Origin of the sequence: Streptomyces sp. NPDC015032, assembly GCF_043080425.1 — a bacterium.
GTDB lineage: Bacteria > Actinomycetota > Actinomycetes > Streptomycetales > Streptomycetaceae > Streptomyces.
In genome coordinates, this window is record NZ_JBIBVN010000018.1 from 1 (window position 1) to 55829 (window position 55829).

At 71.1% G+C, this 55829-nt stretch carries 52 protein-coding genes (1 of these 52 running past the window's edge); 21 read left to right on the top strand and 31 right to left on the bottom strand.

All coding sequences use genetic code 11. The features are described 5' to 3' along the window. Positions 1–805 precede the first annotated feature (805 nt). Positions 806–1234 carry a TIGR03668 family PPOX class F420-dependent oxidoreductase gene (locus tag ACF08M_RS23790; RefSeq protein WP_392187281.1) on the top strand — a complete coding sequence of 143 codons (429 nt, stop codon included), beginning with the start codon at positions 806–808 and terminating at the stop codon, positions 1232–1234. 178 nt (positions 1235–1412) lie between these two features. Here ACF08M_RS23790 and ACF08M_RS23795 read toward each other — a convergent pair whose 3' ends face one another. The 4 genes from ACF08M_RS23795 to ACF08M_RS23810 form a co-directional block, all read right to left on the bottom strand. Then, complete coding sequence (locus ACF08M_RS23795) at positions 1413–2048, bottom strand: SGNH/GDSL hydrolase family protein (RefSeq protein WP_392187282.1); 636 nt, start codon at positions 2046–2048, stop codon at positions 1413–1415. A gap of 535 nt (positions 2049–2583) precedes the next feature. After that, entirely contained in the window at positions 2584–3081 is a 498-nt protein-coding gene (locus ACF08M_RS23800; RefSeq protein WP_392187283.1) for a hypothetical protein, read from the bottom strand. 194 nt (positions 3082–3275) lie between these two features. After that, on the bottom strand, positions 3276–3968 hold the full coding sequence (locus tag ACF08M_RS23805; RefSeq protein ID WP_392187284.1) for an anti-sigma factor family protein: 693 nt from the start codon (positions 3966–3968) through the stop codon (positions 3276–3278). After that, entirely contained in the window at positions 3965–4474 is a 510-nt protein-coding gene (locus tag ACF08M_RS23810; RefSeq protein ID WP_392187285.1) for a sigma-70 family RNA polymerase sigma factor, read from the bottom strand. Before ACF08M_RS23810 ends, ACF08M_RS23805 begins: the two co-directional genes overlap by 4 nt. Before the next feature lie 527 nt (positions 4475–5001). Between ACF08M_RS23810 and ACF08M_RS23815 the strand changes: the two genes are divergently transcribed. The 5 genes from ACF08M_RS23815 (at position 5002) to ACF08M_RS23835 (ending at position 10906) form a co-directional block, all read left to right on the top strand. Beyond that, on the top strand, positions 5002–5697 hold the full coding sequence (locus ACF08M_RS23815) for a hypothetical protein (protein ID WP_392187286.1): 696 nt from the start codon (positions 5002–5004) through the stop codon (positions 5695–5697). A 247-nt stretch (positions 5698–5944) separates the two neighbouring features. Beyond that, the gene (locus ACF08M_RS23820) at positions 5945–7207 is read left to right on the top strand and encodes a vanadium-dependent haloperoxidase (RefSeq protein ID WP_392187287.1); all 1263 of its coding nucleotides are present in this window, start codon (positions 5945–5947) and stop codon (positions 7205–7207) included. Positions 7208–7616: 409 nt separating this feature from the next. Further along, the gene (gene tdh, locus ACF08M_RS23825; RefSeq protein WP_392187288.1) at positions 7617–8645 is read left to right on the top strand and encodes an L-threonine 3-dehydrogenase; all 1029 of its coding nucleotides are present in this window, start codon (positions 7617–7619) and stop codon (positions 8643–8645) included. Between the two features lie 80 nt (positions 8646–8725). Next, on the top strand, positions 8726–9919 hold the full coding sequence (locus ACF08M_RS23830) for a glycine C-acetyltransferase (protein WP_392187289.1): 1194 nt from the start codon (positions 8726–8728) through the stop codon (positions 9917–9919). A gap of 54 nt (positions 9920–9973) precedes the next feature. Then, positions 9974–10906 (top strand): LysR family transcriptional regulator, encoded by a 933-nt coding sequence (locus ACF08M_RS23835; RefSeq protein ID WP_392187290.1) that lies wholly within the window; start codon positions 9974–9976, stop codon positions 10904–10906. Between the two features lie 84 nt (positions 10907–10990). Here the strand turns inward: ACF08M_RS23835 and ACF08M_RS23840 are convergent, their stop codons facing one another. Beyond that, positions 10991–13696 (bottom strand): ABC transporter permease, encoded by a 2706-nt coding sequence (locus tag ACF08M_RS23840; RefSeq protein ID WP_392187291.1) that lies wholly within the window; start codon positions 13694–13696, stop codon positions 10991–10993. Continuing rightward, on the bottom strand, positions 13693–14430 hold the full coding sequence (locus tag ACF08M_RS23845) for an ABC transporter ATP-binding protein (protein ID WP_392187292.1): 738 nt from the start codon (positions 14428–14430) through the stop codon (positions 13693–13695). The genes ACF08M_RS23840 and ACF08M_RS23845 overlap by 4 nt, the downstream gene beginning before the upstream one ends. 156 nt (positions 14431–14586) lie before the next feature. Between ACF08M_RS23845 and ACF08M_RS23850 the strand changes: the two genes are divergently transcribed. The 4 genes from ACF08M_RS23850 (at position 14587) to ACF08M_RS23865 (ending at position 18433) form a co-directional block, all read left to right on the top strand. Then, positions 14587–15816: a sensor domain-containing protein gene (locus ACF08M_RS23850; protein ID WP_392187293.1), complete on the top strand. Its 1230-nt coding sequence runs from the start codon at positions 14587–14589 to the stop codon at positions 15814–15816. Next, a complete protein-coding gene (locus tag ACF08M_RS23855; protein ID WP_392187294.1) occupies positions 15804–16463 on the top strand; it encodes a LuxR C-terminal-related transcriptional regulator in 660 nt (219 codons plus the stop codon). The genes ACF08M_RS23850 and ACF08M_RS23855 overlap by 13 nt, the downstream gene beginning before the upstream one ends. Positions 16464–16553: 90 nt before the next feature. Beyond that, positions 16554–17234: a nucleoside/nucleotide kinase family protein gene (locus ACF08M_RS23860; protein ID WP_392187295.1), complete on the top strand. Its 681-nt coding sequence runs from the start codon at positions 16554–16556 to the stop codon at positions 17232–17234. Between the two features lie 71 nt (positions 17235–17305). After that, a complete protein-coding gene (locus tag ACF08M_RS23865; protein ID WP_392187296.1) occupies positions 17306–18433 on the top strand; it encodes an aminopeptidase P family protein in 1128 nt (375 codons plus the stop codon). A 19-nt stretch (positions 18434–18452) separates the two neighbouring features. Here the strand turns inward: ACF08M_RS23865 and treZ are convergent, their stop codons facing one another. Both treZ and ACF08M_RS23875 read right to left on the bottom strand, forming a co-directional pair. Then, positions 18453–20240 carry a malto-oligosyltrehalose trehalohydrolase gene (treZ, locus tag ACF08M_RS23870; RefSeq protein WP_392187297.1) on the bottom strand — a complete coding sequence of 596 codons (1788 nt, stop codon included), beginning with the start codon at positions 20238–20240 and terminating at the stop codon, positions 18453–18455. Between the two features lie 305 nt (positions 20241–20545). Beyond that, positions 20546–21508 carry a GNAT family N-acetyltransferase gene (locus ACF08M_RS23875; protein WP_392187298.1) on the bottom strand — a complete coding sequence of 321 codons (963 nt, stop codon included), beginning with the start codon at positions 21506–21508 and terminating at the stop codon, positions 20546–20548. Positions 21509–21778: 270 nt separating this feature from the next. On the opposite strand from ACF08M_RS23875, the gene ACF08M_RS23880 reads away from it, so the two are divergent. Continuing rightward, complete coding sequence (locus tag ACF08M_RS23880) at positions 21779–22348, top strand: FHA domain-containing protein (protein WP_392187299.1); 570 nt, start codon at positions 21779–21781, stop codon at positions 22346–22348. A 352-nt stretch (positions 22349–22700) separates the two neighbouring features. On the opposite strand, the gene treY is transcribed toward ACF08M_RS23880, so the two are convergent. Both treY and glgX read right to left on the bottom strand, forming a co-directional pair. Then, on the bottom strand, positions 22701–25097 hold the full coding sequence (treY, locus tag ACF08M_RS23885) for a malto-oligosyltrehalose synthase (protein ID WP_392187300.1): 2397 nt from the start codon (positions 25095–25097) through the stop codon (positions 22701–22703). Positions 25098–25198: 101 nt separating this feature from the next. After that, complete coding sequence (gene glgX, locus ACF08M_RS23890) at positions 25199–27373, bottom strand: glycogen debranching protein GlgX (RefSeq protein ID WP_392187301.1); 2175 nt, start codon at positions 27371–27373, stop codon at positions 25199–25201. A gap of 358 nt (positions 27374–27731) precedes the next feature. Between glgX and ACF08M_RS23895 the strand changes: the two genes are divergently transcribed. After that, positions 27732–28964 (top strand): SAV2148 family HEPN domain-containing protein, encoded by a 1233-nt coding sequence (locus ACF08M_RS23895; RefSeq protein ID WP_392187302.1) that lies wholly within the window; start codon positions 27732–27734, stop codon positions 28962–28964. Positions 28965–29152: 188 nt separating this feature from the next. After that, positions 29153–29923: a 3'-5' exonuclease gene (locus ACF08M_RS23900; protein WP_392187303.1), complete on the top strand. Its 771-nt coding sequence runs from the start codon at positions 29153–29155 to the stop codon at positions 29921–29923. Here the strand turns inward: ACF08M_RS23900 and ACF08M_RS23905 are convergent. The 6 genes from ACF08M_RS23905 to ACF08M_RS23930 form a co-directional block, all read right to left on the bottom strand. After that, a complete protein-coding gene (locus ACF08M_RS23905; protein ID WP_392187304.1) occupies positions 29906–30259 on the bottom strand; it encodes a DUF4333 domain-containing protein in 354 nt (117 codons plus the stop codon). The two genes, ACF08M_RS23900 and ACF08M_RS23905, sit on opposite strands and share 18 nt — an antisense overlap. 215 nt (positions 30260–30474) lie before the next feature. Beyond that, the gene (locus ACF08M_RS23910) at positions 30475–30987 is read right to left on the bottom strand and encodes a hypothetical protein (RefSeq protein WP_392187305.1); all 513 of its coding nucleotides are present in this window, start codon (positions 30985–30987) and stop codon (positions 30475–30477) included. Between the two features lie 60 nt (positions 30988–31047). Continuing rightward, the gene (locus ACF08M_RS23915; RefSeq protein ID WP_392187306.1) at positions 31048–31545 is read right to left on the bottom strand and encodes a hypothetical protein; all 498 of its coding nucleotides are present in this window, start codon (positions 31543–31545) and stop codon (positions 31048–31050) included. A 58-nt stretch (positions 31546–31603) separates the two neighbouring features. After that, positions 31604–32914 carry a hypothetical protein gene (locus tag ACF08M_RS23920; RefSeq protein ID WP_392187307.1) on the bottom strand — a complete coding sequence of 437 codons (1311 nt, stop codon included), beginning with the start codon at positions 32912–32914 and terminating at the stop codon, positions 31604–31606. An 11-nt stretch (positions 32915–32925) separates the two neighbouring features. After that, positions 32926–33330 (bottom strand): hypothetical protein, encoded by a 405-nt coding sequence (locus tag ACF08M_RS23925; RefSeq protein WP_392187308.1) that lies wholly within the window; start codon positions 33328–33330, stop codon positions 32926–32928. A gap of 243 nt (positions 33331–33573) precedes the next feature. After that, positions 33574–34440: a phosphotransferase enzyme family protein gene (locus ACF08M_RS23930; protein WP_392187309.1), complete on the bottom strand. Its 867-nt coding sequence runs from the start codon at positions 34438–34440 to the stop codon at positions 33574–33576. A gap of 127 nt (positions 34441–34567) precedes the next feature. On the opposite strand from ACF08M_RS23930, the gene ACF08M_RS23935 reads away from it, so the two are divergent. From ACF08M_RS23935 to ACF08M_RS23965, 7 genes are all read left to right on the top strand, one after another. Further along, positions 34568–35518 (top strand): carbohydrate ABC transporter permease, encoded by a 951-nt coding sequence (locus ACF08M_RS23935; RefSeq protein ID WP_392187310.1) that lies wholly within the window; start codon positions 34568–34570, stop codon positions 35516–35518. Then, positions 35515–36354: a carbohydrate ABC transporter permease gene (locus tag ACF08M_RS23940; RefSeq protein WP_392187311.1), complete on the top strand. Its 840-nt coding sequence runs from the start codon at positions 35515–35517 to the stop codon at positions 36352–36354. The genes ACF08M_RS23935 and ACF08M_RS23940 overlap by 4 nt, the downstream gene beginning before the upstream one ends. A 17-nt stretch (positions 36355–36371) precedes the next feature. Further along, positions 36372–37670 (top strand): ABC transporter substrate-binding protein, encoded by a 1299-nt coding sequence (locus tag ACF08M_RS23945; protein ID WP_392187417.1) that lies wholly within the window; start codon positions 36372–36374, stop codon positions 37668–37670. A 53-nt stretch (positions 37671–37723) separates the two neighbouring features. Then, on the top strand, positions 37724–38920 hold the full coding sequence (mgt, locus tag ACF08M_RS23950) for a macrolide-inactivating glycosyltransferase (RefSeq protein ID WP_392187312.1): 1197 nt from the start codon (positions 37724–37726) through the stop codon (positions 38918–38920). A 431-nt stretch (positions 38921–39351) separates the two neighbouring features. Beyond that, on the top strand, positions 39352–40554 hold the full coding sequence (locus ACF08M_RS23955) for a S8 family serine peptidase (protein WP_392187313.1): 1203 nt from the start codon (positions 39352–39354) through the stop codon (positions 40552–40554). Positions 40555–40677: 123 nt separating this feature from the next. Beyond that, positions 40678–41238, top strand: a complete 561-nt coding sequence (locus ACF08M_RS23960; RefSeq protein WP_392187314.1) for a DUF1697 domain-containing protein — start codon at positions 40678–40680, stop codon at positions 41236–41238. Further along, entirely contained in the window at positions 41235–41627 is a 393-nt protein-coding gene (locus tag ACF08M_RS23965) for a DUF4440 domain-containing protein (protein ID WP_392187315.1), read from the top strand. Before ACF08M_RS23960 ends, ACF08M_RS23965 begins: the two co-directional genes overlap by 4 nt. A 6-nt stretch (positions 41628–41633) precedes the next feature. Here ACF08M_RS23965 and ACF08M_RS23970 read toward each other — a convergent pair whose 3' ends face one another. After that, positions 41634–42488, bottom strand: coding sequence for an ABC transporter ATP-binding protein (locus ACF08M_RS23970; RefSeq protein ID WP_392187316.1), 855 nt, complete (start codon positions 42486–42488; stop codon positions 41634–41636). Positions 42489–42518: 30 nt separating this feature from the next. Further along, positions 42519–43388: an aldo/keto reductase gene (locus tag ACF08M_RS23975; protein ID WP_392187317.1), complete on the bottom strand. Its 870-nt coding sequence runs from the start codon at positions 43386–43388 to the stop codon at positions 42519–42521. A gap of 274 nt (positions 43389–43662) precedes the next feature. Between ACF08M_RS23975 and ACF08M_RS23980 the strand changes: the two genes are divergently transcribed. Next, positions 43663–44244 (top strand): TIGR03086 family metal-binding protein, encoded by a 582-nt coding sequence (locus ACF08M_RS23980; protein ID WP_392187318.1) that lies wholly within the window; start codon positions 43663–43665, stop codon positions 44242–44244. 15 nt (positions 44245–44259) lie between these two features. On the opposite strand, the gene ACF08M_RS23985 is transcribed toward ACF08M_RS23980, so the two are convergent. From ACF08M_RS23985 to ACF08M_RS24045, 13 genes are all read right to left on the bottom strand, one after another. Further along, positions 44260–45012 carry a sirohydrochlorin chelatase gene (locus ACF08M_RS23985; protein WP_392187319.1) on the bottom strand — a complete coding sequence of 251 codons (753 nt, stop codon included), beginning with the start codon at positions 45010–45012 and terminating at the stop codon, positions 44260–44262. An 8-nt stretch (positions 45013–45020) separates the two neighbouring features. Further along, positions 45021–45899 carry an ABC transporter permease gene (locus ACF08M_RS23990; protein ID WP_392187320.1) on the bottom strand — a complete coding sequence of 293 codons (879 nt, stop codon included), beginning with the start codon at positions 45897–45899 and terminating at the stop codon, positions 45021–45023. Further along, the gene (locus ACF08M_RS23995) at positions 45886–46674 is read right to left on the bottom strand and encodes an ABC transporter ATP-binding protein (protein ID WP_392187321.1); all 789 of its coding nucleotides are present in this window, start codon (positions 46672–46674) and stop codon (positions 45886–45888) included. Before ACF08M_RS23995 ends, ACF08M_RS23990 begins: the two co-directional genes overlap by 14 nt. Positions 46675–46710: 36 nt before the next feature. Continuing rightward, complete coding sequence (locus tag ACF08M_RS24000; protein WP_392187322.1) at positions 46711–47826, bottom strand: aliphatic sulfonate ABC transporter substrate-binding protein; 1116 nt, start codon at positions 47824–47826, stop codon at positions 46711–46713. A gap of 234 nt (positions 47827–48060) precedes the next feature. Further along, positions 48061–49437, bottom strand: a complete 1377-nt coding sequence (locus ACF08M_RS24005; protein ID WP_392187323.1) for a sulfate adenylyltransferase subunit 1 — start codon at positions 49435–49437, stop codon at positions 48061–48063. A 1-nt stretch (position 49438) separates the two neighbouring features. Continuing rightward, the gene (gene cysD, locus ACF08M_RS24010) at positions 49439–50374 is read right to left on the bottom strand and encodes a sulfate adenylyltransferase subunit CysD (RefSeq protein ID WP_392187324.1); all 936 of its coding nucleotides are present in this window, start codon (positions 50372–50374) and stop codon (positions 49439–49441) included. Continuing rightward, positions 50371–50916 carry an adenylyl-sulfate kinase gene (gene cysC, locus ACF08M_RS24015; RefSeq protein ID WP_392187325.1) on the bottom strand — a complete coding sequence of 182 codons (546 nt, stop codon included), beginning with the start codon at positions 50914–50916 and terminating at the stop codon, positions 50371–50373. The genes cysD and cysC overlap by 4 nt, the downstream gene beginning before the upstream one ends. 23 nt (positions 50917–50939) lie before the next feature. Continuing rightward, positions 50940–51656, bottom strand: a complete 717-nt coding sequence (locus ACF08M_RS24020; RefSeq protein ID WP_392187326.1) for a phosphoadenylyl-sulfate reductase — start codon at positions 51654–51656, stop codon at positions 50940–50942. After that, positions 51653–51832: a hypothetical protein gene (locus ACF08M_RS24025; RefSeq protein ID WP_392187327.1), complete on the bottom strand. Its 180-nt coding sequence runs from the start codon at positions 51830–51832 to the stop codon at positions 51653–51655. Before ACF08M_RS24025 ends, ACF08M_RS24020 begins: the two co-directional genes overlap by 4 nt. Further along, positions 51829–53526, bottom strand: a complete 1698-nt coding sequence (locus ACF08M_RS24030; protein WP_392187328.1) for a nitrite/sulfite reductase — start codon at positions 53524–53526, stop codon at positions 51829–51831. Before ACF08M_RS24030 ends, ACF08M_RS24025 begins: the two co-directional genes overlap by 4 nt. 117 nt (positions 53527–53643) lie before the next feature. Further along, positions 53644–53727, bottom strand: coding sequence for a putative leader peptide (locus tag ACF08M_RS24035; protein ID WP_310739661.1), 84 nt, complete (start codon positions 53725–53727; stop codon positions 53644–53646). A 178-nt stretch (positions 53728–53905) separates the two neighbouring features. Continuing rightward, complete coding sequence (locus ACF08M_RS24040) at positions 53906–54499, bottom strand: GNAT family N-acetyltransferase (RefSeq protein ID WP_392187329.1); 594 nt, start codon at positions 54497–54499, stop codon at positions 53906–53908. A 131-nt stretch (positions 54500–54630) separates the two neighbouring features. Continuing rightward, a protein-coding gene (locus ACF08M_RS24045; protein WP_392187330.1) for a GAF domain-containing protein crosses the window boundary here: on the bottom strand, positions 54631–55829 show its 3' portion. Its footprint extends 94 nt past the window's final position; the window shows 1199 of its 1293 coding nt (coding positions 95–1293); its start codon lies off the right edge, out of view; it ends in the stop codon at positions 54631–54633.

Sequence of the window (55829 nt, forward strand, 5' to 3'; positions counted from 1 at the left end):
ACACGCACGGCGGGTGCGGCGGGCGGGTCGGGGAAACGGGCTGGTCGCAAGGCCAGTGCCGCGCCCCGGCCCGACCCAACCCGATCCTGCTGGCTCTACTTGGTCACGCGGTGAGGGAGAGGTCGAGGCGGGCAAGGTGGCTGGCGCGGGTACGGTCGAGCGGGTGGCCGTTCCACCAGGCATCGAGGCGGATGAGGTTGAGCGCAGCGGAACCGCCCGCGCCACCTGCGCGGTCAGCTCAGGCACCTTCGGCCACGGCCTCGGCTGCATCGACATTTCCACACCCCACCCGCGACCGGGAACGTCAAGACGGCCGCTGCTGTCCTGCCCAACGAACCGTCAAGACCTGCTGGGTACGGAATAAGCCAGCAGGATCCCCACCAGGTGCCGCACCGGAGGTGTGCGGCGCCCGGTCCGTGACCACAGTGGGCGGACTCCGGGCCGGGCTCGCGATCACGGGCCCGGAACCGCCCTCCGTGATGGTTCACCCGGGTGGTCATGGGGGCGGAATCACGCGGGGCGGGTAGGCAGAAGACCTGGGCCGGCCGCCCACCCGCCCATTCCCGTACATGCCCCTTCGAGGAGTCGCCGTGACATTCGGGGTGCCGACCGTCATCCCCGTGACATTCGGGGTCCCGACCTTCATCCCCGACCGGGGACGCCGGAGCATGTGGACCGACTGGCCGAACACGCTGTCCGGTTTCGCCGAGGTGCCGGAACTCGCCGCGCCCCGGGACCGCGAGGCCGATCCCGGACCCCGCGGCCGCCCTTGCCGCCGCGGGGGAACCTGCCGGAAGGGGGTGCGATGCCGTCTTTGACGAGTGCGGAGGCACGTGAGCGGTTCGCCGCGGCGCGCGTCGCCCGCCTCGCGACGGCCGACGGGGCGGCCCAACCGCATCTGGTGCCGGTGGTGTTCGCGCTGGACGGCGACACGGTGATGCTGGCCGTGGACCACAAGCCGAAGCGGACGACGCGGTTGAAGCGTCTGGCCAACATCGCCGCCAACCCCTCGGTCTGCCTGCTCACCGACCACTACGAGGAGGACTGGGACCGCCTGTGGTGGGCGCGGGCCGACGGCACGGCCCGCGTGCTCCCGCCGCCGGACCGGTCTCCGGAGGCGGCCCGCTGCATCGGCCTGCTCGCGGCGAAATACCGGCAGTACGCCGACCGGCCCCCCGACGGACCGGTGGTCGAGGTCTCCGTCCTGCGCTGGAGCGGCTGGCGCGCGTCGTGACAGCACGTCGCCGGAGAGTGCGAGCACACTTCGGCCCCTCAAATCCAGGAAGCGGCAGTACTCCGACGGAACGGGCGGGCATGCCCGTATCGCCTGCACCGGGCTCTGCCCGGCTGTTCGGTCACGTTCACCGTCCCGTCCGGGCCTGCCTGGGGGCGTCCTCCGCTGCCGTCGCAGGTCAGGGGCGGACGGAGTCGACCGCGGCAAGCCAGGCATCGGCGATCAGCCTGTGGCCGAGGGGACTTGGATGGACCCCGTCCGGGGCCAGCTCCGCCGCCCCCCTCTCCTCCGTGGCGCGGAGCAGGGCGAGGTCCGCACGAATCACCTGGGCTTCGTTGGCCGACGCGGCGCGAAGGACGGCGTCGATACGGGGCGACAAGTCCTCGTACCAGTCCCGCTGGCCGGAGGTGACCGGGAGCAGGAAAGGGGTGATGACGACCAGTCGTGCGGACAGTGTCCGCGCGGTGACCGCGAGGAGGCGGTCGAGGCAGGCCTCGAACTCGTTGACCGGGCTGATGAGTCCCTGGTCATAACGCCGCCAGGTGTCATTGATGCCGATCGCGACCGTGACGATGGTGGGCCGGTGGTCGATGACGTCGGTGGTCCAGCGGGATTCGAGGTCGTACACACGATTGCCGTTGAGCCCCTGGTTGATGACAGCGGGGCCGGGTCCGGCGCCGGCCCGGGCGCGCAGGGTCTGCGCGATCTCTTGGACGTATCCGCTGCCGAGCGATGCGGAACGTGTGCGGTCGCGGCCCGCGTCGGTGATGGAGTCACCGATGAACAGGAGCGTGTCCTTTTCGCTGATGCGCATGTCTACCGTTCCGGCGTCGGGGTGGTGGGATGGGAGCCGCTCGTCAGCAGGCCGCGTACATGCATGTCGTTCCGCAGCTCGGGCGACGAGCGGAGTCGAGCAGGCGCGTCTGATCGCAGAAACGTCTTCCGGGCCGCCCATGCAGGCTACAGGGCAGCTCACCACGGGATACCGGACCGCCTTCGTGCGGTCCTGTATGCCGGAGGCCCAGGTCGGGTAGTACGAGCCGTACGAGCAGCAGTTGAGCCCGTACCTGTCGGAAGCGTCACGGGCCACGCGGACCGTGCCGGGGCCCTCCGGAGGCGCATGCACGTCCGCTCCCCACTCGATCACGTTCAGTCCCGCGTCCGCGGCGCGGCGCACTCCCGTCAGCGTCGGCGCCGTCAAGACGTACAGCAACCGCAAGATCCGGGCCTGTCGCGACGTCGCGGCACCCCGCACGTGATCCCGGAGAAGATCGGGCACAAGGCCGCCCGCACGCGCCGGGGTTCACGCGGCGGACGGCCTCCTACCAGTCGCGCACCAAGGCCGACGATCAAGCCTTCGGCGTCTTGATCTCGGCTCCTTGGGGGGTGAGGGCGTACCAGACACCCTTCAGTGCCTGGCCCTTGGTGTCACCGGCTGCCTGGTCGCCTGCGAAGAGGTAGACCGGGTGATTCTTGATGGTGAGCTGCTTGGTGCCGTCCTTGCGTGTGACCGAGCCGAGCAGACTGGGGTCGATGCCCTTGGCGTTGGTGGTGGCCGGGACCGCCGGCCACTTGGCGGCACAGTCCGCGTAGCAGTTCGACGTCGCAGGATCTGTGGTGTCGTTGTCGAAGGCGTACAGGGTACGGCCCGCCTCGTTGACGATGATGGTGCCCAGCGTCGGCGACGACGACGTGCTCACCGCCCCAGCAGCGGCAGTGGCATCCGACGAAGGCGGGGCGGACGCCGTGGTGGTTGTGCTGCCGTCGTCGGAGGAGCAGGCGGTTGCCAGGGCAGCGACGGCGAGCATGGTGGCCGCGGCAGATGCGACGCGGGTGTGAATCTTCATCGGGGTGACCCTTTCAATAGGAAGGAGGAATTGCGGTGAGGTGGCTTGAGCGCGGTGCCATGCCCGGTTGCCCCGAGGCGCACGTGCAGGGGCAACGACGTCAGGTCAGTGGCGTGTTGCCCCGCTTCAGGGCAGGCGGGACCATCCCGCGGGCCCGGCAGTGGAGCGTTCCGCGAGATGGTGGCCGCGGCAGGTCAGAGTGGTCGGGTCGTGGCGACCAGACGTCCCGCGTGGTCCATCACGGAGATGGATCGGATATCGGGAAGGTGCAGGGCACTCGCCCCCGTCACGGCGGCGCTGCCGTTGGGAGTGATCGCCCAGGTGGCCGCCTGCTCCTTGCGGCCGTCCACCGAGGAGACCTGGAGGATGAAGGGGCCGGGTGCTCCTGCGGGCAGGTCGGCCAGGGTGACGCTCACCGCAGTGCCCCAGGGCTTGGCCGTCAGCGTGGCACGGCCGGACACGGAGTACCCGGCGGCCGAGGTGAAGGCCGTGGCCGGGCCGGTCGACTGCCGCAACGGCAGCATCGACCACAGTCCGAGCCCGGCAACCACGATCAGAGCCGCAGCCAATGCCAGCCACTGCCGACGAGCCCGGCGCCTGCGTGCGATATCCGCGGCGCGGACCTGCTCCAGCAGACGGTCGAGCCCGGCCGACGAAGCCGGGGGCGCCGCATCGGTGTCGGCCTCGCGCGTGGCCCGGGGACGGGGCGCGGGCATGCCCGGGGCACGGCGGAGCAGTCCCGCCAGCGGGGCCGAGCCCGCGAGCTCGTCACGGCACTCCTGGCACGTGGGCAGGTGGGACTCCAGGACGCGGCGGTCGGTCTCGCTGAGACCGCCCAGCACATACGCGCCGATCAGCATGCGCACGTCATCGTGGTCGGTGCTCACCGTAGAACTCCCATTTCTTCAAAGGCTGCGCGCAGGTTGCGTACGGCGTAGTAGGCACGGGACTTGACCGTTCCCTCCGGGATCGTGAGACGTGACGCGGACTCGGCGACGGTCAGCCCCTCGAAGTACAGCGCCTGGATCACGTCACGATGCTCGCTGGACAAGCGTTCCAACGCCGCGGCAATGACGTGCCCCTCCAGCGCCGCCTCCACATCATCGGCAGAAGGTACAGCCGCGAGTGCCTCGTCGTCGTAGAGCGGTTCCGGACGCCGCTGCTCAGCGCGCCAGCCGTCGGTGAGCACGTTGCGGGCGATCGTAAAGAGATAGGAGCGGATGGTGACGTGGCGAGGCTCGATCTTGTCGATGCTGCGCCACGCCCGCAGTAGCGTCTCCTGCACGATGTCCTCCGCCTGCTCAGGACTGCGCACGTACCTGCGCACGAAGGAGAGCAGCACCTGGTGGTGCTCGGTGTACAGCGCAGTCATCAACTGCTCGTCCGGCGTCACGCTCGATGTCCTCGTCTCGCAGGCTGGGGTCGCTTGGAGCATCGCCGGGCCCGGGCCGAGGGCGGTGGACAGTCCACGCCCCGGGGAGGCGCGGAACCAGATCCGATCCATCCGACTCACTTCCATACCTGACCGCACCGGCTGCGCCGTCTTCGAGAACGGCTGCGACATGCGGTTTCTTGTGTCCTGAGGCACTGATCGTGTGCCCTTGCAGCTACGTATACGACGGGCCGGCGGTTAAGTTCACCCGCAGGCGGCGGACGAAATCAGCTGCCCCCGTGCTGCCCCGTTCCGCTTCCTGTCCCGACCGGGAGACCGCCCCCTGGGCCACCCGGCCGGTGGTGACCGCCAACGAGCAGGTCATCCATCGCCGGCTCGCCCGGGGCGCCCGGCCCGCCTCACCATCGAGGCCGCCCGGCCCTCCCGCGAGGAGCCCATGGATTACCCGTTGACCTGCGGGCTGAACCGAGCACCGCAGGTGGTCGTACACGTGACCGCAAGCCTCTCAACACTCAGGAGAACACGTCATGAGGAAGAAGAAGCCCGGCTGGGCCCTCGGCGCGGGTGCGGCCGTGATCCTCGGCTTGGGCGCCGCGGCCTCCGGGCTGTCCAGCGCGAACGCCTCAGGCCTGGACAAATCCGCCTCCACCGCAAAGCACCCGGTCAAGGTGGAGGTCCTCTCACCCAGGCGCGGGGACAACGCGGGTGTGGAGGGCAAGGGCTGGATCGTGGACCTGAAGCTCTCCTTCCGGGGCAAGACCCTGGCCCAGACCGGCTTCAACGGGCTCCAGCTCACCGGCCCGGCCGCGCACAACGACATCGCCCCCTTCCCCGGTACGTTCTCCACCGGCCAGGACGACAGGATCCCTGGACTGGTCGTGCTGGACTCCACCACCAACAGCACCCTCCCCGGCTTCTCCGGGCCCGGCACCAACCTGGCCAACCTGTTCAACCTCTCCGGCGTCACCGACCGCACCCCGCACAAGACCGAACTGTGGGACACCTGGATCGTCGGTGCCCCCATCGCGGGGCAGAATGTCGACACCACCCTGACCGTGGCCGTCGTCGACGACCTCAACCACGACGGCATCTACAACGACGCACCCGGCGTCGTGAAGGACCTCAACGGCAATGGGAAGATCGACGCCAAGGACCTGGCGCTGATGGGCGTGGCCTCCAACATCGTCACCGTCCCCTTCCGTATCGAGGCCGACCCCGCCTGAGAGCCTGTCGGGTGACCTTCGATCGGGAAGCGTGCGTGCCAGGGCGTGGCCGCCGGATCCGCGGGCAGGGCGTCCGGCCCGACACGGCACCGTGCTCCGCAGGTTCCCGGGCCAGGGCCCCACGGCGTCGTCCGGAAACCTGCCGCGGCCGGTGCAAGGTCCTCGATTCTCCACGTCCCGTCGCACATGACTGCCGGACGGGCGCGCCGACACCCGCCTCCCCACCCCACCGTGAGGAGCTACTCCCATGAACTCCCCGAAGACCCGTGTGGCCCTGGTGGCCTCCACGGCACTGCTGGTCGTCTCCGGCGCAGCGCCGAGCGTCGCCGCCGCCCCTGCGCCCGGGCACGGTCGCACATACGCGGCGCTCGCCTGGTACGACACCACATCCGACACGATCGCGACGGCCGGCTCATCACTCCCTGCGGTGACCAACAGTCGTACCTGGGCGGTCAGTTGGATCGCGGCGGCGCGGGCCTTGCGACATGTGCCGTCCGGGGTCGACCGCAGGGACTACCAGGACGCGGCGCTGGCCGCCGCGGTGCACCGCGCCCTGGTGGAGCTGGCACCCACCCGTGCCCCGGAGCTGGATGCCGCCCTGGAACAGACCCTGGATCAGATCCCCGACGGCCCGGCCGAGACCTTGGGCGCCGCAGCCGGCGAACGCCAGGCGCTTGAGGCCCTGCACGACCGTGAGGGAGACGGCCTCGACGCGGCCTCGGTGAACGCCCCCTTCACCGTGCCGCCGGCCGCGCCGGGCGTCTGGCGACCCACGCCGCCCGCATTCGCTCCCGCCATCCAGAACGGCACCCGGTTCGCGCGGCCCTTCCTGCTGAAAAGCGCCGCCCAGTTCCGACTGCCCGCGCCTCCCGCTCCGACGTCCAAGCGGTATCAGACCGACCTGAAGGAGGTGCGGGACTTCGGCGAGCTGAACAGCACCGTGCGCACCGCGCGGCAGACCGACACGGCCAACTTCTGGTTCGACTCCTCGCCGGCCCTGTGGATTAAGCCGATTCGCGTCGCGCTCGCCGCCACCTCCCACCAGCCGCTGCGCAAGCAGGCCGAGCTCGTCGCCCTGACCAACGCAACGCTGGTGGACACCCAGATCGCCACCTCCGACAGCAAGTACACCTACCCGCTGTGGCGCCCTGTCACCGCGATCCGAACCGGCGTCGGTGAGATCCCTGCCGACCTGTCATGGGCCCCACTGCGCACCACCCCGGCGCACCCGGACTACCCCAGCGGCCACAACACCTACGCAGGCGCGACAGAAACCGTTCTCACCGCCCTCGTAGGACCGCGCACGGCCCCGTTCACCCTGACCAGCGGCACCGCACCGGGCGTCGTCCGCACCTACACCGCGTGGCACCAGCTCACGCTGGAGAACATGGACGCGCGGGTCTGGCTGGGTATCCACACCCGACTCGCGGACGAGGCCGGGGTCACACTGGGTACCGATGTCGCCAGGTACAGCCTGAACCACGCCCAGTCGCTGTTCCAGGAACACTGAATCGGCCGGGCGAACACCGCCTCGACTGTGCGCAAGCCCCTGCTGCGGGATCCGGTGACCCATCGAGTGGGCGTCCGCCTTCGAGGCGACAACCCGCCGCAGGAGCTCGGCGACTGATCACGGACATATGCGCGGGGGCCGGTCGCCTTTGAGGGGCGGCCGGCCTTCCGGTCGGTCGTACGGAGATCAAGAGGGCATGAAGCGGAACTGCGGGCGCGCTTAAGAAAACCTCGATGGACCTGTGGCGCGGGGTGCGGCAGATTTCTCCGTGACGGCGGAGGATGGTGCGCGGCAGCCGATCGACGCGCGCTGCCATGCCGTCCCTCTCATTCTTCCCCGGGCCGCAGGCTTCCCCAAGGCTGCCCCGGCCCGGGGCACTCAATGCCGTACAGCGCAGGGAGCCACAGCCGTGAAGGCACTCGTGAAGCAGAAGGCCGAGCCGGGACTCTGGCTGATGGACGTGCCCGAGCCGGAGATCGGCCCCTCCGACGTACTGATCAAGGTGCTCCGCACCGGCATCTGCGGTACCGATCTGCACATCCGGAACTACGACGGCTGGGCCCAGCAGGCCGTACGCACCCCGCTCGTCCTCGGACACGAGTTCGTCGGCGAGGTCGCGGAGACCGGCGCCGATGTCGTCGACATCAACGTCGGCGACCTGGTCAGCGGTGAGGGCCACCTGGTCTGCGGGAAGTGCCGCAACTGTCTGGCCGGACGCCGCCACCTGTGCCGCTCCACGCTCGGGCTCGGCGTCGGCCGGGACGGGGCGTTCGCCGAGTACGTCGCCCTGCCCGCGTCCAACGTCTGGGTGCACCGGGTCCCCGTCGACCTCGACGTCGCCGCGATCTTCGACCCGTTCGGCAATGCCGTGCACACCGCGCTGTCCTTCCCGCTGGTCGGCGAGGACGTACTGATCACCGGCGCCGGACCGATCGGCATCATGGCCGCCGCCGTCGCCCGGCACGCCGGCGCCCGCAACGTCGTCATCACCGACGTCAGCGAGGCCCGGCTGGAACTGGCCCGGAAGGTCGGCGTCAGCCTCGCTCTCAACGTCAGCGAGGAAACCATCTACGAAGGGCAGAAGCGCCTCGGACTGCGCGAGGGCTTCGACATCGGCCTGGAGATGTCCGGGCGGCCCGAGGCGATGCGCCACATGATCGAGAACATGACGCACGGCGGCCGGATCGCCATGCTCGGGCTCCCGTCCGAGGAGTTCCCCGTCGACTGGTCCCGCGTCGTCACCTCGATGATCACCATCAAGGGCATCTACGGCCGCGAGATGTACGAGACCTGGTACGCCATGTCCGTACTGCTGGAGGGCGGCCTGGACCTCGCCCCCGTGATCACCGGCCGGTACGGCTACCGCGACTTCGAAGCGGCCTTCGACGACGCGGCGAGCGGCCGCGGCGGCAAGGTCATCCTCGACTGGACCTCCTGATCCGACGCCCTTGTGGGCAGCGCCGACCCGTTGTCCTCCTGGACAGCGACGCCTCCGTAGACAACTGGGAGACACCCCTCATGTTCGACTCCGTACGCGACGACATGCGCACCACCCTCGACGAGATCCGGGCCGCCGGACTGCACAAGCCCGAGCGGGTGATCGGCACCCCGCAGTCCGCGACCGTCGCCGTCACCGCGGGCGGCCGCCCCGGCGAGGTGCTCAACTTCTGCGCCAACAACTACCTGGGCCTCGCCGACCACCCCGAGGTGATCGCCGCCGCCCACGAGGCACTCGACCGCTGGGGCTACGGCATGGCCTCGGTCCGCTTCATCTGCGGCACCCAGGAGGTCCACAAGGAACTGGAGCAGCGGCTCTCCGCGTTCCTCGGCCAGGAGGACACGATCCTCTACTCCTCCTGCTTCGACGCCAACGGCGGGGTCTTCGAGACCGTCCTCGGCCCGGAGGACGCGGTCATCTCCGACGCCCTCAACCACGCCTCCATCATCGACGGCATCCGTCTCTCCAAGGCCAAGCGCTTCCGCTACGCCAACCGCGACATGGCCGACCTGGAGAAGCAGCTCAAGGAGGCGTCCGGGGCCCGGCGCCGCCTCGTCGTCACCGACGGCGTCTTCTCCATGGACGGATACGTCGCCCCGCTGCGCGAGATCTGCGACCTGGCCGAGCGCTACGACGCCATGGTCATGGTCGACGACTCGCACGCCGTCGGCTTCGTCGGCCCCGGCGGCCGCGGCACGCCTGAACTGCACGACGTGATGGACCGCGTCGACATCATCACCGGAACCCTCGGCAAGGCGCTCGGCGGTGCGTCCGGCGGTTACGTCGCGGCCCGCGCCGAGATCGTCGCACTGCTGCGCCAGCGCTCCCGCCCGTACCTCTTCTCCAACACCCTCGCCCCGGTCATCGCGGCGGCCTCGCTCAAGGTCCTCGACCTGCTGGAGGCGGCCGGCGACCTGCGCGAGCGGCTCGATGACAACACCGAGCTCTTCCGTACCCGGATGACCGAGGAAGGCTTCGACATCCTGCCCGGCGACCACGCCATCGCCCCCGTCATGATCGGGGACGCGGCGAAGGCAGGCCGGATGGCGGAGCTGCTCCTGGAGCGCGGTGTGTACGTGATCGGGTTCTCGTACCCGGTCGTCCCGCAGGGCGCGGCGCGGATCCGCGTCCAGCTCTCCGCCGCGCACTCCACCGCGGATGTGAACCGGGCCGTGGACGCGTTCGTCGACGCACGGGCCGCACTGGGGGAGTAGCGCCTGCGCCACCGGGGGCCGGGGTTCCCACCGTGACCTGGGACAATAGGTCACATGATCGATGCACGGCGGCTGCGCATTCTCCGTGCGGTGGCGGACCACCGCACGGTGACCGCCGCAGCCGCCGCGCTGTATCTCACGCCTTCCGCGGTCTCCCAGCAGCTTGCCGCGCTGGAGCAGGAGACCGGGCACCGGCTGGTCGAACGCAACGCGCGCGGCGCCCGGCTCACCCCCGCCGGGGAGATCCTGCTGACCCACACCAACGCGGTGCTGGCCCAGCTGGAAAGGGCCGAGGCGGAGCTCGCCGCATACAGCGCGGGAGATGCCGGTACGGTCACGGTCGCCGCGTTCGCCACCGGCATCGGTCTGGTCCTCGCCCCCGCCATCGCCGAACTGACGCGCACCGCGCCGGGCATCCGGGTCCGGGTCCAGGACGCCGAGGGCGACGCGAGTGTGCCGATGGTGCTGGACCGGCAGGTCGATGTCGCGGTCGCCGTGGAGTACCGGGGCGCGCCGGACGAGGACGACCGGCGGCTGACCCGGGTGCCGCTGTATTCGGAACCGTTCGACGCGGTGCTCCCGGTCGGCCATGGGCTGGCCGGCCGGGAACAGGTGGCGATCGCCGATCTGGGGAAGGACCCGTGGATCGGCCCGTACCCCGGCAACCCGTGCCACGACGTGGTGGTCCTGTCCTGCGAGTTCGCCGGGTTCCAGCCGAGGCTGGAGCACTCCTCGGACGACTTCCGCGCGGTGGTCGCGCTGGCCGGGGCGGGCGCCGGGGTGGCGCTGGTGCCGCGGTCGGCGCTGCGGGGAATGGATCTCACCGGGGTGGTGGTCCGGCCGGTGGAGGGCAGTGTGCCGACCCGCCGGGTCTTCGCCGCGGTGCGGCACGGCGCGGAGGGCCATCCGCTGATCGCGCCGGTTCTCGACGCGCTGGCCGCGGCCGCGGCCCGGGAAGGGGCACTGACGCTGCCGGCGTCACCGTGACGTGGGCCCCGGCGTCACCGTGACGTGGGCCCGCGGCGGGGCGTGACCGTCGCCCGTGACGTGGGCCGCCGGCGCGCCACGGGCTCACCGCCGGCGCTCCAGGGCGAAGCGGCCACCGGTCGCGCCCGGCCACAGCGCCCCCGCGCCCGCCGCCACGGTCACGGCCAGCGCCAGCACCCCGTACTGCACCGGCGGCAGATACGGCACCGAACCGGTCACCGACACCGCGAACGCCACCAGGGGGACCGCCGCGACCAGCGTGCCGATCGCCAGGCCCGCCACCACCACCAGGCCCGTCTCCAGGACCAGCATCCGCCTCACCTGCCGACGGCCCGCGCCGACCATCCGCAGCAGGCGGAACTCGGGGCGGCGCCCCACCGTGATCAGGGACAGCGTGCTGATCACCGCGAGCAGTGCGAAGCCGCCGATCACCCCGACACCGATGACGGCCATCGCGTTGTCCCGGTCCGACACCGGCGGGGCGATCCGTACGTCGTCCGCAGTCGCGGTACGGACCCGCGCACCCGTGTACGGGGCGAGGGCGTGCCGTACCGCCTCGGCCGAAGCCGCCCCGCCGTCCGACGAGCGGATCAGGATCCGCTCGTCGCGCGGTGCCGGGACATGCCCGGCCAGGGCTTCGCGCGGCAGCATGAACTCGCCCAGTCCGAGGGCCCGTTCGAAGAGCGCCACCACGCGGAGCCGTACCTCCGTACCGTCACCGAGGCGGAGCTCCACCGTGTCCCCGGTGCCGATGCCGAGGCCGGCGGCCCGGTCCTCGCCGACCGCGACCGTGCCCCGGCCGGTGAGGTCCGCCAGGTCACCGGCCGTGACCCGCGGATCCAGCGTGCCGGGCAGCTGGTCCGCCGTCACACCCAGCACGGGGAACCGGTCCAGTGCCGGATCTCCCATCTCGCGGTGGGCGAGGACGACGCCGGAGCGCAGCACACCGGTTGCCGCCGCCACCCCAGGAGCCTCGCGCACCGCCCGCACCGCGCCGGCCGGCAGCCCCGCGGCCGGACCCGTCGCCACCAGGTCGGCCCGGAGCGCGGCCGCGGCCTGCCGTCCGGCGGCCCGCTCCATCGTCGAACCGGCCGCCAGCTGAACACAGACGAACGCGACGACCAGCACGATCGGGGTGATCGCCGCACCGAGCCGCCGATGGTGCGCGGCTGCGGACCTGGCGGCCAGGAACCCGCAGACCCCGCCCGCACGCCGTACCGGTGTCCCCAGCACCCGCATCGCCATCCGGGCGATCCACGGACCGAGCAGCGCCACCGCGACGATCAGCGAGGTCGCCGCCCCCGAGGCGGCCACCGCGGCGGCCTGCCCGCCCTGAGCCGTTGCCGCGCCGGCCGAGCCGACGCCCGCGACCGCCAGCACCACTCCGGCGACGGTACGCAGCCGCCCGGGATCGTCAGGCTCGGGCGCATGGGCCGCGCCCAGCGCCGCGGCGGGGTGCAGCCGGGTGAGGGACCTGGCGGCGAGCATCGACACCGGACGCGCCGTGAGCGTGACGAGCCCTGCGCCCGCGGCGCCGGCGGCGAACGGCAGCCACACCGGCACGGGCAGCGGCAGCGGGTCCGTGGCCAGCAGCGACCGCATCAGCAGCCCCAGAGGTACGGAGCCGATCGCGCCCAGCACCGCCGCGGCGCCGGTCACCCGGCCCGCCTCGCGTCCGACGGCCGACCTGAGCTGGCGGGGAGTCGCCCCGACCGCGCGCAGCAACGCCAGTTCGCCGGAGCGCTGATGGACCGCCTGGGACATGGTGGCCGAGATCACCAGGAGCGCCACCATGAGGACGGTTCCGGCGATGGAGGCGAGCAGCGGCAGCAGATCGCCACGGGTGCCGAGCGCGGCGACGTACTCGGCCTGACCGCGCTCCGAGCCGGTGAGGACCCGGACACCGCGGCCGCCGTGTGTGCGGTCGGGCAGCACGGAGTCCAGCGACGCCCGCAGTGCGTCGGCCGAGACGCCCTGCTCGGCGACGATGCCGATGGCGTCGACCGTGCCGGGGTGCCCGGCCAGGGCGGTCAGCCGGTGCTCGGTGAAGAAGACGGCGGGGGCGGCGCCCCGGTGCGCGGTGCCGGCGACGCCGCTGATGGTGTAGGGGCGGGGCGGACCGTCGGTCTGCAGGGTCACCCGGTCACCGGGCCTGCTCCCGGCTGCGGCCGCCAGTGCGCGGTCGACGACCACCTCGCCGTCCGTCCTCGGCGCGCGTCCGGCCGTCAGCCGGTACGGAGTGAGCACGGCGGACGCCCAGGACCGGCCGACGGCCGAGGCCCCGTCGGTGCCCACCGTCCCGGTGCCGGCGTTCCCGCCCACGGTCACCGGGACCGAGTCGTCCGCGACCGCCTTCGCGACCCCATCGGCGGCCGACGCCTTCTGCACCGTCGAGCGGTCGAGGCGGACCCGTTCCGGCAGATATGCCGTGACGGTCTGCGGCTTGCTGCCCCACGGCTTCGCCGTGTACGACACCTGCTGATCGGCCACCACCACCGCGTCGGCCCCGGCATGACGCTCCACCGGCGGCTGCGCCAGCAGCAGCGAGCCCAGGACGAAGGCGAACGCGCCGACCAGCGCGGCCGCGGCCGTCGTCGCCGCGAACACCGCGGCCCACGCCCGGCGATGGGTCGTCAGCGAACGCCGGGCGAGGAACGCCGATGCCCGCCGCATCCCGTGCCGTACGTCGGCGCGCGACCCTCGCGCGTTCGCATCGGCACCCGTGCCCGCACCCGTGCCCGCACCCGTGCCCGTGCTCCTGCCCGTGTGCGCGCGTGTGTTCTTGCTCATCGCAGCCGACCGCCGTCCATCGTCAGCACGGTGTCCGCCCAGCCCGCCGCGACCGGATCATGGGTGACCATGACGACCGTCCGGCCGTCGATCCGTACCGCGTCCCGCAGCAGACCGAGAACCAGCGTCGCCGACTCCGGGTCCAGTGACGCCGTCGGCTCGTCCGCGAAGATCACATCGGGTTCGGTCACCAGCGCCCGCGCCACCGCGACCCGCTGCTGCTGGCCGCCCGAGAGGGTCGCGGGGCCCTGCGCCCCCCGACCCGCCAGGCCGACCCGGGCCAGCAGATCTCGGCCGCGCGTCAGTACCCCCTCGTCCGCCGGATCCGCGCCCGCCAGCACCAGCGGCAGCACGACGTTCTCCTCGATGCTCAGCGAAGGCACCAGATTCAGGGCGTGCGACTGGAAGACGAAACCGATCCGGTCCCGGCGCAGCCGGGTCAGCGCGGCCTCGGACAGCGCACCGAGATCGGTGCCCGCGACCCGTACCGTCCCCGACGTCGGGCGGTCCAGGCCCGCCGCACACTGCAGGAACGTGCTCTTCCCCGATCCCGAAGGCCCCACCACCGCGGTGAAGCTCCCGGCCGGGACCGCACAGCTCACCGCGTCGAGCGCGACCGCCTCACGGCCGCCGCGGCGGCCGTAGCGTCGGCTCACCGACTCCAGACTCAGCGCGGTCGCCCGCACCGCCGTGATCGTGTCCATCGCCGGCTTCACCGTTCTCTCTCGCTTCATGGTCGGCTTCGTCCCCTCTGACCTGGGTAGACGCTATGAGGGAGGGAGCGGCCGGGCGAGAGTGCACGCTCCCCGACCGGGGTGCAGCCAGCTCCACCGGGGCCGGGGAGAGGCCTCCACTCCCGCGGCGGGCGGACCCCCGTAACGTGATGCGTCATGAGCACCACTCCGGCCCCGCTGACGGTCGCCATCCGGCGTTCCTGGGATGCCTCGCGCTACCTGTTCACCGGCATCGTGATCGCGCTGATCTCGTACCTGGGCACGTTCCTGGTGGTGGCGGCCTTGATGTTCGCCGCCGTGATCATCGGGCTGCCCGCGCTGCCCGAGGCCGCCAAAGTGCTGCGCCGGTTCGCGGAGTTCGAGCGGCGCAGGGCGGCCGCGAGGCTCGGTGTCCCGTTCGCACCGACGCCGTATCCGCCGTTGGACAGCGGCGAACTCTCCGAGCGGGTGCGGCGGGTCCTCACCGACCCGACGGTCTGGCGCGACGCGCTCTGGCTGCCCGTCCAGGCGCTCCTGGGCAACGTCATCGGTTACCTGGCGATGGTGCTGTGGCCGGTCGGGCTCCTGGTCGACGGGGCCTTCCTGTCCGTCGTGGACCTGCTGGACCGGCGCACCACCGACGAGTACGGGACGCCGCCGTCCGTGCGGCAAGGACTGGTGCTGCGCTGGCTTCCGGTGCTCGCCGACCTGTCGGCGAGCTGGACCCGTTCCCTGCTCACCTCCTCGCCGTCCACCGCACTCGCCGAGCGGATCGCCCAGCTGACCGAGAGCCGGGCCGGGGCGGTCGAGGCGCACGGCGCCGAACTGCGCCGGATCGAACGGGATCTGCACGACGGTGCCCAGGCCAGGATCGTCGCGCTGTCGATGCGCATCGGCCTCGCCAAGCAACTCCTCGACCGCGATCCGGCCGCCGCCCGCATCCGCCTCGACGAGGCGCAGGACGGCGCGGAGGAGGCCCTCGCGGAGCTGCGGCACGTGGTGCGCGGCATTCATCCGCCCGTCCTGACGGACCGCGGACTGGCAGGAGCGGTACGGGCGTTGGCCGCCGATGTCGGTGTGCCCGTCACCGCGGAGCTCGACGGCGTGGAGGACGGGCGGCGGCTGCCGGCCGCGATCGAGGCCGCCGCCTACTTCGTGATCGCCGAGGCCCTCACCAACATCAGCAAACACAGCGGCGCGACGGCGGCGACGGTACGGATCGACCGGACCCCCGGCACCCTGCGGGTGACCATCGGCGACGATGGTCACGGCGGCGCGGACGAACGCGCCGGCAGCGGGCTGGTCGGAATCAGGCGACGGATCGCCGCCCTCGACGGCACCACCCGCATCAACAGCCCCGTCGGGGGACCGACGGAAATCGGAGTGGAGCTGCCGTGCGGATCGTGATCGCCGAGGACAACGCGCTTTTGCGGGAGGGACTGATCCTGCTGCTCACCAGCTCGGGTCACGAGGTGGTGGCCGACGCGGCGACCGGCCCCGAGGTGCTGCCCGCCCTGCTGGAACACCGCCCGGACGCCGCCGTGCTCGACGTACGGCTGCCGCCCACCTTCCGCGACGAAGGGCTGCGCGCCGCACTCGCCGCCCGCGCGGAGATGCCCGACCTGCCGATCCTGGTCCTCTCGCAGTACGTCGAGGAGACGTACGCCGCCGAGCTGCTCGCCCAGGGTGCCCAGGGCATCGGCTATCTGCTGAAGGACCGGGTGGGCCGGGTCGACCAGTTCCTCCAGGCGCTCGACCGGGTGGCGGGCGGCGGCACGGCGCTCGACCCCGAGGTCGTGACCCAGCTGTTGACCCGCAAGTCGTCGGCCGAACCCCTGCAGAGCCTCACCCCGCGCGAGCGCGAAGTCCTGGAGCTGATGGCACAGGGCAAGGCGAACGGCACCATCGCCGCCGAACTGGTGGTGACGGAGCGGGCCGTGAGCAAGCACATCGGCTCGATCTTCGCCAAGCTCGGCCTCGAACCGGACGACGGTGCCGTGCACCGGCGGGTGCTCGCGGTGCTGGCGTATCTGGAGGGCAGGGGCACGCGCTGACGGCTGCGGGTCCCGTGGCGCGCGCGGGCGTGTGCCGGTCCTGTTGTGCGACGGGCGTCCGCTGGGCGCGCCGACGGCACAATGCCTCGCATGGACCTCGGCGACCTCGGCGACCTCAGCGATCTTGGAGACGTGGGCGATCCGGGTGACTTCACCGAGCCGACGGCCCGCGCCCTGCGCCTCGCCGTTCCCGGCCATCGCCGCATCCTCGGCATCGCGGGACCGCCCGGAGCCGGAAAGTCCACCCTGGCCGCACAGCTCGTGGACGCTCTCGACGGTCTCGCCGTCCTCGTTCCCATGGACGGCTTCCACCTCGCCCGGGCGGAGTTGGAGCGCCTCGGCCGCGCCGGGCGCAAGGGTGCCCCCGACACCTTCGACGCCGCCGGGTACGTGGCCCTGCTGCGGCGCCTGCGCCACCCGGAACCGGGCACCACCGTGTACGCCCCCGCCTTCGACCGCACCCTGGAGGAGCCGGTCGCCGGGGCCGTCCCCGTATCCCCGGACATTCCGCTGGTCGTCACCGAGGGCAATTACCTCCTGCACGACGAAGCTGCCTGGGCGTCCGTGCGCGGGCTGCTGGACGAGGCGTGGTTCCTGGCAGCCGATCCGGCTCTGCGGGTGCGCCGGCTTGTCGACCGGCACGTGCGGTTCGGCAAACCGCGGGCGTACGCGGAGCGCTGGGTGGCCGAGTCCGACGAGCCCAACGCGCGCCTGGTCGAGCGGGGCCGCTCCCGCGCCGACCTCGTCGTGCGGGCGCCCCGCGAAACCTGATTCCCGCTCGCACGGACCGGAGCGCACGGGCAGGATGCTGTATGCCGTGTCGCGTCGCCAGGAGGTCCCGCATGTCCAGCCCGAACCAGCCCGTACCGTTCACCGCCGAGGACTACCGGGCCCGGATGGCGCGCGCCGCCGAGACGGCCGCCGAGGCCGGGCTCGCGGGAGTGCTGGTCGCCCCCGGGCCCGATCTGGTGTACCTCACCGGCTACCAGCCCGTGAGCACCGAACGCCTCACCGTCCTCGTCCTCACGGCCGGCCAGGATCCGGTGCTCGTCGTCCCGACCCTGGAGGCCCCGGATGCCGAGAAGGCCGTCGGAGCCCCGGCCCTCACCCTGCGGGACTGGACCGACGGCAAGGACCCGTACGCCGTCACCGCCCCGCTGCTCGACGGCCGGGGCCGGTTCGGGATCAGCGACAACGCCTGGGCGATGCATCTGCTCGGGCTGCAGCGGACACTCCCGGGCACCTCGTACGTCTCCCTCACCGAAGCCCTGCCGATGCTGCGCGCGGTGAAGGACGCCCATGAGCTGGAGCGGATCGCGGCGGCCGGGGCCGCCGCGGACGCCACATACGGCGAGATCCTCAAAGTGCGTTTCGCCGGCCGCAAGGAGACCGACATCGCCGCCGATCTGGCCGACCTGCTCAAGCAGTTCGGGCACTCCCAGGTCGATTTCACCGTGGTCGGCTCCGGACCGAACGGTGCCAATCCGCACCACGAGGCGGGCGACCGCACCATCGAGCGGGGCGACATGGTCGTCCTCGACTTCGGCGGCCTCAAGCACGGCTACGGCTCCGACACCTCCCGCACGGTCCATGTCGGCGAGCCCACCGCCGAGGAGCAGCGGGTCCACGACATCGTGCGTGAGGCGCAGGAGGCGGGCTGCGACGCGGTCCGGCCCGGTGTCGCCTGTCAGGAGATCGACCGGGCGGCCCGCGCCGTCATCACCGAGTCCGGCTACGGCGAGCGCTTCATCCACCGCACGGGCCACGGCATCGGCGTCACCACTCACGAACCGCCCTACATGATCGAGGGCGAGGAGCAGCCGCTGGTGCCCGGGATGTGCTTCTCCGTGGAGCCGGGCATCTATCTGCCGGGCCGGTTCGGTGTCCGGATCGAGGACATCGTGACCGTGACCCAGGACGGTGGCCGGCGCCTCAACAGCACCGCGCGCGAACTGGCGATCGTCGAGTAGCCGGGCGCGGGGGCGCGGATCAGTCGTCGGCCAGCAGCACGCACGACTCCGGCGGGAGATGCAGCAGTCCGTCGTCGCCGGGGGCCTCCACCGGCTCCCACGCGGCCACGACCCTGCACGCGCCGCCCCGGCGCCGCCCGTCGCCCAGCGGAATCGCGGCCGGCTTCCCGTCGAGGTTGACGGCGATCCGCAGATCCCCCCTCCGGTACGCCAGCCAGCGCGCCTGTTCGTCGTGGGCGGTGCGCACCGACGCCAGGTCCGGGTCGGTGAGGTCGGGCAGAGTGCGGCGCAGGGCGATCAGCTCGCGGTACCAGGCGTGCAGACGGGCGTGCGGCTCCTGTGCCGGTTCGCTCCAGTCCAGGCAGGAACGGTTGCGGGTGGCCGGGTCCTGCGGGTCCGGAACGTCGTCCGCCGCCCAGCCGTGTGCCGCGAACTCCCGCCGCCTGCCGTTGCGGACGGCCTCGGCGAGCGCCGGATCGGTGTGGTCGGTGAAGAACTGCCAGGGCGTACGCGCGCCCCATTCCTCGCCCATGAACAGCATCGGGGTGAACGGACCGGTCAGTACCAGGGCGGCGGCGCAGGCCAGCAGGCCGGGGGAGAGGGCGGCGGAGAGCCGGTCGCCCTGGGCACGGTTGCCGATCTGGTCATGGGTCTGGGCGTAGCCGACGAAGCGGTGGGCCGGGGTGCGGGCGATGTCGACGGGGCGGCCGTGGGTACGGCCGCGGAAGCCGGAGTACGTGCCGTTGTGGAAGAAGGCGCTCGTCACGGTCTTGGCGACGGCGGCCAGCGGGGCCACGGCGAAGTCGGCGTAGTAGCCCTGGGACTCGCCGGTCAGCGCGGTGTGCAGGGCGTGGTGGAAGTCGTCGTTCCACTGGGCATGCAGCCCGATGCCGCCCGTGTCGCGCGGTGTCGTCGTCCGCGGGTCGCAGCGGTCGGATTCGGCGATCAGCGAGAGCGGACGGCCGAGTTCGGCGGCGAGCGCGTCGGTCGCCGTGGACAGCTCCTCCAGGAAGGTCAGAGCCCGGTCGTCGGCCAGGGCGTGCACGGCGTCCAGCCGCAGCCCGTCGAGCCGGTAGTCGCGCAGCCAGGCGAGCGCGCTGCCCAGCAGATACGCCCGCACCTCGTCCGAACCGGGCGCGTCGAGATTGACCGCCGCACCCCACGGCGTGTGGTGGGTCCCGGTGAAGTACGGGCCGAAGGCCGGGAGATGATTGCCGGACGGGCCGAGATGGTTGTGGACCACGTCCAGGACGACCGCGAGCCCGAGACCGTGCGCCGTGTCGACAAAGCGCTTGAGTCCTTCCGGGCCGCCGTACGGTTCGTGCACGGCCCAGAGCGACACCCCCTCGTACCCCCAGCCATGGGTGCCGGGGAAGGGGCAGACCGGCATCAGCGACACGTGGGTGATGCCGAGTTCGGCGAGGTGGCCGAGCCGGGCGGCCGCGGCGTCGAAGGTGCCCTCGCCGGTGTACGTACCGATGTGGAGCTCGTAGAGGACGGCGCCGGGGAGCCCGCGGCCCGTCCAGTCGTTGCGCCAGGTGTACGCCGAGTGGTCGACGACGGCGCTCTCGCCGTCCGGGCCGTCCGGCTGGCGGCGCGAGCGCGGGTCGGGCAGCACGCTCCCGCCGCCCGCGCCTTCGCCGGCCTCGCCCCCGTTCAGCACGAAGCCGTAGCGGTCCCCGTCCGACACCTCCGCGTCGGCCGTCCACCAGCCGTCCCGCAGGGCATCACGCCCCATCGCGTGCGGCGCACCCGCCAGTCGCAGTTCGACCGAGTCCGCATCCGGTGCCCATACCTCGAACAGCATGCAACGCTCCTCGTCTTCTCGCCCCCGTGCTCCATGGTCGGCAGTAGCCGCGGCGGCTGCCTCACGACACTGGATCGAGCCCGTTACTGGCGATTAAGGTCTGGTTCTGATCATTGCCCCGTCAGGTTCCGCTCAATACGCACTCCCTCTTACGGCTGTGGAGGCCCCACGCGCGACCTACGGCACCCGTCCGTACACCGCCTTCGGGGGTGACTTCGACGACGCCCCGGACACCTGGGCGGCCGGGACTCGCCGGTGCGGTGCCCCCGCGACCTGTTGAGGAGCGCTGAACAGCGACGGGGGAGTCAGGAGTCGCTGTCCCAGACCATGTCGAAGGCGCGCTCGAAGTTCACATACCCGAGGCGTTCGAAGGACTTCGCCATCGGGACGTTGCCGAGATCGGTCGCGGCCCGGATCCGTTCCGTGCCCTCCTGCGCGGCCAGCACCCTGGTTCCTTCGGCGAGGATGTCGTCGATGTACCCGTGGCCGCGCCAGTCGGGCAGCACGCCGATGTACGCGATGATCGGGTTGTAGTCGTTGCGCGCGGGGATCACGAACCCGACCGGCCCGCCGTCCGGGAGTTCGGCGATGCGCCACCACTCCCGCGGCGTCGCGTACCCCGCCAGCTCCTCGTCGTAGTGCTTCTCGGCCGCTTCCCGGGTGCCGAGTCCGGACTCCAGGTCGGCCCGGCCGTGGGCGTCGAGGGTGCCCTCCATCACCGGTGTCATCAGCGCGAGGAGGTCCTCCCGCCCCTCGACCGGGCGGAACCGCAGCCGGCCGCTGTCGGCGGGGACGGGCGTACCGGCGCGCCACTCCAGCCGCAGCCGCTCGACCAGCATCCGCGCACCGGAGCGCTCCATGACCCGGATCCGGGCCTCGACGACATCGCGGGCCGCCGGGTCCTCGCGCCAGTCCGACGGTACGTAGCGTCCGTACTCGGGTCGCGGGGCGCCGGCCGGCACGACCGCCGACGTCGCCGCCTCCAGCAGCCGCAGGCCCGCCTCGCCGCGCTCGGGCTCGGGCAGGCTGTCGTCGAGGTCGAAGATGTCGAGGAACTGCGGCGTGCCACCGTCCCGGCTCCACCACGCGATCCGCGCCACCACCCGCTCGCCGCGCAGCGCCACCCACATCCATTCGGGCCGGCGGCGCCCGCTCTCCAGGTCCTCCACGAGTTCGTGGTCGAGGACGTACGAAAGCCGGCGGAAGAGCCCGAGCTCCTGCGGGCCGGTGAGCGGACGGATGGTCAATTCTGTTGGTGCTGAGGCCACACGATCTCCTTGAAGTGCGCGGAAGCCTTCCGGCGGTCGCCGGAGGGCCCGCGGCGGCAGACAGTAGCAACGTCCGCCCGGCGACACCCCGGAATTCCCGAGTGGGTGTTCCGCGCCGGCCAGGAGGGCGGCACACGGGGTTGCGAGCTGCTGTCGGTTTGCTGAACTGACGTGCGTTGCAGTGAGCAGGAGTGAGTCCTGTCGGCGGCTTCGCGGGGCGGGAACGGTTCTTCTGGACACCCCGGGGCGGTCGGCCCGACAATTGGCCGTGTGACCTCCCCCTTCGAGTTCCACACGTACCCCGCGCGGCTGTCCGACGCCCAGCGCGACCGTGTTCTCGGCGTACTCAGAGACGGCGCGGCACAGGGCAAGCTGTCCCACGACACCTTCATGCGGCGCATGGAGCTGGCCCTCACCGCCCGGCGCTCGGAGGAGCTGGCGGCGCTCACCGCCGACCTGGAGAGCCGAGGCCGATGGTCACGGCGGGTACTCCGGGTGGTGAGCGGAGTGTCCGGCTTTCCCGGCCGGGTACGCAGGGTCTGGCAGACCGAACGGCTGCCGACGCTCCTGCTCCCCGCCCCGAGCCCGTACCCCCTGCGGATCGGCCGCGATCCGGGCAACGGGCTGCGGCTCAACCACGAGACCGTCTCCCGGCTCCACGCGGAACTCACCGCGCAGGGCGGCAGCTGGCTGCTGCGCGACCTCGGCTCGACCAACGGCACCTGTGTCAACGGACAACGGGTCATCGGCACGGTCCCGGTCCGGGAGGGGGACCAGGTGAGCTTCGGCCGCATGAGTTTCCGGCTCTCCGCGCCGGTCCTCGGCCCTCCCGCCCGCTGACTCGGTCTTCAATCCCGCCGCCGACAGGCCGACCTCGTCGAGGAGTTCTGCCGCTGGCTGCCCGCCGGTTCCACGCCCGGCATGCCCGCCCGCTCGTACCTGCCCCGGCCGTCCCGCACCGGCAGGGGCACCGCCGTCACCCCCTGCGCCCGGCACACCGGACTCCGCGAGACCGCGCTCGCCTCCTTCCTCGCCAGCCTGCTGGACGCCCCCCGACCTGCTGGACGCCCCCGACCTGCTGGACGCCCTGCGCATCGAACCCGCCCTGGCCGACCGGGCCTGCGCGCCCTGCTCGACGCGATGCCCCGGATCCGCCGGGCGGACGGGTTCCGCCCGGCCGGCACCGGGCTGCTCACGCGCGGTCCACGAACCCTTCTCGTCCGACCCGGCTGAGCAGCGCCACCGGCCTCTCGGCGAACAGTTCGACCATCGCGACCGTGGCCCCGGTGAACTTCCGGCCGGGTGACAGCAGATCGGTCCACGGCCCGTCGTCCGGCAGCGCCAGCTCCGTCCCGTGCCAGCCGCCCGACTCCGCCAGCCGCAGCGACAGCCTGGTCACCGCGGTCACCACCTCGCCCGAGCGGCAGAAGGCCAGACAGTGCGCGGCCGCCGGACCACGGGCGCTCAGCGGGGTGTACGTACCCGACTCACCGAACACCTCGGGCCGCTCGCGCCGCAGCCGCAACGCCACCGCCGTGAGCTCGCCCTTCTCGCTGGAGGCCCCGTCCGCGGGTGCGTGACGGAACGGCCGCCGGTTGTCCGGGTCGACCAGCGCCACGTACTCCCGTTCCGTGCCCTGGTACAGATCCGGCACACCCGGCATGGTCAGCTGCACCAGCGCCGCACCGAGCACATTGGCCCGCACGTACGGGACGAGCATGCCCGCGAACCGTTCCAGCGCCTCGCGCACCGGACCGTCTTTCGCGGCCGGTCCCGCCGCGACGAAGTCCGTCACCGCCCGCTCGTACGCCGGATCCGGCTCGGTCCAGCCGGTGCAGAGCCCCGCCTCGCGGACCGCCTTCAGCAGCGCGGGCTCCAGCCGCCCCGCCCTCTCCCGGGCCGGCAGCTCCGCGCAGCCGTAGGCCGTCTGCCAGGCGTGCCAGGCCAGCTGCGCGTCGGGCGCGGCCGTCGGAATCAACCGCTCCAACTCCACCAGCAGCCAGGACCACTGGTCCGGACACTCCGTCAGCACCGCGATCCGGGACCGTACATCGGCACTCCGTTTGGTGTCGTGGGTGGTCAGCGCCGTGCCCGAGGCGGGCCAGTCGCGCGCCAGCCGGGCGCAGAACGCGTGGAACTCGTCCGGTGTCACCGCCGGATGCCCGGGATCGCCGCCCACCTCGTTGGCCGAGATCAGCGGAACGTACCGGTAGAACGCCATGTCCTCGACCGACTTGGCGCGCGACGCCGACGCCGTCTGGGCGAACCGGGTGCAGAACGCGGTCCGGTCGGGACCCCCGCCCAGCCGTCCCAGTGCCAGGTCCCGCACCACGTCCACGGCCGCCGCCTCCTCCGGAACGGAGAACGCCGCCTTCGCGTCCCGCACGACCGCGTCGGGGAGCGTCGCCCGGGCCGCCTCCGTGCAGGGTCCGCCGGCCGTCACGTACGGGCGGTAGACGGGTACGCGCACGAGCAGTTCGCGCACGGCCGCGTGCAGCGCCCACGGGGCGTGGTCGCGCAGCGCGGGATCCCCGGCGCAGATGCGTACGGCGAGCCGGGTCAGCAGCGCGGTCTCGGCAGCCAGCTCATGCGTCACCACCCGGTACGCGGCGCGGCGGACGGTCGACGTCCAGTCACCGCCGCGGTTCCCGGCCGGTCCCGCGTATTCCCGGTAGCGGCCGATCAGCTCCGCCGCGCCCATCGGATCGACGAAGAGGCCGTCGATCCGATGGAGCGCGTCGTACCCGGTCGTCCCCGCGACGGCCCAGTCCGCGGGCAGGGGTTCGGCACCGGTGAGGATCTTCTCCACCACCGTCCACCGCCCGCCGGTCGCCGCCGAGAGCCGCTCCAGAAAGGCCGCGGGATCGGCGAGCCCGTCGGGGTGGTCGACGCGCAGCCCGTCGACCACCCCGTCCCGGACCAGTTCGAGGATCTTGCCGTGGGTGGCGGCGAAGACCTCCGGGTCCTCCACCCGCACCCCGATGAGGTCGGAGATGGTGAAGAACCGGCGGTAGTTCAGCTCCGTACGCGCCAGCCGCCACCAGCCGAGCCGGTAGTGCTGGGCATCCAGCAGTTCGGGCACGGGAAGGTGGGCGGTGCCCGCCCGGAGCGGGAACTCCTGTTCGCCGTGGCGCAGCACCTCCCCGTCGACCCGGAACCGGCCGATCTCGTCGCCGACCGGCCCGGCGAGCACCGGCAGCAGCACCTTGCCGCCGCCCGCCGCCCAGTCGATGTCGAACCAGCGCGCGTACGGGGATCCGGCGCCCTCGCGCAGTACCTCCCACAGCGCGCGGTTGAGGCGGGGAACGGCGGCCATGTGGTTCGGCACGATGTCCACGATCAGCCCGAGCCCGTGCTCACGCGCCGTACGGGCCAGCTCCCGCAGCCCCTCCTCCCCGCCGAGTTCGGCGCGTACCCGGCCGTGGTCGACGACGTCGTACCCGTGTCTGGAGCCGGGAACGGCTTCGAGGACCGGGGACAGATGCAGATGGGAGACGCCGAGCGCGGCGAGATACGGCACGGTGTGCGCGGCGGCCGAGAACGGGAAGTCCGGCTGGAGCTGGAGCCGGTAGGTGGCGGTGGGCGTCATGCGCCGTTACGTACCCGGACCACGGCCTTCTGTGTCACGGAACGCCGCAAAGGGCTCGACCGGCGGTGTCGTCGGCCGTCGGCCCGGATGCCGGCCGGGAGCTACGCCGGCCGCTGCAGCACCGCCATGCTCCGCCCGACCAGCGTCACCCGTTCGCCCGCCGACACCTTGGGTCCGGAGCGGGGCAGGACCCCGGCGGGGCGGGCCGTGTCGACCACGACCATCCACTGCCGTCCGTGGTTCACCGGAACGGAGAACTCCAGCGTCTCGGCGCTCGCGTTGAACATCAGCAGGAACGAGTCGTCGGAGATCCGCTCGCCGCGCTGCCCCGGCTCGGAGATCGCGTGGCCGTTGAGGAAGACCGTCAGTGCCTTGGCGTGCGCGGCTTGCCAGTCCCGCTGCGTCATCTCGCGGCCCGCGGGCGTGAACCACGCGATGTCCGAGAGCTCGTCGTGCGTGCCTTCGACCGGCCGTCCGTGGAAGAACCGGCGGCGGCGGAAGACCGGATGGTCGCGGCGGAGCCAGACCATCGCCCGGGTGAACTCCAGCAGGCTGCTGCCCAGACCGTCCGTCTCGGCCACAGCGTCCTCGTCCGTGCCGTCCGCGTCGCCCGTCGCGGCCTCGGCGGGGTCGGGCCAGTGCACCCACGACAACTCGCTGTCCTGGCAGTACCCGTTGTTGTTGCCCCGCTGCGTGCGCGCGAACTCGTCTCCGTGGCTCAGCATCGGCACCCCCTGCGACAGCATCAGCGTGGCGATGAAGTTCCGCATCTGCCGCATCCGCAGCTCCAGCACGTCCGGCTGGTCCGTCTCGCCCTCCGAGCCGCAGTTCCAGGACCGGTTGTGGCTCTCGCCGTCCCGGTTGCCCTCGCCGTTCGCCTCGTTGTGCTTGTCGTTGTACGAGACCAGGTCATGCAGGGTGAACCCGTCGTGGCAGGTGGTGAAGTTGATCGAGGCGAGCGGCCGCCGTCCGTCGTCCTGGTACAGGTCCGACGACCCGGTCAGCCGCCCGGCGAACTCGGCGAGGGTCCTCGGCTCGCCCCGCCACAGATCCCGCACGGTGTCCCGGTACTTGCCGTTCCACTCGGTCCACAGCGGCGGGAAGTTCCCCACCTGGTAGCCGCCCTCGCCCACGTCCCACGGCTCGGCGATCAGTTTCACCTGGCTGACCACCGGGTCCTGCTGCACCAGGTCGAAGAACGACGACAGCCGGTCGACCTCGTGGAACTGCCGGGCCAGAGTGGCCGCCAGATCGAAGCGAAAGCCGTCCACGTGCATGTCCGTGACCCAGTACCGCAAGGAGTCCATGATCAGCTGGAGCACGTGGGGCGACCGCATCAGCAGGGAGTTCCCGGTGCCCGTGGTGTCCGTGTAGTACCGCTGGTCGTCCGCGAGCCGGTAGTACGAGGCATTGTCCAGGCCGCGGAAGGAGAGCGTCGGACCCAGGTGGTTGCCCTCCGCGGTGTGGTTGTAGACCACGTCGAGGATCACCTCGATGCCCGCCTGGTGCAGCGACCGCACGGCCTGCTTGAACTCCAGCACCTGCTCACCCCGGTCGCCCCAGGAGGCGTACGCGTTGTGCGGGGCGAAGAAGCCGATGGTGTTGTAGCCCCAGTAGTTGGCCAGCCCCGCGTCCATCAGCCGGTGGTCCTGCACGAACTGGTGCACCGGCATCAATTCGATCGCCGTGACGCCCAGTTCCGTCAGATGGGCGATCACCTCCGGATGGGCCAGCCCCGCGTACGTGCCGCGCAGTTCCTTCGGCAGCGCCGGATGGAGCATCGTCAGGCCCTTCACATGGGCCTCGTAGATCACCGTGCGGTGGTAGTCCGTACGGGGCCGCCGGTCGTCGCCCCAGTCGAAGTACGGGTTGACCACGACGGAGGTCATGGTGTGCGGCGCCGAGTCGAGATCGTTGCGCGCGTCGGGCCGGCCGAACGGATAGCCGTACACCGCCTCGCCCCACCGGATCTGCCCCGCGACGGCCCGGGCATACGGATCGAGCAGCAGTTTGGCCGAATTGCAGCGGACGCCGCGCTCCGGTTCGTAGGGACCGTGGACCCTGAATCCGTACCGTTGCCCGGGCATCACCCCGGGCAGGTAGGCATGACGGACGAACGCGTCGGTCTCCCTGAGTTCCACCGCCGTCTCGGAACCGTCGTCGTGCAGAAGGCACAACTCGATTCGGCTGGCGGCCTCCGAGAAGACCGCGAAGTTGGTCCCGGCGCCGTCGTACGTGGCGCCGAGCGGATACGCCTGTCCCGGCCAGACCTGCATAGGTTCGACTCTTCCACTTCTGATCCGGGTGTCTGGGGCTTGCGGGCTGCTTGAGCCAGATCTTCCCCGAAAGAGGTGCGGCTGCCTAGGACGTCGCGCGGTCCGGTCAACATCGGGCACCTCCGTGTCGCCCGAAAACGGAATCAGGGGCTCCGAGCCGGTCGCGGGCCCCCGCAGAGAGCCGGGGACAGGGGGTCCAATCACTATGAATCCGCTCACTACGGCAGATCTTGCCCCTGGGAACATGCCTGCGTCACACAGGAGTTGACGAAGCAGCCTGTGCATCCGGCTGCACCGGATCCCGCTCGCGGAGTACCCTTCCTTGATCGTTGGTGGGGGAGCGGAAGGCGGTGCGCGGGTGAGCTCGGGAGGGTTCGAGCTGCCTCCAGGTGACACAGGTCACGAGGGGGAATCCACCGATGCCCCGCCCGGGGCGGTCTCACTTGCGCGGCCCATGGAGATCGGCGCGGAGCTGGACTGGGGAGCGGACGCCTGGAGCGAGGTGCGTATGCGCGCCCAGCGGGCCGGGCGTGCCTACATCTGGCTGAATCTCGTGGAGCAGCGGCTGCGTGCCGTGGTCGCCGCGGTGCTCCGGCCCATCTACGAGCCGGTCCATGGCGAGGACTGGGTGGTGGCCGCAGCCGGGCCTGCCGGGCAGGAGTGGGTGCAGCGCGCCGTCGCCGTACGCGAGGTCTCCCGCCGCAAGGGCTATCTACTGGACCCGGCCGACGACAATGTGCTCAGTTTTCTCACGCTGCCGCAGCTGCGTGAGCTGATGGTCCAGCACTGGCCGTGCTTCGAGGCGTACTTCGACGACCGGCGCGAGGTCGAGCTGGCGCTCGACGAACTGGAGGTCGCCCGCAATGTGGTCTCCCGCAACCGGGCCCTGAACGAGGCGGTCCTCGCCCAGGCCGAGCGCGCCTCGGCCCGGCTCCTGGAGATTCTGGGCAACGGCGCGGTGGTCCCCTCGGCCGACCGGCTTCCGGTCGACGCCGTCGAGGAGCTGGTCGGTGACCGGTACGCGGATGTGGTCTCCGTCCATTCCGACCGGGTGCGGCTCCAGCGCCAGCTGCCCGCCGAGGATCTCTTCGGCGGTTCACGCCGCCTCGACGCGATCGGCATAGGACTCAATCTGCTGGTGCAGAACTTCTCCGGCCGCAGGCTGATCCGGCTCGCCGAGTCGGGCTGCCGGGTCCGGCTGCTCTTCATCAACCCGGCGAGCAGCGCGGTAAAACGCCGTGAGCGGGAGCTGGGCCTCAAGAAGGGCGAGCTGAGCCGGTCGGTGGAGATGAACATCCTCCATATGCGCCGGGTCCGCTCCAAGCTGCGTGACCCGGGCGCGTTCGAGATCCACGTCTTCGACGAGACGCCGCGTTTCACGGCCTATCTGGTGGACGGCGACGGGACGGACGCGGTCGGGGTCGTCCAGACGTATCTGCGGCGCGCACGCGGCATGGAGGCGCCCGTGCTGGTTCTGCGGGGCGGCGGGCGCGCGGTGGTCCGGGCGGGGCAGGACAACGAGCGCGGGCTGTTCGAGACGTACCGCGAGGAATTCGAGTCGGTCTGGACGGACTCCCGGCCCGTCTCCTGACGCCCCTTCCAGCGTTGTCAGTGGTGCGTGCGAAGGTGGTCATCACATGGGGGAACGCACCACAGAAGGAGGTACGGGATGAGCTGGCACCAGAAGTGCCCGGTCGGCTTCGGCCCGGAGACGAGCGGCACGGACCCGCTGGAGGCCCGGATCGCCACCGCTGCGGTCGTCGGGCCGGGGGCGGTCCGATGAGCTGGATCGGCGGGCCGTTGCTGGCGTTCGACCTGGAGACCACGGGGACGGATGTCGAGACCGACCGCATCGTGACGGCGGCGGTCGTCCGGCTGGAAGCGGACGGATCCGTGTCCCAGGAGCGGACCTGGCTGCTGAATCCGGGGGTGGTCATACCCGAGCAGGCCTCGGCGATCCACGGCGTCTCGACGGAACGTGCCCGCGAACACGGGGCGCCCGCCGCCTCCGCGATCGGGGAGATCGCACGGGCCGTCGCCGACGGGCTGCGCTCGGGGACGCCGCTGGTGGTGATGAACGCACGCTACGACCTGTCCCTGCTCGACCGGGAGTGCCGGCGGTACGCGGTCGAGTCGGTCAGCGAGCGACTGGGCGACGCGCCTTCACCCGTCATCGATCCCTTGGTGATCGACAAGCATGTCGACAAGTACCGGAAGGGGAAGCGGGCCCTCCACGCGCTGTGCGCCCACTACGGGGTGCCGCTCGACGACGCGCACGACGCGAGGGCAGACGCCGTGGCCGCTGCCCGCGTGGTGCGGCGTATGGGGGAGAAGTACCAACCCGTCGGAGTGATGCCGTTGGACGACCTGCACAGTCTTCAGGTGCACGCGGCAGCCGAGCAGTCGCTCTCCTTGCAGGCCTATCTGCGGCGCACCGCGGATCCCGCGGCGGTCGTCGAGCCGGCCTGGCCGCTCATTCCCCGGAGGCGGGAGCCTGTGGGCGGGAGAGGGGCATCCGACCCCCGGGGGCCGTCAGTTCGGAGCCGGTGAAGCCTTGTCGTCGGCCTTGAAGTCGTAGTTGATCTGCTCTCCGTCGACGGAGGTGACGGTGACCGACACGCCCAGGGTGCTGCCGTCGCCCGCGGTGAGCGTGCACCGGGTTTCGGTGCCGACCTTCCCGGCGAGGTCCTCCGGGCACGCGATGTCCGGCTTGGGCTGGCCCGTCGTGGAGGCGAGCTTGTCGGCGAGCGAGTCGGACAGCTTCTCCGCAGACAGTTTCGGCTCGGTCTTTCCGATGCTGACCGACCCCGAGCAGCCGACGAGCAGCACGCCGGCGGCCACGGCCGAGAGGCTCCACGTGGCTACGGACAAGCGGGCTATGGTCATTGGGGGCTCCATTCCGAATGATCAAGGCAGTCGCCGGAAGCATACGTGGAACCGTGTTCCGCGGATGCCGCCGGAGCGCGGCCGGCCCACCTCCGGCAGCGGGCGGGAACATGCCGGGCTGACCTCGGTCCGGGCCGGAGCCCGATGGGACGGGCGTCCCCGCGCAGGGCGGGGGAGGCGGCGGGGCCAGGCGGTGAGTCGTGGTCCCGCAGACCTCACAGCTTTCCGAAGATCACTCCGCGCCAGGTCCAGCCCGACTCGAGGGCGGTGTTCCGCAGGGGGTCGGTCAGCTCCGCGCTGTCGAAGCTGAATGCCTCTGTCGCTTCGAGGCGGCCGTTCTCCCCGCGTTGGAGCGTCCAGCGGCGGGAGACGGTCCTGCCCGAGCCGCGCGAGTACTCCGTCGAAGTCTGAAGCCGCGGAGGATTCCCGACACGGGTGACCTCCCACTGCTCCTCTACGGCACGCACCTCATGGCCTTCCTCGGCCAGGCGCATCCGGATCCGGATGGCGTGCGTCAGTTGGGACCCGACGAAGAAGGTATGCCAGGCGGGCTCGGCGATCCGCCACTCCGCCACCAGATCGGCGTCATGCGCCGCGCCGTCGCGGATGACGTATGGGACATCCGGCCGGTTGAGGCTGAGCAGGGCTGTCCGCAACTCCTCGGCTGAGCGTGGCGCGACCCCGTCCTCGGGGTGCCTGGTTCCGGTCAGCATGTCGAAGAATCCCATGAGGTCAACCTATGAGGGGTCGGATTGTCGGTGCAAGAAGGGCCGATCCGGCGGGACGTCCTACGAAGCCGCGCCGGTGTCCGGGCGAACCGTACGCACGAAGTCCCGGAAGTCCTCCAGGACGGCGAGGTGCTGGGACGCGGTCACCGTCAGAATCAGGCGGATCACCGCCCGTTTGCCCGGATCGGCGACGTCCAGCATGGACAGGTAGACCTGCGACTGCACGAGGTCGCGGAGCGTGCCCCCGGCGACCACCGAGACGGCCAGGGTCTGGGTGAGGCCGGGAGCGTCCGCGGAACCGACCTCGCGGCGTTCGGCGACGTCGACCGACGCGGCGGACCGGCGCAGGTTCTCCACCGACTCGTCGGCGATCTCGGGGAGCGTCGCCGCGTCCGGGCGGAACTCGCCGTCGATCGTGATGTTCGCGGTGAATCCCGCATCCGGATGCGGGTGCAGCGCGACGAATGCAGCGCCCGGCGCGCCCACTCCGTCCGGCGGTGTGGCGCGCCAGCCCTCTGGCAGTTCGAACGCGATCGGTACGGGCAGGGTGGTGGTCATCTCGGTCTCTCCTTACGGCAACGGTGCGCTTAGGCAGCGGGGCCCGTGATCGCGTGCGTCAGAACAGGCTGCCGATCCCGTTGCCTATCCAGCTTGCTGCATCTCCCACCGTGTCGACGACCTTCCCCGGGTCGACGGTGAGCTCGAATCCCACGGCGCCACCGAGGGCCGGGGAGATGCCCACCTTTGGGCCGAAATGCCACACGCCATTGGCGTCCTTACTGGCGTTCAGGCTGGCCTCCGCGCCGGGACCGGCCCAGCCCTCGGCCGTGACGCCCACGCCGATTCCCCCGACGTCCGCGCCTGCGCCGACGCCGCCCTTCGCGCCTGCGAAGGCCTCGGCGCCCAGGTGCACCCCGTCCAGACCCGCCCCCGCGTTGACACCGGCCTCGGCGCCCGCCATGGCCTCCGTACGCCCGTACACCCCGACGGGGCCGGCATCGGCGCGTCCGTTGGCCGAGGCCTCGCCGCCCGCGAAGGCGCCGGCTTCGGCCTGGACGCCCTCGTGGGTGATGCCGGCGGCCGCCGAGCCCTTGGCGCCCGCATAGGCCTCGGCGCCTCCGGCCAGTTTGAGCGGGCCGTTGGTGAGCGTGCCCTCCGCGCTGGCGCGCCCGAGGTCGGCGTGCGCCTCGGCCTCGGCCAGCTTCCCCTTCCCGGTATCGGGACCGGTGGCCTCCGCCCCGACACCGGGGCCCGAGGCCTCGGACTCGGTCTCGGAGACCCATCCGTCCTTCTTGCCGGGCTTGGGGTCCGGCTTGCCGGCCTTCGCCAGATCGCCCTCGGCCTGAGTGTTGAACCCGCCGAGGCCGATCCCGTCGGTCGAGGCATCGATCGTCGCGCGGGACAGCGCCCGCTTCACACTCTGGTCGGCGGCGTCGACGGCCTTGACCGCCTTGGCTATCTGGTCGGTCCAGCCCTGCGCCTTCTCGCGGGCGTCGGCCATCAGCGTGGGGTAGTCGGGGTCGTGGTGGAGGGCGAACCTCTCCTGCTCGGAGAGGTTGTCGTACCCGACGTAGGTCGCCTTGCCGGAGCCGTCGACCTTGTAGTCCTTCTTCTCGGCGTCCTCGACGAGGTCCTTGACCGCCTTCTGCAGGCGGGTCAGCTCGGTGTGGGCGTCCGTGAGGAGACTGGCGATGGCCAGCGCCTCCGTCTTCGCCGCCCCGTACTCGAAGGCCGTGGCCGAGGCATTGTGCTGCTGGGCACCGTAGGCGAGACCCTGCCAGTTCCCGTTGCCCAGCACACCCTGCACGTGCTTCTCGTAATTGGTCTTGAGCTCGCCGAAGCGCTCGCCCATCTTCTTCCAGGCCCCGGACACGTCCGCGAAGGAGGACAGGTCGGCCGTCATCACGTCGTGATAGGTCAGCGTCATGGCGGTGCCCGTCACATTCCGTCGAAGCTGCTGGGGAGCCGTATGGAGTCCGCCTGGGCGCCGGCGTTGAGGTCCTGATTCTGGAAGATATTCTGCGTGCCCTTCAGCCCGTTCAGCTCCTGCTGTAGGCGCCCCATCAGCCGGTTCGCCTGCCCTTGCCAGGCGACCAGTGCGTCGGAGACGCCCTGGTCCGAGGCCCAGCCGGAGAGGCCCTTCAGGCCGGTTTCCTGCTTCAGCAGGGGGCTGGCGGGGGCCTGCGGAGCGAGGAAGGGTGCCCGTACCGCTCCACCGCCGGCCGCCATGCGGCTGGCTGCCTGGGTGTCGGGCATCTGGTGCTCTTCCATGTACTTCGACGCGCGCTTCTTGTCACTCGGCGAACTCGCGAGCTTCTGCTCGCCGCCTTCTCCGGCTCCCATGGGCAACCCCCGTTGCGATCAAACCTATTCGGCCTCAAGGCCAAGAGGCATAGTAGGGAAGATCACCGTCCGGGGTTCCGGCGGCCCCCCACCTCGGCACCGCGCCCTCGCCCGAGCAAGGGCGCACGTCCGTGAGGACCGCTCGGCGGACCGACGGGGAGACAGGGGGGTCGGGTGCACGGCGGTGCGGGCGGGCGGCCCGCCGCGTGTATCCAGCCTCTGCCGCGCGACGGGAAGCGCCGTTCAGAAGGGGTACCAGCGCACCTCGGGGTCGTCCGCGCGCAGTGACGCCACCCTGCGCCGGAATTCCGTCAGCGCCTTGGGATTCGCCGGGGCGTGCTGGGAGACCCAGGCGCAGCTCGCCGTCTCGCGGGCGCCGCGCAGAACCGCGCATCCTTCCCAGGTACGCACATCCCAGCCATACGTTTCGGTGAACGCTTCGTAGGCATGGGCGGGCAGGCCGTACCGGTCGCGGGAGAGTGCGAGGACCACCAGATCGTGCTCGCGCAGATCGGCGGAGAAGGTTTCGAGATCGACCAGCACCGGCCCGTCCGGGCCGACGTGGACGTTGCGGGGGAGCGCGTCGCCGTGGATGGGACCCGGCGGCAGGTGCGGGGCAAGGGCCGCCGCAGCCTTCGCGAAGCCGTCGCGCCGGCCGCGCAGATAGTCCGCGTCGGCCGGGTCGATCGCATCGCCCGCGAGCCGCAGCCAGCGCTCGACGCCGCCGAGCAGCTCACGGCGCGGCAGTGCGAAGCCCTCCGGGGCGGGCAGCGCGTGCACCTGGGTGAGCAGCGGGGCGAGGTCGCGCGGCTCGGCAGGGCGTACGGCGGCGGGCAGCCGGTGCCAGAGCGTCACCGGGTGGCCCTCCACCAGCCGCGCCCCGGGCTCCGCGGCCCGTACGGCGGGGACGCCGGAGGCGGCCAGCCATTCGGCGACGGCCACCTCGCGTTCGGCCCGGTCCCGCAGCTCCGGGTTCCGCACGGCGTCCCGGCCGACCTTGACCACCAGGTCGCCCGTGGCGAACACCGCGTTCTCACCGAGCGCGAGCAGCTCCGCGCTGCCGGACAGTCCGGCAGCGGTCAGCACCTCGCGCGCACGCTTCTCATTCATGGCTCCGATTTTCGCATCCGCGCAGGTTGGCTTGACGAACCGATGGCCCGTCAGCACGATGACGAGGGCCAACCTGAGCGGCCAGAACGGTACGAAACCGATCAAATGACGCGAAGGGGGCGAATTTATGACATTGACAAGTGTGACCGTTCGATCCGGGACACACGGTCCGCCCGGCAGCCCGCACCAGAAACCGAACCGGCCGGTCGACCGGAACGCGGGCACCTGGTTCCTGGTGCTGCCGGCGCTGATCCCGATCCTGATCCTCAGTGTCGGTCCGCTCCTCTACGGCATCGCCCTGGCCTTCACCGACGCCCAGACCGGCCGCACCCGCTCCACCCAGTGGGTGGGCGGGCTGAACTTCCAGGACCTGCTCCACGACACCCTCTTCTGGGAGTCCTTCCGGATCGGCCTGTTGTGGGCCGTGGGCGTCACCCTGCCGCAGTTCGTGCTGGCGCTCGGCCTCGCCCTGCTGCTCGATCAGAACCTGCGGATGCGCTGGCTGGCACGGGCGCTGGCGATCATTCCCTGGGCGATGCCCGAGGTGGTCGTCGGCATCATGTGGCGGCTCGTCTACAACCCGGACGCGGGCGTCCTCAACGAGACCATCCACGACCTCGGCCTCGGTGACGGCCGGGCCTGGCTCACCGGACTCGCCACCGCCCTGCCCGCCGTGATCGTCGTGGGGGTCTGGGCCGGTATGCCCCAGACCACCGTCGCCCTGCTGGCCGGACTGCAGAACACCCCGCACGAACTCCACGAGGCCGCCGCCCTCGACGGAGCGGGCGCCTGGCGCCGCTTCCGTACCGTCACCTGGCCCGCGCTCAGGCCGGTCGCGCTCTCCATCACCGCACTCAACTTCATCTGGAACTTCAACTCCTTCGCCCTGGTCTACGTGCTGACCAACGGCGGACCGGGCGGCCGCACCCGGCTGCCGATGCTCTTCGCCTACGAAGAGGCCTTCCGTTACGGACAGTTCGGCTACGCCGCGGCGATGGGCTGTGTGATGGTCGCGGTGATCTCCGTGATCCTCGCGGCGTATCTCGCCGGCCGGCTCCGGGGAGGGGAGGACCGGTGAGCCTGCGTACCAGCAGATCCGCGCGCGCCGGACAGTACGCCGCACTGTCCGGCTATCTCGTCTTCCTGGCGTTCCCGTTCGTGTGGCTGATCTCCACCGCCTTCAAACCGGCGCGCGAACTGGGCTCCCTGCACCCGACCTGGATCCCCGGGCATCCGACGCTGGACAATTTCCGCGCGGCATTCGACGAACAGCCACTGTTCCGGGCCGCCGCGAATTCGCTGACCGTCGCGGCCTGCGCCGCCGTCGTCGCGGTGCTCGTCGCCACGCCCATGGCCTATGTGACGGCCCGCCACCGCTCCAGGCTCTCGACGGCCACCACCGGCTGGGTCGTGGTCAGCCAGGCGTTTCCGTTCGTCCTGCTGATCATCCCGCTCTTCCTGATCCTGAAGAATCTCCATCTGATCAACACCCTGTGGGGGCTGGCCATGGTGTACGTGGTCTGGGCGCTGCCGTTCGCGCTGTGGATGCTGACCGGGTACGTACGGGCCGTGCCCGCCGAGCTCGAAGAGGCCGCCTCGGTCGACGGCGCGGGCCGGCTGCGGACGCTCGTCTCGGTCACCGCGCCGCTGCTGGCCCCCGGCATCGTCGCCACCGGGCTCTTCGCGTTCATCACCGCCTGGAACGAGTTCTTCTTCGCGCTCGTTCTGCTCAAGACACCGGAGAAGCAGACCCTGCCGGTGGTGCTGACTCACTTCCTCGGCGCGGAGGGCGCGGCCGATCTCGGACCGCTCGCCGCCGCGGCGTTCGTCGCGACCCTTCCCTCACTGGTGATCTTCGCGCTCATCCAGCGACGGATCACGGGCTCCATGCTGGCCGGGGCGGTGAAGAGCTGATGCGCGCACCGGTACGGATGTGCGCACCGGTACGCAGGACGGCCGCCGCCGTGGCCACCGTGCTGGCCCTGCTGCTCACCGGCTGCGCGGGGACGGACCGCGAAAGGGGCGACGACGGGCACACCGAGCTCAGCTTCCAGTCGTTGGCTTGGCAGAAGGAGTCCGTCGACGCCAACAAGCAACTGGTGAAGGAGTGGAACGAAGCCCACCCCGATATCCATGTCACCTATGTGCAAGGCAGCTGGGACACCGTGCACGACCAGTTGCTCACCTCCTTCGAGGGCGACGAGGCGCCGGACGTCATCCATGACGCCTCCGACGACCTCGCCGACTTCGCGTACGGCGGCTACCTCGCCGACCTGCGGACGCTTCTCCCGGACCGGCTGACCGCCGACATCCCGCAACAGAGCTGGCGGACCACCACCTTCGGCGACGGCGTCTACGGAGTGCCGTTTCTCCAGGAGCCCCGCGTCCTGATCGCCAACACCGGGATCCTCAAGGAGTCGGGAGTCCGCATCCCGACCCCCGACAGCCCCTGGAGCTGGACCGAATTCCGGCAGGTCGCCAAGGAGCTGACGGGCAAGGGGAGGTACGGCGTGGCCTGGCCGCTCAAGGAGCCGGTCTCCGCCACCCTCAACCTCGGGCTCTCCGCGGGCGGCCGGCTCTTCCACCGCGGCGCCGACGGCAGGGTGACCATCCGTGCGGGCGCGGGCGACCAGGTCGTCCCCGGCACCATTCGCGACCAGGTCGACACCGACCACAGCGCCGCCCGCACCGCGCTCGGCATGGGCGGCTCCGACACCCTCCCCGGATTCTTCGGCGGCAAGTACGCGATGGTTCCGCTGGGCTTCTCGTACCGCCAGCAGGTTGCCGAGCAGGCCCCCGAGGGCTTCGAGTGGACGGTCCTGCCCGCCCCCGCCGGAACCGGAGGGCTTGCCCAGGGGGTGAGCCCGCAGACCCTCTCCGTCTCGGAGGCCGGCCACCACAAGAAGGAGGCCGCGCAGTTCATCGACTTCCTGCTGCGGCCGCGGAACATGGTGCGCCTCGCCAAGGGGGACTGGATGCTCCCGACCGGCACCGCGGCCCTCGCGGACCCGGCACTGCACACCGACAAGGACGGCTGGTCGACCGGTGTCGCGGTCGCGAAGGGGCTGCGGCCCGCGCCCGCCCAGTCGGTCCGCGGCTATCCGGAATGGAAGGACAAGGTCGCCACGCCCGCCCTCCAGGAGTACTACAGCGGGGCGATCGGCGCACAGGAGCTGAGGAGACGTCTGGTGGACGACGGCAACCGGGTGCTGGCCCGCTATCAGCGCTGAGACGTCCCGGAAATAAAATAGACGAGACGTATCGTCTCGCATACGGTGTGGGCATGCCGAATAGCACGCGTGCCCATATCGCCATGTTCTCCATCGCCGCCCACGGTCACGTGAACCCGAGCCTGGAAGTCATCCGGGAGCTCGTCGCCCGTGGGCACCGCGTCAGTTACGCCATCCCCGCGTCCTTCGCCGAGAAGGTCGCCGCCACCGGCGCCGAACCGGTGCTCTACACCTCGGTCCTGCCGACCGAAGAGGCCCCGGACGCCTGGGGCACCGAAGTGATCGACAACGTCGAACCCTTCCTCGACGACGCCGTACAGGCCCTGCCCCAGCTCATCGCGGCCTTCGAGGGGGACGAGCCCGATCTCGTCCTGCACGACATCACCTCCTACCCGGCGCGGGTCCTCGCCCACCGCTGGGGCGTCCCCGCGGTCTCCCTCTCGCCCAACCTGGTCGCCTGGGACGGGTACGAGGAGGAGGTCGGCGAGCCGATGACCGCCGAGCTGAAGCGGACCGAGCGCGGACGGGCGTACTACCGGCGCTTTGAGGAGTGGCTCGCCGGGAACGGGATCGATCAGCACCCGGACCCGTTCGTCGGCCGGCCGCCGCGGTCGATCGTCCTGATCCCCGAGGTGCTCCAACCGCACGCCGAACGCGTCGACAGGGCGGTTCACACCTTCGTCGGCGCCTGTCAGGGCGACCGGGCGGATCAGGGGGAGTGGCAGCGCCCCGCCGAAGCCGACAAGGTGCTGCTGGTCTCGCTCGGCTCGACCTTCACCAACCAGCCCGGTTTCTACCGCGACTGCATCACGGCCTTCGGTGATCTGCCCGGCTGGCACGTCGTGCTCCAGATCGGCGCCTGGGTCGATGCCGCCGAACTCGGCGACGTACCGGCCCAGGTGGAGGTGCACTCCTGGGTGCCGCAGCTCTCCGTGCTGAAGCAGGCGGACGCCTTCATCACCCACGCGGGTGCCGGGGGCAGTCAGGAGGGGCTCGCCACCGCCACCCCGATGGTTGCCGTACCGCAGGCCGTCGATCAGTTCGGCAACGCCGACATGCTCCAGGCGCTCGGTGTCGCGCGCCACCTCCCGATGGCCGAGGCGACCCCCGAGTCGCTGCGTGCGGCCGTGCTCGGCCTGGTGGGGGACCCCGAGGTGGCGAAGCGGGCCGCGGCCGTGCGGGAGCGGATGGCGGGGGAGGGCGGCACGATGCAGGCGGCCGACCTCATCGAGGCCGAACTCCCCGGCTGACGGCGGCTGGTCTCGTCTCGGGCCGAACTCCCCGGCTGACAGTGGCTGGTCTCGTTTCGGGGCGGACTTCCCGGCCGGCGGCTGCCGGTCTCGTCGTGGGGCGGACTTCCCGCGTGGCGGACGGGGGTGGAATCAAGCCGACTCCCGGCCCGCCCGGGGGTGCCGCCCCGCTCCGTCTTCCCGTCTGCGAACCGTGCCGGTCGTCGTTGCGGGAGCGGCGAGTCCCGTACGTGGGGCGGACGTTGCGACGGGCGTGCCCGACGTGGGTGCGGCTGGCCGGTTTCTTATTACGAAACCTTGTTGAGTAAGTCACAGCCGCATGAAGGTCTTGATCTGAGCGCGTCAATCGGCGAGGGTTTCGAGCCAACCCCCGGAGATATTCCGGCCGGGGGCCAATCCCCCCACAAAGAATGACGAGGAGACCCCTCTTCATGGCAATTCACAAGCGCGCACGCCGAATGAAGCTGACCGCGGCGATAACCGCGGTGGCCGCAGCCGCCGGAGTCACCCTGATGGGCAGCTCCCTGGCCGGAGCCGCCCCTGCTCCCGCGATGGGCATCGTCTACGGTGCGGACGCGGCGGACACCGTCCCGGGCAGCTACATCGTGATGCTGGACCACAAGGCTGACAAGGCGAAGCTCGCCAAGGAGTACGGCGGCAAGCTCCAGCGGAACTACGACTCCGCCATCAACGGCTTCTCCGCCAGCGGTCTTTCGCTGACCGAGGCCAAGCGCCTGGCGGCCGACCCGGCCGTCTCCAAGGTCGTCCAGAACAAGAAGTTCCACATCGACGCCACCCAGGACAACCCGCCGTCCTGGGGGCTGGACCGGATCGACCAGACCGAGACGGCCGGCGACAACGCGTACACCTACCCGGACAGCGCCGGCGAGGGCGTCACCGCGTACGTCATCGACACCGGTGTCCGCACCACGCACAACGAGTTCGAGGGCCGGGCCAGCTCGGGCTACGACGCCGTGGACAACGACGACAGCGCCGATGACGGCAACGGCCACGGCACCCATGTGGCGGGCACCATCGCCGGTGCGACCTACGGGGTCGCCAAGAAGGCGAAGATCGTCGCCGTCCGGGTCCTCGACGACTCCGGCTCGGGCACCACCGAGCAGGTCGTCGCAGGGATCGACTGGGTCACCGAGCACCACGAGGGCCCCTCCGTCGCCAACATGAGCCTCGGCGGCGGTGCGGACGAGGCGCTCGACTCCGCGGTCCAGAAGGCCATCGCCTCCGGAGTCACCTTCGCGGTGGCAGCCGGAAACGACTCCGCCGACGCGAGCGAGAGCTCCCCGGCCCGTGTCCCGGAGGCCATCACGGTCGCCTCGTCCACGGTGGACGACGAGCAGTCCTACTTCTCCAACTACGGCTCGATCGTGGACATCTACGCCCCGGGATCGGACATCACCTCGTCCTGGAACGACAGCGACGGCGCCTCCAACACCATCTCCGGTACGTCCATGGCGACCCCGCACGTCGTCGGTGCCGCCGCCGTCTACCTCGCCGGACACCAGGACGCCACCCCGGAAGAGGTCGCCACGGCGCTGACCGACGGTGCCACTCCCGACGCGATCTCCAACGCGACCGAGGGCACGCCGAACAAGCTGCTGAAGGTCGTCGAGTAACCGCCCTTCGGCAGGCATGACCGGGCAGCGGACGCCCGGCACACCGGAATCGGCGGCCGCCGTGCCCTCCCCCACGGGGCGCGGCGGCCGCACCGCGTGAAGAGACCGTCCTATGGTGTGCCCATGACGATGTACGCGGCGCTGTTGCGCGGAATCAATGTGAGCGGCCACAAGAAGGTTCCGATGGCCGAACTCCGCACACTGCTCACCGGACTGGGCCACGGCGACGTCCGAACCCACCTGCAGAGCGGCAACGCCGTCTTCAGCAGCACCTCGGAGGACGAGAACGCACTCGCCGCAGAGCTGGAGCAGGCCATCGAGCAGCGGTTCGGATTTCCCGTCCCCTGTCTGGTCCGGAACGGCGCCTACCTCGCGGCAGTTGCGGCGGCCTGTCCCTTCCCGGCCGCCGAACTCGAAGGCCGACAGCTGCACGTCACCTTCTACGGACAGCCGGTCGACGCCGAGCGCTTCGCCCGGATCGACCCGGCGGCCTACCTCCCCGAGGCGTTCCGGATCGGCGACCGCGCGCTCTACCTCTACGCGCCCGACGGCCTGGGCCGTTCCAAGCTCGCCGACGCACTGTCCCGGCCCACCGTCACCAAGGGCGTCACGGCCACCTCGCGCAACTGGAACACCGTCGTCAAGCTCGTGGAGATGACCGCACACGACGGAGCCCGCACATGACCGAACCGTCCCCCGGAGTGGCCGCGGCCGTGGAGGGCGAGCTCCGCCTCCTGGACCCGGTGGTACGGGCCTCCGCCGAACTCCTCGCCCAGGTGCTGCACCCCGAATACCGCGAGATCGACTCCTTGGGCCGGGTCTGGGACCGCGACATGATGATCGCCTCGCTCACCGGGGACGACGCCCCGCGTCCCGGCCCGCTCACCGCGTCCCGCATGCACGGAGTGCAGCTGGACGGCCAACTGGTCCACCTCACCTACGACACCGAGACGAAGGGGCACTTCGCCCACCGCAGTTCCCTGTGGCGACTGACCGGGGCGGGCTGGCTGCTCTACTTCCATCAGGCCACCCCGTTCGCCCGCACCGAGCGCCCTGGTCCCGACAGGCTCTGAGGCGGTTCAGCGACGGGCGACGCGCTGCGCCCGCGCCGTCCACCGCCCGTCCGTACGGGAGATCCGTACCGGATGACCGAAGCAGTCGCTGACCCGGTCGGTGGTCAGTACCCCGTCGGCCGGGCCCGATGCCACGCACCGGCCACCGCGCAGCAGCATCGCATGCGTGGTCGAGGCGGGCAGTTCCTCCAGATGGTGCGTGACCAGGACCGTCGCCAGCTCCGGATGCTCCTGGCGCAGCGTGTCCAGGCTGTCGAGCAACTGCTCGCGGGCGGCCAGGTCGAGGCCCGTGGCGGGTTCGTCGAGCAGCAGCAGCCGCGGTCGCGGCATCAGGGCGCGGGCGATGAGCGTGCGGCCCCGCTCCCCCTGCGAGAGCGCCGGCCAGCGGGAATCAGTCTTGCCGCCCATCCCCAGCATCTTCAGCAGCCGCTCCGCCTGCGCCCGCTGCTCCTCGCTCGCGGACCAGCGCGGCACCGGTTCGACCGAGTTGGTCAGTCCGGTCAGCACCACCTCGCGCACCGACAGCGGGGAACGCAGCGGATGACGCGGATTGACATGTCCGAGCAGCGACCGCAGCTCCCGCAGATCGACCCGCCCGAGAGTGCGCCCCAGCACCTCGACCGTGCCCCGGGTGGGGTGGTTGACCGCGCCGAGCAGCCCCAGCAGCGTGCTCTTCCCGGCTCCGTTGGCACCGAGCAGGGCCCAGTGCTCACCGCTGCGCACGGTCAGCGAGACCGAGTCGAGCAGGACATTGCCGTCCCGTACGAGCGAGACGCCGTCGGCCCGGATCACCGGGGCGGCGGCCGAGGAGCGGGGGGCACCGGCCGGGGCGGGAACGGGGGTGGTGGAATGCGTGGTCACGTGCGGGTACTCCTTCATGCGGGCACTCCTTCATGCGGGTGCGAGCGCCTCCAGGCGGCTCATGTCCTCGGCGGACAGCCGGATCTCCCGAGCCCCCAGGTTCTCCGCGAGATGGCCGGGCGAACCGGTGCCCGGCGTCGGGCACAGCACGGGGGAGCGGTGCAGCAGCCAGGCGAGGGCGATCTGCCCGCGGGTGGCACTGTGCCGATCGGCGATGCCGGCGAGCGCCGAAGCCGTCTCGCCGGTCAGGGCGCCGTTCGCCAGCGGGAACCAGGGCAGAAAAGCCAGGCCGTGGGCCTCGCACACCTTCAATACCGCGTCCGACGAACGGTCGAGGAGATTGAAGCGGTTCTGCACCGAGGCGATCCCGGTCAGGGAGAGGGCCTGCTTCAGCTGGTCGGCGGTGAGGGTGTCCAGACCGATGTACCGGATCTTACCTTCCTGCCTCAGCACCTCCAGAGTCCCCAGCTGGTCGGCCATCGGCACCTCCGGGTCCAGCCGGTGCAACTGGTAGAGATCGATCCGGTCGGTCCGCAGCCGCCGCAGGCTGGCCTCGCACATCGCCCGCAACTGCTCGGGACGGCCCGCGACATGCCAGGCGCTGTCGCTCGTCCGCACCACACCGCCCTTGGTCGCGATCACCAGATCCTCGCGGTACGGATGAAGGGCCTCGGCGACCAGCTCCTCGGCCAGTCCGGGGCCGTAGTTGTCGGCGGTGTCGACGAGCGTGACCCCTTGCTCGACGGCCGCCCGCAGCACGGCCACGGCATCCTGCCGCTCCCCGCGCGGACCCCAGTATCCGGGGCCGGTCAGCTGGGCGGTGCCGTAACCGAGACGGCGTACGGGCCGCTCGCCGCCGAGCAGGAACGCTTCGTCCAGCGGCTGTGATGTGGAAGACATGAGGGAACACTAGTCCCCATCGATGCCCCGCCCTTTCGCCCTGGGCCGAGGCGCCCGGCCCTTTCGGGGAACGGGCATGACCACCTGTGCGGCTGTGGAACGGGAGTCGGGATGCACTGCATCATCGTCGGGGCGGGCGCCGTCGGCGGCGCCATCGGGGACGGCTGTCCGAGGCCGGCCACGATGCCGCACTCGTCGACGCCAGTACCTGCTGAACCGCCGCCGTCGCCTTTCTTCAATACCGGTGTCAGTGGCCCCTCCTAGGCTGGGGCACATGAAGAACGAGCACGCTCACATGACCGAATGCGCGGCCGAAGCGGCCCGGATCGCCCGCTCCATCAGCACCGGACAGCTCGACCTGCCCACGCCCTGTGGCGACTGGGACCTGCGCGGACTCATCAACCACTGGGTGCTCTACACCTCCCACGGCCTGGAGTACCGCGCCCTGCGCAAGGACCTCCCCGAGGAGCTCACCACCCGCGACTTCACCGCCGACGCCGACTGGGCACAGCAGTACGCGGCACAACTGGACCGGGCCGTCGCCGCCTGGTCGGACCCGGCGGTCTGGGAGGGCGAGGTCGACCTGGGGGGTTCCGCGTCACCCGCTTCCGAGATCGCCGCGATGCTGATCGAGGAGATGGCCCTGCACACCTGGGACGTGGCCCGCACCGTCGGCGAGGAGCTCCGGCTCTCCGACGCCGCGGCCGCCCGTCTCCTCGACGTCGTCGAAGGCAATGCCGCGCTCTACCGGCAGTACGAGGGCTTCGCCGACGAGGTGACGGTGCCCGGATCGGCGTCCGTGCTCGAACGGGCGCTGGCCCTCAGCGGACGCGACCCGCACTGGACCGGAGCCTGAGAGCGGCCCGCCGGTCTACGCGCTGAGCGATGCCGGCCGGGCGAGCGGGACCCGGGCCTCGTCGTACCTGGTCAGCAGCAGCCGCGCCAACTCCGGTGAGGCGCCGAGGACATCGGCCCGCACGTCCGCTTCGGCCGCACCCGCGGCGATCCGGTCCGGGAGCCGGCCGGGCGCGATGACATACGGGGCCACCGCCACCCGTCGGACCCCCTCGGCCCGCAGTGCCCGCACCGCGTCCTCGGTCCGGGGGAGGGGGGCGGAGGCGAACGCAGGCCGCACGGAACACCAACCGGTGTGCCGCAGCTCCCGCGCGATTTCAGCGATCACTGCGATCGCCTCCGGGTCTGTGGAGCCCGCCGAGGCCAGGACGAGACCGGTCGAACTCCGGTCACCGGGACGGATCCCGGCTTCGTACAGCCGCCGCTCCAGTGCCGAGTTCAGCAGCGGTGACGGCCCGAGCACCTCGGCCTGCCGGATGCGCAGCCGGTGCAGTCCGGTCCGGGCCTCGTGCAGGACCGCCGGAATGTCGGACTTGGCGTGGAAGGCCCGGGTGAGGAGGAGGGGGAGCGCGATGACGTCCCCCGCTCCCTGCGCGGCCAGCCGCTCCAGCACCCGGGGCACCGACGGCGCGTTGAAGTCCAGAAAGCCGGTCTCCACGCGCAGGTGCGGCCGCAGCGACCGCACCCGCGCGGTGAGCGCGTGCACGGTCGCCGCGTGCCGCGGGTCGCGGCTGCCGTGGGCGATGACGAGGAGGACCGGAGCGGACATGGCGTGGCTCAGTTCTTGACGAGGAGACCGCGGCTGCGCAGCACCCACCGCTCCAGCGGACTGAAGATCAGCAGATCGATCGCGATTCCCACGAAGAGGATCAGGATGATGGCCAGGAAGATGCCGGGCATGTCGGCGTTGTTGCGGCCGTTCTCCAGCAACTGGCCGAGCCCGAGCCCGAGGTCCGGGGAGGACGCGATGATCTCGGCGGCCATCAGCGAACGCCAGGAGAACGCCCAGCCCTGCTTGAGACCGGCCAGATAGCCGGGCAGCGCGGCCGGCAGCACGATGTGCCAGGTCCCGCGCAGCCCGGTCGCGCCCAGCGTGCGGCCCGCCCTGAGGAACAGCGGCGGCACCTGGTCGACGCCGGAGACCAGTCCGTTGGCGACCGAGGGGACGGCGCCCAGCAGGATCACCGCGTACATCATCTTGTCGTTCAGCCCGAGCCAGATCACCGCGGGCGCCACCCAGGCGACCGAGGGCAGCGACTGCAGCCCGGACAGGATCGGGCCGATCGCCGAGCGTACGAACCTCACCCGGGCGACCAGCAGGCCCAGTGGCGTGCCGATGGCCACGGCCATGAGGAAGCCGAGAAGCCCGCGCGAGATGCTGGTCCAGACGACGTCCAGGAGCGTCCCCTGGAGCCACATGTCGGCCGCGCTGCCCCACACCGCCGCCGGTGAGGGCAGCTTGTAGTCGTCGGTGACCCGGGCCTCGACGAGCAGCTGCCAGACGACGACCACCAGGGCCACCGCGAAGAGCGGCGGCAGCACCTTGCGGAGCAGTACCTCGCGCACCGGGGTGCGGCGCACCTGCACGGCGTCCAGCGCGTCGAGCCCGGCCTCCAGCCCGGCCAGATCGTCGGGCTTGGTGTCAGTGCCGGCCATGACGGCGGATCTCCCCACGCAGTTGTCCGGTGATTTCGAGGGACAGCTCCGCCACCGCGGTGTCCTCGATACGACGCGGCTGCTCGATGCCGACCGTCCACTCGCGGGCGATCCGGCCGGGCCGGGACGACAGCAGGACGACGCGCTGGGCGAGCCGTACCGCCTCGCGCACGTTGTGCGTGACGAAGAGGACCGAGATGTTCGTCTCGCGCCAGATCCGGGTCAGCTCGTCGTGCAGCACGTCCCGGGTGATGGCGTCGAGCGCGGCGAACGGCTCGTCCATCAGCAGCAGTTGACTGTCCTGGGCGAGGGCCCGGGCCATTGCCACCCGCTGCCGCATGCCGCCCGAGAGCTCATGCACCCGCTTCCCGTACGACCCGCCGAGCCGTACGAGTTCGAGCAGCCGCTCCGCCTCCGTGCGGCGGCCGGACTTGGGTACACCGCGCAGCCGCAGCGCGAGTTCGATGTTCTTGCCCGCGGTCAGCCACGGGAACAGGGCGTGTTCCTGGAACATCAGGGCGGGCCGTCCGCCGGGGGTCTCGACGGATCCCGCGGTCGGGCGGTCGAGTCCGGCCACCAGGTTGAGCAGCGTCGACTTTCCGCACCCGGAGGCTCCCAGGAGGGTGACGAACTCCCCCGGCGCGACATCGAGCGTGATGTCGTCGAGGACGGGCTGCTGCCCCTTTGGCCCGCCGAAGGACTTGGAGACATGCGTGATACGGGCGGCGTGCCCGACCGCTGTACGGTCCTCGGCCCTGGCGAGGGTGGTCGCCATGGTCGTCACCTCCTGGAATTCCTGGGTTCGGGTGGCTTACTTGACGCCGAGACCGGCGTCGGCGACCTCGGGCCTGCCCACGGCCCTCAGGACCTTGTTCAGCGGCTTCAGGTCGTAGATGCCGTTGAGGTCCGGCTTCTCCAGCAGTCCGGCCTTTACCGCGTGCGCGGCCTCCGCGTCCAGCGTGGCGGCCAGCGGGTCATCGGTGATCTGGATCGACTTCCACGCCGGGTCCAGGACCTCGGGGGGCAGCGCCTTGCCGGTCAGCTCCTTGAGCGCGGCGTTGGCGGAGGCCTTCGCCTTGCCCGGGTTGGCGTTGATCCACTCGTTGGTCTTCACCGAGCCGCGCAGCACTGCCTCGACCACATCCGGGTGCTCGCTCAGGAACTGCTGCGACACGATGATGTTCGTGATCACGAACTTGTTGCCGGGCCACAGGGCCGACTCGTCGAGCAGTTCCTTCGCTCCCTCGGCGACCAGCTTGGACGCGGTGGGTTCGGGGACCCAGGCGCCGTCGATGGAGCCGGACCGGTAGGCGTCCGGGGCCACTTTGTTGTCCGTGCGGACCACGGAGACGTCGCCCTTGCCGCTCTGGGCGTCGACCTTCCAGCCCTTCTCGGAGATCCAGTTGAGGAACGCCACGTCCTGGGTGTTGCCGAGCTGCGGGGTGGCGATCTTCTTGCCCCTGAGGTCGTCCAGGGTCTTGATCTTCTTCGGGTCGACGACCAGCTTCACCCCGCCGGAGGCGGAACCGCCGATGATCCGCAGGTTCTTGCCCCTGGACTTGGTGAATCCGTTGATCGAGGGCGAGGGGCCGATGAAACCGATGTCGATCGACCTGGCGTTGAGCGCCTCGATCTCGGAAGGGCCGGCGTTGAACTGCGAGGTCTTGAGCCGGGTGCCGCCGAGTTCCTTCTGGAAGATCCCCTCCTGGTCGCCGACCAGCGCGGTGGCGTGCGTCAGGTTGGGGAAGTAGCCGATCCGCACGGTGTCCGTGGAGAGCTTCTTCGCGTCGGCCGCGACGTTCGCCTTCCCGGCGTCGTCCTTCTTCGCCTCGGAGCCGTAACCGCAGGCGGTCACTGCGACGGCGAGCAGCGGCAGGGCGGCGGCAGCGGCGAGGCTGCGGCGCAGCGTGGTACGGGGGGCAGGCACGGGAGGCATTCCTCTCGTCGGCCCGGTTGTCGCATCCTTCGGAACTATGGGGACGCGGCCGGGAAGTCGGCAGGTCTTCGTATGAACTGGCTGAGCGGGCGGTGCGGGCGGGCGCGCAGGCAGTGCGCGTACGTCATCGCGCACATCGTGCGACCCCGCCCTGGCCGCTGCCGAGGACGCCGCTGCCGACGCGGCCGCCCTCCTTCGCGAACGTGGAGTAGATGTCGATGGTCATCAGAAGTCCCATGCGGCGTCGTCGGCCGCGGCGGTCTCGGGCTCGGCCACGGCGGCGAACGAGGCCCCGGCCATGCCGGCCGTCAGCGTGGTGCCGTCCGTCGGGTCGATCAGCAGGAAGGAGCCGGTGCGCCGGGAGTCCGCGTACGCGTCGAGCGCGAGCGGCTCCGCGGTACGGACGACGACCCGGCCGATGTCGTTGGCGACGAGCCTGCCCGGCGCCGGGTGCTGGGAGAGGTCGTCCAGGGTGAGGCACGAGGGGATGTCCTTGACGATCGCCTTGACGGTGCGGGTGGTGTGCTTGAGCAGCACCCGTCGGCCGACGGTGAGCGGCTGGTCGGCGACGTGGCAGACGGTCGCCTCGATGTCCTGGGTGACCGCGGGCGCGTCGTCGGACGGCGCGATCAGGTCGCCGCGCGAGATGTCGATGTCGTCGGCCAGCCGGATCGTCACGGACTGGGGTGCCCAGGCGATGTCCACGCTCTCGCCGAGCGCGTCGATCGCGGTGACCGTCGACGTACGGCCCGAGGGCAGCACGGTGACGGGTTCGCCGACACGGAAGGTGCCGGCCGCTATCTGGCCCGCGTAGCCCCGGTAGTCCGGGTGCTCGGCGGTCTGCGGCCGGATGACGTACTGAACGGGGAAGCGGGCGTGGCAGCTGGTGAGGTCGTGGCTGACCGGTACCGTCTCCAGGTGTTCCAGGACCGTCGGACCGCCGTACCAGTCCATGTGCGCAGAAGGTTCCACGACGTTGTCACCGGCCAGTGCGGAGATCGGGATCGCGGTACACCAGTTTTCCTGGGGGTCCCCCCCAGACCCCCAGCCGGGGACGCCCAGGGACGCGGCGTACGCGGTGAACTCCTCGGCGATGGCGGCGAAGACGGGCTCCGCGTAGTCCACCAGGTCCATCTTGTTGACGGCCAGCACCACATGCGGCACCCGCAGCAGCGCGGCGACGGCGGCATGGCGGCGGGTCTGCTCGACGACACCGTTGCGGGCGTCGACGAGGACGACGGCCAGCTCGGCCGTCGAGGCGCCCGTCACCATGTTCCGGGTGTACTGCACATGCCCCGGGGTGTCGGCCAGGATGAACCGGCGGCGCGGCGTGGCGAAGTAGCGGTAGGCGACATCGATGGTGATGCCCTGCTCGCGCTCGGCCCGCAGCCCGTCGGTCAGCAGCGCCAGGTCGGGCGTCTCCTGGCCCCGGTTGCGCGAGGCGTGCTCGACGGCCTCCAGCTGGTCGGTGAGGACTGACTTGGAGTCGTGCAGAAGGCGTCCCACCAGGGTGGACTTGCCGTCGTCGACGGACCCCGCGGTGGCGAACCGCAGCAGGGTGGTGGCCGACAACTGTTCTGTGTGCCGGGTGAGTGCGGTCATCTTAGAAGTACCCCTCGCGCTTGCGGTCTTCCATCGCGGCCTCGGACAGCTTGTCGTCGGCACGCGTCGCGCCCCGCTCGGTGAGCCGGGAGGCGGCGATCTCGGTGATCACGGCGTCCAGTGTCGTCGCGTCCGAGTCGACGGCGCCGGTGCACGACATGTCGCCGACCGTGCGGTAGCGGACCTGCCGGGTCTGCACCCGCTCGCCCTCCTTGGGGCCGCCCCAGTCGCCCGCGGTCAGCCACATGCCGGAGCGGCTGAAGACCTCGCGCTCATGGGCGAAATAGATCTCCGGGAGCTCGATGCCCTCGCGCGCGATGTACTGCCAGACGTCCAGCTCGGTCCAGTTGGAGATCGGGAAGACCCGGACATGCTCGCCAGGGGCGTGCCGCCCGTTGTAGAGCTGCCACAGCTCGGGGCGCTGGCGGCGCGGGTCCCACTGGGAGAACTCGTCGCGCAGCGAGAAGACCCGCTCCTTGGCGCGGGCCTTCTCCTCGTCCCGGCGTCCGCCGCCGAACACGGCGTCGAAGCGGTGCTGCTGGATCGCCTCGGTCAGCGGCACGGTCTGCAGCGGGTTGCGGGTGCCGTCCGGACGCTCGCGGAGCTTCCCGGCGTCGATGTACTCCTGCACGGAGGCGACATGGAGTCGCAGCCCGTGCCGGGCCACCGCGCGGTCGCGGTACTCCAGCACCTCCGGGAAGTTGTGCCCGGTGTCGACGTGCAGCAGCGCGAACGGCACCGGCGCGGGCGCGAACGCCTTGAGCGCCAGATGCAGCATCACGATCGAGTCCTTGCCGCCGGAGAACAGGATCACCGGCCGCTCGAACTCGCCCGCCACCTCCCGGAAGATGTGCACCGCCTCCGACTCCAGGGAGTCCAGGTGACTGAGTGCGTACGGATGGCTCGTGCCCTCCGGCACGGTCGCGACGGTCGTCATGCCGCACCCCTCTCGCTCAGCAGCGCGTACAGCTCCGCCGCGGACTCCTGCACGGTCTGCCGGTGCGACTCGATCCGCAGATCCGGCGACTCGGGCGCCTCGTACGGGTCGTCGACCCCGGTGAGCCCGCTGATCTCGCCCGCCGCCTGCTTGGCGTAGAGCCCCTTCACATCGCGTCCGGAGCACACCTCGACCGGGGTCGCGACATGCACCTCCAGATACGCGGTCCCCTCGGCCTGGTGCCGCTTGCGGACCGCGTCCCGGCTGTCCGCGTACGGGGCGATGACCGGGACCAGCACCTTCACGCCGTTCGCCGCCAGCAGCTCGGCGACGAAGCCGATGCGCTGGACGTTGGTGTGGCGGTCCTCCCGGGAGAAGCCGAGACCGGCCGAGAGGAACTCCCGGATCTCGTCCCCGTCGAGCACCTCCACGCGGTGGCCCTCGCCGCGCAGCCGCCCGGCGAGTTCGTACGCGATGGTGGTCTTGCCCGCGCTCGGCAGACCGGTCAGCCAGATGGTGGCACCCGTCTCCGTCACGCTCATCGAAGTCTCCTGATCAGTCGGCATCAGTGGTGCAGCCCGCACTCGGTCTTGCCGCGGCCGGCCCAGCGTCCGGCGCGCGCGTCCTCGCCCTCCAGCACCCGGCGGGTGCAGGGCGCGCAGCCCACGGAGGCGTAGCCGTCCATCAGCAGCGGGTTGGTGAGTACGCCGTGCTCCGCGACATACGCGTCGACGTCGTCCTGGGTCCAGCGGGCGATCGGCGAGACCTTGACCTTCTGCCGCTTCTCGTCCCAGCCGACGACCGGGGTGTTCGCCCGGGTGGGGGACTCGTCGCGGCGTAGCCCGGTCGCCCAGGCCGTGTACCCGGTCAGCCCCTCCTGGAGCGGCTGGACCTTGCGGAGCCTGCAGCACAGGTCGGGGTCGCGGTCGTGCAGCTTCGGCCCGTACTCGGCGTCCTGCTCGGCCACCGACTGCCGCGGGGTGAGCGTGATGACATGGACGTCCAGCACGGCCTCGACCGCGTCACGGGTGCCGATCGTCTCGGGGAAGTGGTAGCCGGTGTCGAGGAAGACCACGTCCACCCCCGGGAGGGCGCGGGAAGCGAGGTGTGCCACGACCGCGTCCTCCATCGAGGAGGTGACGCAGAACCGCTTGCCGAAGGTGTCGGCCGCCCACTGGAGGATCTCCGGCGCCGAGGCGTCCTCCAGCTCCCGGCCCGCGCGCCCGGCCAGTTCCCCGAGCTCGTGCGAGCTGAGTTCCCCGGCCTGCTGAATATCCCTCATATCCCGTCCCCCTCAACGTGTTTGCGCGTCAGCCCGCGGGTCAGCAGCCCCAGGAGCTTCAGCTGGAAAGCGCGGTTGCAGGAAGCACATTCCCAGGCCCCGTGTCCGGTCTCGTGCGGGCGCAGGTCCTCGTCGCCGCAGTAGGGGCAGTAGAACGGTGCGGCGCGTTCGCTCATGACAGCGACTCCGCACCGGCCCGCGCCGCCCAGGCCGCGAAACGCTCGCCGTCCTCGCGTTCTTCCTGGAAGCGGCCCAGGACCCGTTCCACGTAGTCGGGCAGCTCGGCGGCGGTGACCTTCAGGCCACGGACCTTGCGGCCGAACCCGGCCTCCAGGCCCAGGGCGCCGCCCAGATGCACCTGATAGCCCTCGACCTGGTTGCCGTCGGCGTCGAGGACGAGCTGGCCCTTGAGGCCGATGTCGGCGGTCTGGATACGGGCGCAGGCGTTGGGGCAGCCGTTGATGTTGATGGTGAGCGGCTCGTCGAAGTCCGGCAGGCGGCGCTCCAGTTCGCCGATGAGCGAGGCGCCGCGCGCCTTCGTCTCGACGATCGCCAGCTTGCAGAACTCGATGCCGGTGCACGCCATGGTGCCGCGCCGGAAGGGCGACGGCCTCACCTGGAAGTCGAGCGCCTCCAGCCCGGCGACCAGGGAGTCCACCTGGTCCTGTGCCACGTCGAGGATGAGCATCTTCTGCTCGACGGTGGTGCGCAGCCGGTCCGAGCCGTGCGCGGCGGCCAGGTCGGCGATCTTGGCGAGTGTGGACCCGTCCACGCGGCCGACCCTGGGTGCGAAACCGACGTAGAAACGGCCGTCCTGCTGCCGGTGCACACCCACATGGTCGCGCCAGCGGCTGCTGGGCTGCTCGGGCGCGGGCCCGTCGATCAGCGGGCGCTTCAGATACTCGTCCTCCAGGACCTGGCGGAACTTCGCGGGACCCCAGTCGGCCATCAGGAACTTCAGGCGGGCGCGGGTGCGCAGCCGCCGGTAGCCGTAGTCACGGAAGATGCCGACGACTCCGGCCCAGACGTCCGGCACCTCGCCGAGCGGCACCCAGGCCCCCAGCCGCTCGGCGAGCCGCGGGTTGGTGGAGAGACCGCCACCGCCCCAGACGTCGAAGCCCGGACCGTGCTCGGGGTGGACCACGCCGACGAACGCGATGTCGTTGATCTCGTGCACCACGTCCTGCACCGGCGAGCCGGAGATCGCGGTCTTGAACTTGCGCGGCAGGTTGGAGAACTCCTTGTTGCCGATGTAGCGGTCGTGGATCTCGTCGACGGCGGGTGTGCCGTCGACGATCTCGTCGGCGGCGATACCTGCCACGGGGGAGCCGATGATCACGCGCGGGCAGTCACCGCAGGCCTCGGTGGTGGAGAGCCCGACGGCCTCCAGCTTCTCCCAGATCGCCGGGACGTCCTCGATGCGGATCCAGTGCAGCTGGATGTTCTGCCGGTCGGTGATGTCGGCGGTGCCGCGTGCGTACTCCTGCGAGATCTCGCCGATAACCCGCAGCTGCGTGGTGGTCAGCCGGCCGCCGTCGATCCGGACGCGCAGCATGAAGTAGCGGTCGTCCAGCTCCTCCGGCTCCAGGACCGCGGTCTTGCCGCCGTCGATGCCGGGCTTGCGCTGGGTGTACAGACCCCACCAACGCATGCGTCCACGAAGGTCGTTGGGGTCGATCGAGTCGAAACCGCGCTTGGCGTAGATCGTCTCAATGCGTGTCCGCACATTGAGACCGTCGTCGTCCTTCTTGAACTGCTCATTGCCGTTGAGCGGAGTGTGGTGCCCCACGGCCCACTGGCCTTCGCCACGGTGGCGTCCGGCCTTGCGGCGGGGCGTGGCGGGCGCAGGCTGTTCCGGGGTAGCGGCCATGACAGTACGTCCTTCGTTACTGCAGGAGGGCGGCTCTGAACTGCACACTCGCGCTGAGGCGCGGCGGTGCGCAGGGTTTGGCGGAGAAAGGGGATCGCGGCGGTGGTGCTGGGACTCTCAGCTCGCCGGACAGATGGCGCTGGACATGCGGCCGAGATCGACGTGGCGTCGACTCACCAAGGCAATTCCAGTTCCGGGCATGACGGAAGCGTGGCACGCGAATCTCCGAGCAGTCCACCACTATCCATGATGTGGACGATAGCGTCCCGTGATGCGAGACGTCATGGTGTCTGTCCCGCCATTCCTCCGGGCCGGGCCGCCCGTAATGGCCGCAATCACCCCACGTGTCGCCGGAAGCCGCAGCCCGGCCGGCGGCGTGCTACCGCTGTGCCCCCGGCCACGGTCCCGGCGTCGCCACCTCGGGCTCCGGCTCCACCTTCGTCTCGAAGAGCCGGAAGCCGCGCCGCAGATAATTGTCCATGGCGTGCGGGCCGTCCTTGGAGCAGGTGTGCAGCCACACCCGCTTCGTCGGCGTCCGCTCCGGCCAGCGCTCCGCCAGGTCCCAGGCGCGGGCGACCCCGTACGACAGCAGATGGCCGCCGATCCGGCGCCCCCGGAAGGCGGGTATCAGCCCGAAGTACATGATCTCGACCGCGCCCTCGTCCTGCGGGTCCAGCTCGATGTATCCCGCGGGGGTGCCGTTCGCGTACGCCACCCAGGTCTCCGCCCCGGGCCGGTCCAGGGCCTGCTGCCACTGCGCGTACGTCATCGGGAGCCGGTCCGTCCACCGGATGTCACCGCCGACCGCCGTGTACAGGAACCGGCTGAACTCGGGCAGCGCCACCCCGGACCGCACGATCCGTACATCGCCCTCCGGGACGGCGGCGGGACGCAGATCGTCGGGGGAGGTCTGTTCCAGGGACCAGGTGGTCACCTCGGCGGTGGCGCCGGCGGTGGGTGCGGAGTTGCTCATGGGTGCCAGGGAACCATGCCGTCCGTCCCGGACCCAAGCCGGTCCCGTGGCCCGGACGGGCCGCGGCCCGGCCATCGGCGGCTCCGCCCACAAGCGGCCGTGGGACCGTTCGCGAGCGAACAGGGGAGGTCCTATGCGGAAATGGCCCTGCGCGCCTCGGTCACCACCGGAGCCGTCGAGCGCGGCAGCAGATCGGCAGGGTGCTCCGGGTGGATCACCTCCACCTCGACACCCTCGCCGAAACGGTACGGGCGGTGCGCGAGCACCTCCGCGAGATGGCGTCGGATCCGCGAGATCTCCGCCCGCACCGTCACCGTCCGGGTCGCGTCGCCGAAGACGTCCTCCGCCAGCTCGGACGCCGTACGCCCCTCGCGGTGCAGCGCCAGGGTGTAGAGCAGCTCGGCGTGGCGCGGCGAGAGCCGCTGAGTCCACGTGTCCACCGGGCCCACCACATGGACCATGAGGCCACGCGGCCGGCTCAGATCCAGCACCACCCTCCGCTGCGGCCCGTCCGCCGGACCGTCGGCGACCCGCACCAGCCAGCCGCCGCGCAGCGGCTCGACCTGGCACATGCCGAGCGACGGCAGCCACACCCGGCCCGGTCGCAGCGACTTCGGCAGCGGCAGCCGGTCCACCGGCGGCATCCCCGTCACCGCGGCGAGCCAGCCGTGGGCGTCCACCGCCAGGGCCCGGCCGCCCAGCCGGGACAGCAGCGGTGCCGCCACCGCACGCAGCCGGTCGATCGCCTGCAGATGCCGGTTCCTGATCTCGCTCTCGGCCAGTCTGGCGACCGAACCGACCAGGGCGAGCGAGGTCGGATGGAACGTGGACACCGGCCCGCTGATGTCGACGATGCCGATCAGCCGGCTGTCCCGCGGATCACGGACCGGAGCCGCCGCACACGTCCAGTTGTGCAGACTGCGCACGAAGTGCTCCGACGAATGGACCTGGACCGGTGTCCGCGAGACGAGCGCCGTCCCGATCGCGTTCGTCCCGGTGTCCGCCTCCGCCCAGGCCGCGCCCTCCGACAGGCAGATGCCGTCCGCCCGGCGCAGTACCCCCGTATTGCCCCGGCGCCACAGCACCCGGCCCTCCACATCGGTGATCACCACGATCTGCTGGGCGGCGTCCACGAGCGAGACCAGGCATTCGTTCAGCAGCGGCATCACCTCGCTCAAGGTCGAGGACCTGCGCCGGCGCTCGATCTCGTCCATCCCCAGCAGCACACTCTCGGTGGACTGGTCCGGATCGACACCGCTGCGCAGCATCCGGTCCCACGAGGCGCTGATCTCCGCCCGCGGGGCGACCGGCGCATGCCCGCCGGCGAGCC

What these genes read in the sequence shown, in the direction of transcription:
- ACF08M_RS23790 (WP_392187281.1), top strand. Translation starts at nt 806, where the DNA reads ATGCCGTCTTTGACGAGTGCGGAGGCACGTGAGCGGTTCGCCGCGGCG.
- ACF08M_RS23795 (WP_392187282.1), bottom strand. Translation starts at nt 2,048, where the DNA reads ATGCGCATCAGCGAAAAGGACACGCTCCTGTTCATCGGTGACTCCATC.
- ACF08M_RS23800 (WP_392187283.1), bottom strand. Translation starts at nt 3,081, where the DNA reads ATGAAGATTCACACCCGCGTCGCATCTGCCGCGGCCACCATGCTCGCC.
- ACF08M_RS23815 (WP_392187286.1), top strand. Translation starts at nt 5,002, where the DNA reads ATGAGGAAGAAGAAGCCCGGCTGGGCCCTCGGCGCGGGTGCGGCCGTG.
- ACF08M_RS23820 (WP_392187287.1), top strand. Translation starts at nt 5,945, where the DNA reads ATGAACTCCCCGAAGACCCGTGTGGCCCTGGTGGCCTCCACGGCACTG.
- ACF08M_RS23830 (WP_392187289.1), top strand. Translation starts at nt 8,726, where the DNA reads ATGTTCGACTCCGTACGCGACGACATGCGCACCACCCTCGACGAGATC.
- ACF08M_RS23835 (WP_392187290.1), top strand. Translation starts at nt 9,974, where the DNA reads ATGATCGATGCACGGCGGCTGCGCATTCTCCGTGCGGTGGCGGACCAC.
- ACF08M_RS23840 (WP_392187291.1), bottom strand. Translation starts at nt 13,696, where the DNA reads ATGAGCAAGAACACACGCGCGCACACGGGCAGGAGCACGGGCACGGGT.
- ACF08M_RS23845 (WP_392187292.1), bottom strand. Translation starts at nt 14,430, where the DNA reads ATGAAGCGAGAGAGAACGGTGAAGCCGGCGATGGACACGATCACGGCG.
- ACF08M_RS23850 (WP_392187293.1), top strand. Translation starts at nt 14,587, where the DNA reads ATGAGCACCACTCCGGCCCCGCTGACGGTCGCCATCCGGCGTTCCTGG.
- ACF08M_RS23860 (WP_392187295.1), top strand. Translation starts at nt 16,554, where the DNA reads ATGGACCTCGGCGACCTCGGCGACCTCAGCGATCTTGGAGACGTGGGC.
- ACF08M_RS23865 (WP_392187296.1), top strand. Translation starts at nt 17,306, where the DNA reads ATGTCCAGCCCGAACCAGCCCGTACCGTTCACCGCCGAGGACTACCGG.
- treZ (WP_392187297.1), bottom strand. Translation starts at nt 20,240, where the DNA reads ATGCTGTTCGAGGTATGGGCACCGGATGCGGACTCGGTCGAACTGCGA.
- treY (WP_392187300.1), bottom strand. Translation starts at nt 25,097, where the DNA reads ATGACGCCCACCGCCACCTACCGGCTCCAGCTCCAGCCGGACTTCCCG.
- glgX (WP_392187301.1), bottom strand. Translation starts at nt 27,373, where the DNA reads ATGCAGGTCTGGCCGGGACAGGCGTATCCGCTCGGCGCCACGTACGAC.
- ACF08M_RS23900 (WP_392187303.1), top strand. Translation starts at nt 29,153, where the DNA reads ATGAGCTGGATCGGCGGGCCGTTGCTGGCGTTCGACCTGGAGACCACG.
- ACF08M_RS23905 (WP_392187304.1), bottom strand. Translation starts at nt 30,259, where the DNA reads ATGACCATAGCCCGCTTGTCCGTAGCCACGTGGAGCCTCTCGGCCGTG.
- ACF08M_RS23910 (WP_392187305.1), bottom strand. Translation starts at nt 30,987, where the DNA reads ATGGGATTCTTCGACATGCTGACCGGAACCAGGCACCCCGAGGACGGG.
- ACF08M_RS23915 (WP_392187306.1), bottom strand. Translation starts at nt 31,545, where the DNA reads ATGACCACCACCCTGCCCGTACCGATCGCGTTCGAACTGCCAGAGGGC.
- ACF08M_RS23920 (WP_392187307.1), bottom strand. Translation starts at nt 32,914, where the DNA reads ATGACGCTGACCTATCACGACGTGATGACGGCCGACCTGTCCTCCTTC.
- ACF08M_RS23925 (WP_392187308.1), bottom strand. Translation starts at nt 33,330, where the DNA reads ATGGGAGCCGGAGAAGGCGGCGAGCAGAAGCTCGCGAGTTCGCCGAGT.
- ACF08M_RS23930 (WP_392187309.1), bottom strand. Translation starts at nt 34,440, where the DNA reads ATGAATGAGAAGCGTGCGCGCGAGGTGCTGACCGCTGCCGGACTGTCC.
- ACF08M_RS23935 (WP_392187310.1), top strand. Translation starts at nt 34,568, where the DNA reads ATGACATTGACAAGTGTGACCGTTCGATCCGGGACACACGGTCCGCCC.
- ACF08M_RS23945 (WP_392187417.1), top strand. Translation starts at nt 36,372, where the DNA reads ATGTGCGCACCGGTACGCAGGACGGCCGCCGCCGTGGCCACCGTGCTG.
- mgt (WP_392187312.1), top strand. Translation starts at nt 37,724, where the DNA reads ATGCCGAATAGCACGCGTGCCCATATCGCCATGTTCTCCATCGCCGCC.
- ACF08M_RS23955 (WP_392187313.1), top strand. Translation starts at nt 39,352, where the DNA reads ATGGCAATTCACAAGCGCGCACGCCGAATGAAGCTGACCGCGGCGATA.
- ACF08M_RS23960 (WP_392187314.1), top strand. Translation starts at nt 40,678, where the DNA reads ATGACGATGTACGCGGCGCTGTTGCGCGGAATCAATGTGAGCGGCCAC.
- ACF08M_RS23965 (WP_392187315.1), top strand. Translation starts at nt 41,235, where the DNA reads ATGACCGAACCGTCCCCCGGAGTGGCCGCGGCCGTGGAGGGCGAGCTC.
- ACF08M_RS23975 (WP_392187317.1), bottom strand. Translation starts at nt 43,388, where the DNA reads ATGTCTTCCACATCACAGCCGCTGGACGAAGCGTTCCTGCTCGGCGGC.
- ACF08M_RS23980 (WP_392187318.1), top strand. Translation starts at nt 43,663, where the DNA reads ATGAAGAACGAGCACGCTCACATGACCGAATGCGCGGCCGAAGCGGCC.
- ACF08M_RS23985 (WP_392187319.1), bottom strand. Translation starts at nt 45,012, where the DNA reads ATGTCCGCTCCGGTCCTCCTCGTCATCGCCCACGGCAGCCGCGACCCG.
- ACF08M_RS23990 (WP_392187320.1), bottom strand. Translation starts at nt 45,899, where the DNA reads ATGGCCGGCACTGACACCAAGCCCGACGATCTGGCCGGGCTGGAGGCC.
- ACF08M_RS23995 (WP_392187321.1), bottom strand. Translation starts at nt 46,674, where the DNA reads ATGGCGACCACCCTCGCCAGGGCCGAGGACCGTACAGCGGTCGGGCAC.
- ACF08M_RS24005 (WP_392187323.1), bottom strand. Translation starts at nt 49,437, where the DNA reads ATGACCGCACTCACCCGGCACACAGAACAGTTGTCGGCCACCACCCTG.
- cysD (WP_392187324.1), bottom strand. Translation starts at nt 50,374, where the DNA reads ATGACGACCGTCGCGACCGTGCCGGAGGGCACGAGCCATCCGTACGCA.
- cysC (WP_392187325.1), bottom strand. Translation starts at nt 50,916, where the DNA reads ATGAGCGTGACGGAGACGGGTGCCACCATCTGGCTGACCGGTCTGCCG.
- ACF08M_RS24020 (WP_392187326.1), bottom strand. Translation starts at nt 51,656, where the DNA reads ATGAGGGATATTCAGCAGGCCGGGGAACTCAGCTCGCACGAGCTCGGG.
- ACF08M_RS24025 (WP_392187327.1), bottom strand. Translation starts at nt 51,832, where the DNA reads ATGAGCGAACGCGCCGCACCGTTCTACTGCCCCTACTGCGGCGACGAG.
- ACF08M_RS24030 (WP_392187328.1), bottom strand. Translation starts at nt 53,526, where the DNA reads ATGGCCGCTACCCCGGAACAGCCTGCGCCCGCCACGCCCCGCCGCAAG.
- ACF08M_RS24035 (WP_310739661.1), bottom strand. Translation starts at nt 53,727, where the DNA reads ATGCCCGGAACTGGAATTGCCTTGGTGAGTCGACGCCACGTCGATCTC.
- ACF08M_RS24040 (WP_392187329.1), bottom strand. Translation starts at nt 54,499, where the DNA reads ATGAGCAACTCCGCACCCACCGCCGGCGCCACCGCCGAGGTGACCACC.